We start from the raw sequence: 51,139 nt of genomic DNA, 5'->3' as shown, positions 1-51,139 counted from the left end.
TTTTCGGTTCAGTTAAGAACCGGTCGCTCACTCAAAGCTGACAGGAATATGAATCACTTCATAAACCTGACTTACTTTAGTGTGAGACTCTTGATACTTTCGCTATCTGATCCGAGGATCAGCTCGCTTTCATCAAGCGCCCACACTTATCGGCTGTTAATTTTTAAAGAGCACTCTGCGAGGAACTTCGCGTTTCTCAGCAGCGCTGCGTTTTCAGCAGCAGAGAAGCGAGATTATGAACCGTGTTTCGCAGATCGTCAACAACTTTTTAAACTACATCGTTGCGACTGCGGGGCTCAACTTCCAGGCCAGCTGCGCGCTTCAGACTGCTGCGCACCGCCAACCCTGCTTCCCTCTCCCGCGCCGCGTTTCCGTTAGCGCGAAAGAGGCGTGATTCTAAGCACCCGCCCCCATCTACGCAAGCCCTTTGTGAAAATATTTTGAAAAAGCCCCCGTGCGCTGACGCGCACGGGGGCTCGGGCTCGACCGGATGGGCAATCACGCCAACAGCCGATACCGACCAGTCGCTGCCCACCTACCCGGGCAGCCCAATCAGCGGTGCTTGAATACCGGCTTCCGTTTTTCGACGAATGCCGCCATCCCCTCCTTCTGGTCTTCGGTCGCGAACAGCGAATGGAATAGCCGACGCTCGAAGTGGACGCCTTCGGCCAGCGTCGTCTCGTACGCGCGGTTCACCGATTCCTTGACCATCATGACCGCCGGCAGCGAAAACTCGGCGATCGTCGCCGCGGCGGCAAGCGCCTCGTCGAGCAGCGTGTCGGCCGGTAGCACACGCGACACGAGCCCCGCGCGCTCCGCTTCGGCAGCATCCATGAAGCGAGCCGTCAGGCACATATCCATCGCCTTCGCTTTCGACACCGCGCGCGGCAAGCGCTGCGTGCCGCCCGCACCCGGCATGACGCCCAGCTTGATTTCCGGCTGGCCGAACTTGGCTGTGTCAGCCGCGAAGATGATGTCGCACATCATGGCCAGCTCGCAGCCACCGCCCAACGCAAAGCCCGAAACCGCGGCAATGATCGGCTTGCGGATCTCGCGGACCGTCTCCCAGTTGCGCGTGATGTAGTCGCCCCGATAGACATCCATATAGGAGTAGGTCGCCATCATGCCGATGTCCGCGCCGGCCGCGAATGCCTTCTCGCTCCCGGTCACGACGATCGCACCAATGCCATCGTCCGCATCGAACGCTTTCAGCGCGGCGCCCAGTTCATCCATCAGCGCATCGTTCAGCGCATTCAGCGCCTTCGGACGGTTCAGCGTAACCAGCCCGACACGCCCCCGGGTCTCCACCAGGATGTTCTCGTAAGCCATCTATTTCTCCTCGATCAATGAAATGAGAAACGCCTCGCACATGCGAATAGTTTGATGCTACCATTCTCCGACCAACCGGTCGGTTAATTAATCGATCCAACCCCTCTCAACGTCCATCAGGCTGCCGCCATGACCCATGCACTGTTCACGAAGCACGAAGACACGCTGAAACACGCACTCGCCGCCATCGAGAGCCGCGGGTACTGGAGCCCGTTCGCCGAAATGCCGAGCCCCAAAGTGTACGGGGAAAGCGCGAACGCAGATGGCGAAGCCACATTCAAGTCGCACCTCGACAAGACGTTCGCGCTCGACCAGCCGGCGTCCGGAGAAACGGTCGGCGCAGAGCGGTCGCCGTACGGTATTGCACTGGGCATCCGCTATCCGAAGTCGACGCCCGACGAACTGATCGCTGCCGCTGCCGCAGCACAACGCTCGTGGCGCGAAGCCGGCCCGAGCGCCTGGATCGGCGTCAGCCTCGAAATCCTCGCGCGCCTGAATCGCGCTAGCTTCGAAATCGCCTACAGCGTGATGCACACCACGGGGCAGGCGTTCATGATGGCGTTCCAGGCCGGCGGCCCGCACGCCCAAGATCGTGCGCTCGAGGCAGTCGCCTATGCATGGGACGAACTGCGCCGCATCCCGGCCGACGCGCACTGGGAAAAGCCGCAAGGCAAGAACCCGCCGCTCGCGATGCACAAGCGCTACACGATCGTCCCGCGCGGCACCGGGCTCGTGCTCGGCTGCTGCACCTTCCCGACCTGGAACGGCTATCCCGGCCTGTTCGCCGATCTCGCAACCGGCAACACCGTGATCGTCAAGCCGCATCCGGGCGCGATCCTGCCGCTCGCCATCACCGTCCGGATCGCTCGCGACGTGCTGCGCGAAGCCGGTTTCGATCCGAACGTCGTCACGCTCCTCGCGACCGAACCCAACGACGGCGCACTCGTCCAGGATCTCGCGCTGCGCCCCGAGATCAAGCTGATCGACTTCACCGGCAGCACGCAAAACGGCACGTGGCTCGAACGCCATGCCCACCAGGCACAGGTCTATACAGAGAAGGCTGGCGTCAACCAGATCGTGATCGACTCGACCGACGACCTGAAGGCCACCGCCAAGAACATCGCGTTTTCGCTGGCGCTGTACTCCGGCCAGATGTGCACGGCACCGCAGAACATCTATGTGCCGCGCGACGGCATCCGGACGGCGGACGGCCATGCGAGCTTCGACGAGGTCGCACAGGCCATCGCCATTGCCGTGCAAAAACTCACCGGCGACCCGGCACGCTCGGTCGAACTGATCGGCGCAATCCAGAACGACGGCGTGACCGCACGCATCGACGATGCCCGCCAGCTCGGCCGCGTGCTCGCCGACAGCCTGACCCTCCAGCACCCTGCGTTCCCTGATGCCCGAGTGCGCACGCCGCTCGTGCTGCAACTCGACGTGGCTGATCGCGAGAAATTCACGCAGGAATGGTTCGGCCCGATCTCGTTCGTGATCGCGACCGACTCGACCGCGCAGTCGCTCGACCTCGCCGGGGAAATCGCGGCGGAACATGGCGCGCTGACCCTCTCCGTCTACAGCACCGACGACGCGATCGTCGACGCCGCCCACGATGCGGCGGTGCGCGGTGGCGTCGCGCTGTCGATCAACCTGACGGGCGGTGTGTTCGTGAACCAGTCGGCAGCGTTCTCGGATTTCCACGGCACGGGCGCGAATCCGGCAGCCAACGCGGCGTTGGCCGACGCGGCGTTCGTCGCCAACCGGTTCCGCGTGGTGCAAAGCCGTGTCCATGTTGCGCCGAAAGCAGCACCCATGGAAGCCGGCCAACCGGCATAACCCGAATGGCCGACGTGCAAACGCCGCCACGTTCTCTACCATGACGAATCCGCCACCCGGCGGGTTCGTTGCTCATCGATACGCCCATGACAGACGCCTATATCTGCGACGCGATTCGCACCCCCATCGGCCGCTACGGCGGCGCCCTGAAAGATGTCCGTGCCGACGACCTCGGTGCGGTGCCGCTCAAGGCGCTCGTCGAGCGCAACCGTGACGTCGACTGGACGGCGATCGACGACGTGATCTACGGCTGCGCGAACCAGGCCGGCGAGGACAACCGCAACGTCGCGCGCATGTCGGCGCTGCTCGCCGGCCTGCCGACCGACGTGCCCGGCACGACGCTGAACCGGCTGTGCGGCTCCGGGATGGACGCGGTCGGCACAGCCGCGCGCGCGATCAAGGCGGGCGAGGCGCGCCTGATGATCGCAGGCGGCGTCGAGAGCATGACGCGTGCGCCGTTCGTGATGGGCAAGGCCACGAGCGCGTTCGCACGCCAGGCCGACATTTTCGACACGACGATCGGCTGGCGCTTCATCAATCCGCTGATGAAACAGCTGTATGGCGTCGATTCGATGCCCGAGACGGCCGAAAACGTCGCGGTCGACTACAACATCAGCCGCGCCGACCAGGATCTGTTCGCGCTGCGCAGCCAGCAAAAAGCCGCGCGGGCGCAGCAGGACGGTACGCTCGCCGACGAAATCGTTGCTGTCACGATTCCGCAGAAGAAAGGCGATCCGGTGGTGGTCTCGCGCGACGAGCATCCGCGCGAGACATCGCTCGAAGCGCTCGCGAAGCTGAAGGGCGTCGTGCGCCCGGACGACTCGGTGACGGCCGGCAACGCATCAGGCGTCAACGACGGTGCGTGCGCGCTACTGCTCGCCAATGCGCAGGCAGCCGACCAGTACGGCCTGCGCCGCCGCGCACGCGTCATCGGCATGGCGACAGCCGGCGTCGCGCCGCGCGTGATGGGCATCGGACCCGCGCCGGCCACGCAAAAATTGCTGGGCCAGCTCGGCATGACCATCGACCAGTTCGACGTAATCGAGCTGAACGAGGCGTTCGCGTCCCAAGGTCTCGCGGTGCTGCGCATGCTCGGCGTCGCCGACGACGATCCACGCGTGAACCCGAACGGCGGTGCGATCGCACTGGGACATCCGCTCGGCGCATCGGGCGCCCGGCTCGTGACCACGGCGCTCCACCAACTCGAGCGTACGGGCGGCCGCTTCGCGCTCTGTACGATGTGCATCGGCGTCGGCCAGGGCATCGCACTCGCGATCGAACGCGTGTAACCGACGCACCGCGCGCCTATAACGAAGTCATGAAGGAGACACTGCATGTCCTATCAGGCGATTCAGTTGGAAATCGATCAGGCCTCGAACGTAGCCACGATTACCCTCAACCGCCCCGACAAGCTGAACAGCTTTACGCGGGCGATGCATCGCGAGCTGCAGTCGGCACTCGATGATGTCGAGGCGGCCGGCGCGCGCGCGCTGATCCTGACAGGTGCGGGGCGCGGCTTCTGCGCGGGCCAGGACCTGGCCGATCTCGACTTCACGCCGGGCGCGTCCACCGATCTCGGCGCGCTGATCGACGAGCACTTCAATCCACTGATCCGCCGCCTGCAGCGCCTGCCGATTCCGGTGATCGCCGCCGTCAACGGCACGGCGGCCGGCGCCGGCGCGAATCTCGCGCTCGCCTGCGATCTCGTATTCGCCGCCCGTTCGAGCAGTTTCATCCAGGCCTTCGTCAAGATCGGTCTCGTACCCGATTCGGGTGGTACGTGGTTCCTGCCGCAACGCGTCGGCATGGCACGCGCGCTGGGGCTCGCGCTGACCGGCGACAAGCTCGGGGCCGAACAGGCCGAGCAATGGGGCTTGATCTGGCGCGCCGTCGACGACGACACGCTCGCTGCATCAGCCCGCCAGCTTGCCACCCAGCTCGCACAGCAGCCGACGCTCGCGATCGCATCGATCAAGCAGTCGATGCGTGCCAGCGTCACGAACACGCTCGACCAGCAACTCGACATGGAACGCGACCTGCAGCGCACGCTCGGCCAGTCGCACGACTACGCAGAAGGCGTGAAGGCATTCATCGAGAAGCGCGCGCCGCGCTTCGAGGGGCGTTGACATGACAAACGCCACTGCCACGCTCGACCCCGATGCACTCGCCCGCGCCACCGCGCGAGCCATGTACGACGCCGACGCATGCAGCCGCGCGTTCGGGATGGAAATCACCGAAGTCCGCGCCGGCTACGCGCGCCTGCAGATGCGCGTGCGGCCCGAATTCCTGAACGGGCATCAAACCTGCCATGGCGGAATCATCTTCACGCTGGCCGATTCGACGTTCGCGTTCGCGTGCAACTCGTACAACGTGAATACCGTCGCGGCCGGCTGCTCGATCGAATTCCTGCGCCCTGTGCACGGCGATGACGTACTGACGGCCGAGGCGATCGAGCAGGCGCGCGCCGGCCGCCAAGGCATCTACGACATCCGCGTCACGAACCAGACCGGCGAAACCGTCGCGATGTTTCGCGGCAAATCCGCGCAGATCAAAGGCACGGTCATCCCGGAAGACCGCTGACGTCGACGGCTCGCACATAACAAACACTGGAGACATGCATGACTACCCCGCTACCGCTCGAGCCGATCGAGACCGCCTCACGCGACGAGCTGACCGCGCTGCAGCTCGAGCGCCTCAAGTGGTCGCTCCGGCATGCGTATGACCACTCCCCCGTCTATCGTCGCAAGTTCGACGACGCGGGTGTCCATCCGGACGACCTGAAGACGCTCGCCGACCTGTCGCGCTTCCCGTTCACGACGAAGAGCGACCTGCGCGACAGTTACCCGTTCGGGATGTTCGCGGTGCCGCAGGACCAGATCTCGCGCATTCATGCTTCGTCGGGCACGACCGGCAAGCCGACGGTCGTCGGCTATACGGCCGGTGACATCGACACATGGGCGAATCTCGTCGCGCGCTCGATCCGCGCCGCCGGTGCGCGCCGCGGCGACAAGGTGCACGTCAGCTATGGCTACGGCCTGTTCACGGGCGGGCTCGGCGCGCACTACGGCGCCGAACGCGCGGGGCTGACCGTGATTCCGTTCGGTGGCGGCCAGACCGAGAAGCAGGTGCAGCTGATCCAGGATTTCCGGCCCGACATCATCATGGTGACGCCGAGCTACATGCTGTCGATCGCCGACGAAATCGAGCGGCAGGGTCTCGATCCCGTGCAGAGTTCGCTGCGCATCGGCATCTTCGGCGCGGAACCCTGGACCAACGACATGCGCGTCGCCATCGAGCAGCGGATGGGCATCGATGCGGTCGACATTTATGGGCTGTCCGAAGTAATGGGCCCCGGCGTCGCGTCCGAATGCGTCGAGACCAAGGACGGTCCGACCATCTGGGAAGACCACTTCTATCCGGAAATCATCGATCCCGAAACCGGCGAAGTGCTTCCGGACGGCGAACTCGGCGAGCTCGTGTTCACGTCGCTGACGAAGGAGGCGCTGCCGATCGTCCGCTACCGGACCCGCGACCTCACGCGGCTGTTGCCCGGTACTGCCCGAACGATGCGCCGGATGGAGAAGATCACCGGGCGCTCGGACGACATGATGATCGTGCGCGGCGTCAACGTGTTCCCGACGCAAATCGAGGAGCAGTTGCTCAAGCAGCGCGCGCTCGCCCCGCACTATCAGATCGTGCTGACGAAGGAAGGCCCGCTCGACGTGATGACGCTCAATGTCGAACCTTGCCCCGAGACCGCACCCGATACGGCGGCGATCCACGCGGCAAAACAGGCGCTCGCCTACGACATCAAGTCGCTGATCGGCGTGACGGCCGTGATCAACGTGCTGCCCGTGAACGGGATCGAGCGGTCGGTCGGCAAAGCGCGACGCGTCGTCGACAAGCGCAAGGGCTGACGAAAATCGCTGCGCGTCAATTACGCGCGGCGAATCCGTGGCTGCAAATGAAACAGCCCGATCCGCCAACGCCGATCGGGCTGTTTCATGTCGGGACGCCTTTAGGCACCCGCCGACGCGACAAGCGCATCACGAAAGCTGACGCCGCACGTGCGCCCTCACGATCAGAGCGACGTGCCCCACGCACATCGCCGCTTCCACGAATGCCGCAGCCCCGAGAAACCCCGAGCACCCGCACCGCGTCACATCACGAATTCGGGAACAGCAGCCACATCCGGCCGACCTGCTTCATCCGCCCGGCCTGATCGCCTGCGTCGTCGCCGAGCCCCCAGAAATAGTCGGCCCGCACGCCCCCCTTGATCGCTGAGCCCGTATCCTGCGCGAACACGAGCCGGTTCATCGGCGTATTCGTCAGCGGGCGCGTGGTCTGCAGGAACACCGGCGTGCCGAGCGGGATCGACGATGGATCGACGGCGATCGAGCGCTCCGGCGTCAGCGGTACGCCCAGTGCACCGATCGGGCCATCCGCGCCGCCGTGCGGTGCATCTTCCTTGGTCGGCATGTCGCGGAAGAACACGAACCGCGGGTTCGTGTCGAGCAACGCGTCGACGCGGGTCGGGTTCGCCTTCGCCCACGCCTTGATGCCCTGCATCGTCGCCTGGGCGGGCGTCAGCTCGCCACGATCGAGCAGCCATTTGCCGATCGAGCGGTACGGCTGGTTGTTGGTGCCGCCGAAGCCGACCCGCATCACCGAACCGTCGTCGAGCAGCACGCGCCCCGAGCCCTGCACCTGCAGGAAGAACGCTTCGATCGGGTCGTCGACCCATACGAGTTCGTTGCCGTTCAGGATGCCGGCGCGTTCGAGCTGCGCGCGTGGCGGCAGCGCGGCGCCCGCGCGATAACCGGCCGGCCAGCGGTAGAGCGCGTACTGATACGGACCGCGACGCACGCGCGAACCGTGCAGCAGCGGCTCGTAATAGCCGGTCACGAGCCCGTCGAGCGTACCGTCGGTGTTCGCAAGCTGGAACGGCGTGAAATACGTTTCGAAGAACGTGCGTGCACTGCTGACGTCAAGCTCGTCGAGCCGGTCGGCGGCCGCGCAGGCGCGTGCCCAGGCCGGCTGGCGCGCGAGCCGCACGCAGTTCTGCCGCAGCGCGGCGGTTGCGCCGAGCAGCGAATCGTCCTGCCAGCCCGGCACCTGTTGCCACGCGACCGGCGTGAGCCGCTTCGCGGCGACCTGACCCGGCACGATCGCCGCGCCGGTCGGCGGCTTCAGCGACGACGTGCGCGTCGGCGCGCCACCGCACGCTGCAAGGAGCGCCGCTGCCGCAGCAGCCGCAACCCACCCGGCCACCCGGGGCCCAAACCACATACAATGTCCGTTCTTGATGGAAACCGCCATGTCAGATTTTCTCGACCAATATCCGATGCTCATCTTCGCGCTCGAAGCCTTCGTAGCGCTCGCCCTGCTGATCTTCATCGTCGTGTGGACGTCGTCGGGCAGAAAAAAGCACACCCGCAAGCCGCGCTAACACTCTGACGCGCTCCGCACGCTCAATGCAGCGTGCGCGGCATGTGCAGAGCGAACTCGTCGACCGGCGCCTCGAAACGCTCGCCGTCCTCCGCCACGCAGAAGTACGCGCCACGCATCGTGCCGACCGGCGTCGCGATCACGGCCCAGCTCGTGTACTCGAAGTGCTCGCCCGGCTGCAGCAGCGGCTGGTGCCCGACGACGCCAAGCCCCTTCACTTCCTGCACGTGGTTCTCGCTGTCCGTGATGATCCAGTGACGCGCGATCAGTTGCGCCGCGACCTGTCCCGTATTGCGGATCGTCAGCGTGTACGCGAATGCGTATTGACGGCGATCGGGGTCGGATTGTTCCGGCAAGTAGCTGGTTTTCACCGAAACGGTGAACTGATACTGACTCATGGTGTTTCCGCTGGAAAATGACTGCCCGTGCCGGCATGGGCAACGGGGCCGCGGGCGCGCCGCATTGGTTCGGCATTCTATGCGCAATCCGGCCTCGGCCGCACGACCTGCCGCCGCGCACCGGGTCGCCGGACGGTAGAATGGCGGTTTTGCGCCGCAACGTCCCCGCTCCCCTGCCATGACCCAATTCCGCATCGCTCCCAGCATCCTGTCGGCCGATTTCGCACGGCTCGGCGAAGAAGTCCGCAACGTGGTCGCCGCCGGCGCCGACTGGATCCACTTCGACGTGATGGACAACCATTACGTGCCGAACCTGACCATCGGCCCGCTCGTGTGCGAAGCGATCCGCCCGCACGTCCAGGTGCCGATCGACGTGCACCTGATGGTACGCCCGGTCGACCGGATCGTGCCCGATTTTGCGAAGGCCGGTGCAAACCTGATCAGCTTCCACCCGGAAGGATCCGATCACATCGACCGCACGCTGTCGCTGATCCGCGACCACGGCTGCAAGGCCGGCCTCGTGTTCAACCCGGCCACGCCGCTGAACTACCTCGACCACGTGATGGATCGCCTCGATTTCGTGCTGCTGATGTCGGTCAACCCGGGCTTCGGCGGCCAGTCGTTCATTCCGGAAACGCTGAACAAGCTGCGCGAAGCACGCGCACGCATCGACGCGTACACCGAGCGCACCGGCCGCGAGATCCTGCTCGAGGTCGACGGCGGCGTGAAGACCGACAACATCGCGGAAATCGCGGCGGCCGGCGCCGACACCTTCGTCGCGGGTTCGGCGATCTTCGGCAAGCCCGACTACCGCAAGGTGATCGACGAGATGCGTGCCGCGCTCGCTACCGTCGAGCGGAGCTGACGCCGTGGCCGACTCGTCGCTCGCCGGCCACGCGCCGGCCGGGGCCGCACCGGAAGCCGCCCCGATCCGCTTCGCCACGCCGCGCATCGACGCAGCGCTGATCGATCTCGACGGCACCATGGTCGATACGGCCGACGATTTCACGGCCGGCCTGAACGGGATGCTCGCGCAGCTCGGCGCGCCGGCCACGTCGCGCGACGAGGTGATCGGCTACGTCGGCAAGGGCTCCGAACACCTGATCCAGAGCGTGCTGAAGCCGCGCTTCGCGGCCGACGAGGCGCACGCCCGCTTCGACGACGCGCTGGCGATCTACCAGACCGAGTACGCGAAGATCAACGGCCGCCACACGCGCCTCTACCCGGACGTGGCCGCCGGTCTCGACGCGCTGCGCGCAGCCGGCATCCGGCTCGCGTGCGTGACGAACAAGCCGCATCGCTTCGCGGTCGAGCTGCTCGAGCAGTACGGGCTGGCCGATTGCTTCGGCATCGTGCTCGGCGGCGACAGCGTCGCGCGCAAGAAGCCGGATCCGCTGCCGATGCTGACGGCCTGCAACGCGCTCGGCGTCGCACCGGATGCGGCAGTCGCGATCGGCGACTCGGAAAACGATGCGCTGGCAGGCCGCGCGGCCGGGATGGCGACGCTGACGGTGCCGTACGGCTACAACCATGGCAAAGCTATACAAACGATAAATTCGGATGGTATAGTCGATTCGTTGCTGGTCGCAGCTCGCGCGATCTCCGCGCACAACGCCGGCCGGCCAACCCTCTGATTATTTCTTCCATCTGCATGTTTCTGAATAAAAAACGGAGTCTGAGCAGCATCGACCGGGGAGCCTGGCCCTGGCGTCGCTGGTCGCGCTAACCTCTTCGATGAGGTACGCTGAAGCACGTCTTCAGCGCCGTTTTTTATCTCGCTGCGCATCCGCGCGCCGATCGTCGCACCACCTCGAGTTCTACCGCGTCCGAACGCTTGCGTTCAGGTGCGGCCGCAGGCTCGCGACGTTCACGCCCGGAGTGCCGGCCGGCAACAGGCACTTCTCGATCGACCGCCCTTTCGCCGACGGCAACCCGCGCAGCGTCAAGTGATCCCTGGCGCACGCGCCGCTCGTCCCGAACAGGACCGGAACATGACCGAACTCGAATTTCAATCGCTCGCGAACGAAGGCTACAACCGCATCCCGCTGATCGCGGAAGCCCTCGCCGATCTCGAAACGCCGCTGTCCCTCTACCTGAAGCTGGCCCAGCCCGAACGCTCGGGCGCCAACTCGTTCCTGCTCGAATCGGTGGTCGGCGGCGAACGCTTCGGCCGCTATTCGTTCATCGGCCTGCCCGCCCGTACGCTCGTGCGGACCCGCAACGGCGTGTCGGAAGTCGTGCGCGACGGCCAGGTCGTCGAGACGCACGACGGCGACCCGTTCCAGTTCATCGAATCGTTCCAGGCGCGCTTCAAGGTGGCGCAGCGCCCGGGCCTGCCGCGCTTCTGCGGCGGTCTCGCCGGCTACTTCGGCTACGACGCGGTGCGCTACATCGAGAAGAAGCTCGCGAACACCGCGCCGCGCGACGATCTCGGCCTGCCCGACATCCAGTTGCTGCTGACCGAGGAAGTCGCGGTCATCGACAACCTCGCCGGCAAGCTGTACCTGATCATCTACGCGGACCCGAGCCAGGCCGAAGCCTATACGAAGGCGAAACAGCGCCTGCGTGAACTGAAGCAGCGCCTGCGCACGACCGTGCAGCCGCCGGTCACGTCGGCGAGCGTGCGCACCGAGACGTTCCGCGAATTCAAGAAGGACGACTATCTGGCCGCCGTGCGCCAGGCGAAGGAATACATCGCGGCCGGCGAGCTGATGCAGATCCAGGTCGGCCAGCGTCTGACGAAACCGTACCGCGACAATCCGCTGTCGCTGTATCGCGCGCTGCGTTCGCTGAACCCGTCGCCGTACATGTACTACTACAACTTCGGCGATTTCCACGTGGTCGGCGCATCGCCGGAAATCCTCGTGCGCCAGGAAAAGCGCGGTGAAGACCAGATCGTCACGATCCGCCCGCTCGCCGGCACGCGCCCGCGCGGGAACACGCCCGAGCGCGACGCGGAACTCGCGACCGAGCTGCTCAACGATCCGAAGGAGATCGCCGAGCACGTGATGCTGATCGACCTCGCGCGCAACGACGTCGGCCGCATCGCGGAAATCGGCTCGGTGCACGTGACCGACCAGATGGTCATCGAGAAATACTCGCACGTGCAGCACATCGTCAGCTCGGTCGAAGGCAAGCTGAAGCCCGGCATGACGAACTACGACGTGCTGCGCGCGACGTTCCCGGCCGGCACGCTGTCCGGCGCGCCGAAGGTCCGCGCGATGGAACTGATCGACGAACTCGAGCCGGTCAAGCGCGGGCTGTACGGCGGCGCCGTCGGCTACCTGTCGTTCTCGGGCGAGATGGATCTCGCGATCGCGATCCGCACGGGCCTGATCCACAACGGCAACCTATACGTGCAAGCGGCGGCCGGCGTCGTCGCGGATTCGGTGCCCGAATCCGAATGGCAAGAGACCGAAAACAAGGCGCGCGCGGTGCTGCGTGCGGCCGAACAGGTCCAGGACGGCCTCGATAGCGACTTCTGACCGGAGACTGACCATGCTGCTCATGATCGACAATTACGACTCGTTTACCTACAACCTGGTCCAGTACTTCGGCGAACTCGGCGAGGACGTGCGCACCTACCGCAACGACGAAATCACGCTCGACGAAATCGCGAGCCTGAATCCCGATGCGATCTGCCTGTCGCCCGGCCCGAGCAACCCGCAGCACGCGGGCATCACGCTCGACGTGCTGAAGGAATTCGCGGGCAGGAAGCCGATCCTCGGCGTCTGCCTCGGCCATCAGGCGATCGGCGAGGCCTTCGGCGGCCGCGTCGTGCGCGCGAAGACCATCATGCACGGCAAGGTGAGCAAGATCGAAACCGACTGCCGCGGCGTATTCGCCGACCTGCCGAAGCACTTCGACGTCACGCGCTATCACTCGCTCGCGATCGAGCGCGAATCGCTGCCCGACTGCCTCGAGGTGTCCGCGTGGACCGACGACGGCGAAATCATGGGCGTGCGCCACAAGACGCTGCCGATCGAAGGCGTGCAGTTCCACCCGGAATCGATCCTGTCCGAGCACGGCCATGCGCTGCTCGAGAATTTCCTGAAGCAGGCACGCGCCACGGCCGCGCAAGCCGCCTGACGGGAGCCTCACGATGACGATTACCCCGCAGGAAGCGCTGCAGCGCACGATCGAACACCGCGAAATCTTCCACGACGAGATGCTGCACCTGATGCGGCTCATCATGCGCGGCGACATGTCGCCCGTGATGGCGGCCGCGATTATCACCGGGCTGCGCGTGAAGAAGGAGACGATCGGCGAGATCGCCGCCGCCGCGACCGTGATGCGCGAATTCGCGAACCACGTCGAGGTGCAGGACAACTCGAACTTCGTCGACATCGTCGGCACCGGCGGCGACGGCTCGCACACGTTCAACATCTCGACCGCGTCGATGTTCGTCACGGCCGCGGCCGGCGCGAAAGTCGCGAAGCACGGCAACCGCGGCGTATCGAGCAAGTCCGGCAGCGCCGACGTGCTCGAGGCGCTCGGCGTGAACATCGACCTGCAGTCCGACCAGGTCGCCGCGTCGATCGCCGAAACGGGCATGGGCTTCATGTTCGCGCCGAACCATCACCCGGCGATGAAGAACATCGCGGCCGTGCGCCGCGAACTCGGCGTGCGCACGATCTTCAACATCCTCGGCCCGCTGACCAATCCGGCCGGCGCGCCGAACCAGCTGATGGGCGTGTTCCACCCCGACCTCGTCGGCATCCAGGTGCGCGTGATGCAGCGCCTGGGCGCGCAGCACGTGCTGGTCGTGTACGGCAAGGACGGGATGGACGAGGTATCGCTCGGCGCGGCAACGCTCGTCGGCGAGCTGCGCGACGGCAAGGTGCACGAATACGAGATCCATCCGGAAGACTTCGGCCTGCAGATGGTGTCGAACCGCACGCTGAAGGTGGAAAATGCCGACGAATCGCGCACGATGCTGCTCGGCGCGCTGGACAACCAGCCGGGCGTCGCACGCGAGATCGTCACGCTGAACGCCGGCACCGCGCTCTATTCGGCGAACGTCGCCGAGTCGATCGCGGACGGCATCCAGCTCGCCCGCGAAGCGATCGCGAGCGGCAAGGCTCGCGCGAAAGTCGACGAACTCGTGCGCTTCACGCAGCAGTTCAAGCGCTGACTCCCCTTACGAATCAAGCAGGAATCCACATGAGCGACATTCTCGACCGAATCATCGCCGTCAAGCGCGAAGAAATCGCGGCGGCCATGCGCAGCGCGCCGCTCGAGGCACTGAAACTGGAAGCGTCGGCGCGCGACCTGCGCGACTTCGTCGGCGCACTGCGCGCGAAGCATGCGGCCGGCCGCGCGGCCGTGATTTCCGAAATCAAGAAGGCCAGCCCGTCGAAGGGCGTGCTGCGCGAGCATTTCGTGCCGCCCGACATCGCGCGTTCGTACGCAGCGCACGGCGCCGCGTGCCTGTCGGTGCTGACCGACGAGCAGTTCTTCCAGGGCAGCGTCCGCTATCTCCAGGAAGCGCGCGCGGCCTGCGAGTTGCCGGTGCTGCGCAAGGACTTCATCGTCGACGCGTACCAGATCATGGAAGCGCGCGCGATGGGCGCCGACGCGATCCTGCTGATCGCCGCCGCGCTCGACACGCCGCTGATGCAGGATCTCGAAGCGTATGCGCACTCGCTCGGTCTCGCAGTGCTGGTCGAAGTACACGACCGCAACGAGATGGAACAGGCGCTGACGCTCAAGACGCCGCTGCTCGGCATCAACAACCGCAACCTGCGCACGTTCGAGACGTCGATCCAGACCACGCTCGACATGCTCGACATGATTCCGGCGGACCGCATCGTCGTGACCGAATCGGGCATCCTGTCGCGCACCGACGTCGACACGATGCGTGCGGCAAACGTGAACACGTTCCTCGTCGGCGAGGCGTTCATGCGCGCCGAGCAGCCGGGCGAGGAACTCGCACGGATGTTCTTCTGATGGCGATCGAAAAGGAAATCAAGCTCGCGCTGCCGGCCGGCCAGGCCGACGCCGCACGACGCTTCTTCGAGACGCTGACCGGCGAACCCGGTCGCGATATCACGCTCGCGAACGTCTATTACGACACGCCCGATCTCGCGCTGGCGCGTTCGAAGAGCGCGGTGCGCGTGCGCCGCACGCCGGACGGCTGGCTGCAGACGTTCAAGACGGTCGGCAGCGCGGAAGGCGGCCTGCATCGCCGCCACGAGTGGGAGCTGCCGGTCGCCGGCGATGCGCTCGAGATCGATGCGCTCGTCGCGGCCTGCGACGTGCCGGAAGCCGCCGCCGCGTTGAATAACGCGGCCGGCACGCTGTCGGCGCTGTTCCGCACGGATTTTTCGCGTACGCTGTGGCGCATCGCAATCGGCGGCGCAACCGTCGAAGCCGCGGTGGACCTCGGCGAGATCGTCGTCCAGGCGGAACACGAAACGCGCCGCGAACCGATCAGCGAAATCGAACTCGAACTGATCGACGGCCCGGAGGCGGCACTTGCAACGCTCGCCGCCGAATTGCAGCAAGCGCTGCCGGGCCTCGTTCCCGAAAACATCAGCAAGGCGCAGCGCGGCTACCGGCTGCGCGCGCAATAAACACGCATCACGCATGGCAACCCGCAAGACTTCCCGCGCGCCGCAACAGGCGTCGCTGTTCGACGATCCCGTGCCGGAAACGGCACCGGCCGTTATTCCGTCCCCGGCGCCCGAAGCGCCCGCGGCCGGACGCAAGCCCGCAAAGAAAGCCGCGGCTCCGGCTGCGGCCCCGGCTGCACCGCAGCCCGTTGCCGCCGACGTTCCGCACCTCGCCGCGCAATTCGACGCGCTGCCGTCCGTCTGGCGCGACGTGCTGAAACCCTTTACCGACAGCGACGCGTACGCGCCGCTGTGCCGCTTCGTCGATGACGAGCGTGCCGCCGGCAAGACGGTCTACCCGACCGACGTATTCCGCGCGCTGCGCCTGACGAGCCCGGACGACGTCAAAGTCGTGATCCTCGGCCAGGATCCGTACCACGGCGACGATCGCGGCACGCCGCAGGCGCACGGGCTCGCGTTCTCGGTGCCACCGGCCGTGCGCACCCCGCCGTCGCTGCGCAACATCTTCAAGGAAATCGCCGCGAACTTCGGCCACGACACGCCGCGCCACGGCTGTCTCGACACCTGGGCGCGCCAGGGCGTGCTGCTGCTCAACACGGTGCTGACGGTCGAGCGCGGGGCCGCCGCGAGCCATGCGAAGCGCGGCTGGGAACAGTGCACGGACACGCTGATCCGCGAACTCGCCGGCCGCCATCAGGGGCTCGTCTTCATGCTGTGGGGCGCCCATGCGCAGGCGAAGCGTGCACTGTTCGACGCCAGCGCGCATCGCGTGCTCGAGGCGCCGCATCCGTCGCCGCTGTCCGCGCACCGCGGCTTCCTCGGCTGCCGCCATTTCGCGCTCGCGAACGACTATCTGGTCGAGGCAGGCCGCGAACCGATCGACTGGCGCCTGCCGGAAGTGGCGGAAACGCTCGCCTGACCGCCGCGCCAGCCGGCATGCAAAAACGCCGCGCCCCTTTCGGGACGCGGCGTTTTTTTATCGGACTATGCAGCGGGCGCGGCGCACCCGCATCGACCTTACGCGGCGGCGATCGCTTCGCGTGCGCCGGCCAGCGCTGCGCTTTGCGCATCCGCGCCGAGGTTCAGGCCTTCCGCGAAGATGAAGTTCACGTCGGTCATGCCGACGAAGCCGAGGAACGTGCGCAGGTACGGCGTCTGGCTGTCGTTCGGCGTACCGGCGTACTTGCCGCCACGGGCCGTCACCACGTGAACCTTCTTGCCCTTGATCAGGCCTTCCGGACCGTTCTCGGTGTAGCGGAACGTGACGCCTGCACGTGCGATCCAGTCGAAGTACGTCTTCAGTTGCGACGAGATGCCGAAGTTGTACATCGGTGCGCCGATCACGATGATGTCGGCGGCTTGCAGTTCGGCGATCAGTGCATCGCTCTTCGCGACGATCGCATTCTGTTCCGCGGTGCGCTTGTCGGCCGGCGTGAAGAACGCGCCGAGCACCGATTCGTCGAGGTGCGGCAGCGCATCGGCCAGCAGGTCGCGAACCACGACATTCGCGCCGGGGTTCGATTGTTGCAGCTTTGCCGTCAGTTCGTTGGCCAACAGCGTGGATTGCGCACCTTGCGAACGCGCGGCGGAATTGATTTGCAGAATGGTCGTCATGTCAGGCTCCAGTAGGGTTGCGCTTGGGTAGCGCGAGTGACGCCATTGTGCGTGGCCGCATGACCGCGAAAAAGCGGGTTCAGGGCGACGGATTGTTGCAGCAGCAGAACAATCGTTGATCGCGCCCCGATACCCGCTTCAGACCGTTCAACCCTTCAGCCAGGCCTCCCGGGCCTTCGAGACCGCAGCCGGCTTCGCGGCCGCCGTCAGCCGGTAGCGCGTGACTTCCGGGCCGTCGAGCTTCAGTTTCGCGGTGCGCAGCTCGTCGCGCCGGAAGGCGTGAACCTCGACCTTGTCACCCGGCCGGTAGCGCGCGAGCAACGCATCGAGGTTGGTGCCCGTGACGCGCAGCCCGTCGACCGCGATCAGCGTGTCGCCGGCCGACAGCCCCGCGCGATGTGCGGCGCCGCCTTCGTAGACGGCCGCGAACGTGCAGTCCGCGCCGCCGCGCAGGCGCGCGCCGATCGTCGGCTTCGCGGTCGCGCCGTTCGCGACATCGGGCGCGAGCGTCACGCCGAACGGTGCGAGCAGTTCGGCGAGCGGCAGGTCGCGCGTGCCGTGCACGGCATCGGCGAACAGGCGGCCGAGCGCGACGCCCGTCGCCTCTTCGATCAGCGCCTCGACTTCGTTCTCCTCGACGCCCGCCTGCTTGCCGCGGTAGAAATCGCGGCCGTAGCGCTGCCACAGCAGGCGCATCACGTCGTCGAGCGATTTCTTGTTGCGCGTCTGCGCGCGGATTGCGAGATCGAAGGCGAGCGCGACGAGCGAGCCCTTCGTGTAGTAGCTGACGATCGCGTTGGTCGCATTCTCGTCCTGGCGGTAGTACTTGATCCACGCATCGAACGAGCTTTCGGCGACGCTCTGCTTCAGGCGCCCCGTGCCGCGCAGCACGCCGCCGACCGTGCGGCCGAGCGCCGCGAAATATTCGTCCTGCGACATCAGGCCGCTGCGCACCAGCATCAGGTCGTCGTAATACGACGTGAAGCCTTCGAACAGCCACAGCAGCGACGTGTAGTTTTCCTTCGACAGGTCGTACGGCACGAACGCCGCGGGCTTGATGCGCTTCACGTTCCACGTATGGAAGTACTCGTGGCTGCAGAGCCCGAGATACGTGCGATAGCCTTCCGTCGTTTCGGGCCGCCCCTTCACCGGCAGGTCGGTGCGGTTGCAGATCAGCGCGGTCGACGCGCGATGCTCGAGGCCGCCGTAACCGTCGCTGACCGCCAGCGTCATGAACACGTAGCGGTCCATCGGCGCTTTCTTCGATTTCGGCTCGAATAGCGCGATCTGCGCTTCGCACACGCGCTTCAGGTCGCTGCGCAGGCGCTCCAGGTCGAGCTGCGTCACGCGCCCCGCGATCACGATGTCGTGCGGCACGCTGTGCGCGTCGAACGTCGCGAGCGCGAATTCGCCGATCGTCACCGGATGGTCGGAGAGCTCGTCGTAGTTCGAAGCGCGGTACGCGCCGAACCCGTAGCGCTTCGTGCCGCGCGCCTCGGGCAACGCGGTGCCGACGCGCCATGCGCGGAACGCCGCGCCGGCCGGCTTCGCGATGTCGACTTCACACGGCGCGTCCTCGTGGCCCGCGACGCTCAGGAACACGGCCGTTGCATTGAAGAAGCCGCCCGATTCGTCGAGATACGCGGAGCGCACCGACAGGTCCCACGCATACACGTCGTAGCGCAGCGTCAGCGTGCCGTTCACGGGTGCGGCCTGCCACGTGTGCTTGTCGGTCTTCGCGATCCGCACCTTGCGGCCCGCGTCGTTGAAGGCGCCGAGCGTCACGATGTTGCGCGCGAACTCGCGCACGAGGTAGCTGCCCGGAATCCACACCGGCAACGAAAAGCGCTGGCCTTCGGGATCGGGATCGGCGACCGTCACCGACACTTCGAACAGGTGCGCGGCAAGATCTTTCGGAACAATCGAATAGCGGATCGGCTGGGTCATCGTGGCAATCGGTCGGTCGAATACGGCGGCGGAAACGAAGAGAGGCGCCGGCAGATGCGGGCGCCCCTCGCTGGCCAGGCCATGCGGCCCGGCGTGTGTCGGTTACTTGCTCGAGGCGAGCGCCTGGTTGAGCTGGTCGGCCGACACGGCGCCCGGCAGGCGGCGGCCGTCCGGCAGGAAAATCGTCGGCGTGCCCGTGACGTTCATCCCGCGGCCGAGCGCGAGGTTCTTGTCGAGCGCGGTCGTATCGCAGGTACCGGCGCCGGACGGCGCGCGGTGGTCGAGCATCCAGCCCTCCCATGTTTTCGCGCGGTCGGTCGCACACCAGATCGCCTTCGACTTCGCGGTCGAATCCGGCGACAGCACCGGGTACAGGAACGTGTAGACGGTCACGTTGTCGACCGACTGCAGCGTCGTCTCGAGCTTCTTGCAATACGGGCAGTTCGGATCGGAGAACACCGCGATCTTGCGGGCGCCGTTGCCCTTGACGACCTTGATCGCATTCGCGAACGGCAGGCTTGCGAAATCGATCTTGTTGATTTCGGACAGGCGCGCGTCGGTCAGGTTCTTGTGCGTCTTGGTGTCGACGAGATCGCCGAGCAGCACGTAGTCGCCTGCCGCATCGCTATAGATGATCTGCGAGCCGAGGTTCACTTCGTAAAGGCCCGCGACCGGCGCTTTCGACACGCTCTTGATCGGCGCGTCGCTGCCGAGGCGGGCCTGCAGCGTCGCTTTCAGCTTGTCGGTGGTCTGGTCGGCCTGCGCGGTGCAGCCAAGCGTCGCCATCGTGACGGCCAGCGCCAGCGACGCGATGCGGATCGTTTTTTTCATTGAAATCTTCCTTCAGCTCAATCGGTGTGCACGGCACAGTGTACGCCGTAACGGAACCGTGTCCGACCGGCGAAGCGGCCGAAGGTTCGATCGATCAGCCGAGCGCGGCCGACACGAGCCAGCGCTTTACCAGCGGCTGCGCGCCGACGAAGGCCATGCCCGCATTGCGCACGGCCTTCGCGAGCGAGCCCGGCACCGCGAACAGCCGCTGCAGCCCGTCGGTCGCGACCATCAGCGCGCGGATGTCCTCGCGGCGCGAACGCTCGTAGCGGCGCAGCAGCACCGTATCGCCGAGGTTGCGGAAGCTTTCCTTGCCCGCGATCGCGTCGGCAAGCGCCGCGACGTCGCGCAAGCCGAGGTTCATCCCCTGCCCCGCGAGCGGGTGGATCAGATGCGCGGCATCGCCGACGAGCGCGACGCGCGGTGCGATCAGCTTGTCGACCGTCTGCAGCGCCAGCGGGAAGCCGGCAGCCGGCGTCACGCAGTCGAGCGTGCCGACCTGGCCATGCGACACGCGCTCGACCTCGGCCGCGAGCTGCGCCGGATCGAGCGCGAGCAATTCATCCGCATGCGCGGTGTGTGCGGACCAGACGAGCGATACATGGCCGTCCGGCAGCGGCAGCAGCGCGACGATCTCGCCTTCGTGGAACCACTGGTAAGCGGTCTCGCGGTGCGGCAGCGACGCCTTGAAGTTCGCGACGACGCCGGTTTGCCGGTAGTCGCGCCGCTCGACCTTGGCCCCCATTTGCGAGCGCACCCACGAATGCGCGCCGTCCGCGCCGACGACGAGGTCCGCTTCCAGCACCTGCCCCGACGACAGCGTGAGCACGGCCGCGTCGTCGCGCACGTCGAAACCCTGTGCGCGCGCATCGAACCACGTCAGATTCGGCTGGAACCGCAGCGCGGCGTCGAGCGACGCCTCGACCAGCGACGATTCGGCGATCCATGCGAGTTGCGGCACGGACGCCTGGTACGCGGAGAAATGCAGTTCCGCGTGCGCATCGCCGTACACGCGCATGTCGTAGACCGGTGCGAGCCGGCTGTGATCGAGCGCCTGCCAGACCCGCAGCCGCTCGAGCAGCGCCTGCGAACTGGAGGACAGTGCGTAGACGCGCGTGTCGAATGCGAGATCGGCGGGGCGCGGCGTGGCCGGCTGGGCGAGCAGGGCTGTCTTGTAGCCGGACTGGGTCAGCGCGAGCGCGGCCGTCTTGCCGACGAGCCCGCCGCCGACCACGGCGACGTCGAAGGTGTGGTGGGCAGTCATGGCGGGCATTATAGCCGCGGGGCCAAACCCTTACGCGGCCGGACTTTGCGGGAAATCAGCAGAATCGCAGGCCGATGCGGCAGCGCGGCGGCCCGCCGCATCGGCCATTCGGCGCGAGCCCGTAATCCGGGGCGTCGGCACGGTACAATAGCGCCTTTGACCGTCGGCCCGCCGCGCCTCAAGCGCCGGCCGCCCTTTTTTCCCGCGCCGCCGTGCCCTGTCCGGCCGCGCCGCCTTACCCGTCCGAAGGATTCCATGAGTCTCAAATGCGGCATCGTCGGCTTGCCCAACGTCGGCAAGTCCACCCTGTTCAATGCGCTGACCAAGGCCGGCATCGCCGCCGAGAACTACCCGTTCTGCACGATCGAGCCGAACGTCGGCATCGTCGAAGTGCCCGATACGCGCCTGAAGGCGCTCTCCGAGATCGTCAAGCCGGAGCGTGTCGTGCCGGCCGTCGTCGAATTCGTCGACATCGCGGGCCTCGTCGCGGGCGCGAGCAAGGGTGAAGGCCTCGGCAACCAGTTCCTCGCGAACATCCGCGAAACCGACGCAATCACGCACGTCGTGCGCTGCTTCGAGGACGAGAACGTCATTCACGTCGCCGGCAAGGTCAGCCCGATCGACGACATCGAAGTGATCAACACCGAACTCGCGCTCGCCGACCTCGGCACCGTCGAAAAGGCGCTCACGCGCTATTCGAAGGCTGCGAAGTCGGGCAACGACAAGGAAGCGGCGAAGCTCGTCGCGGTGCTCGAAAAGGTGCGCGCGCAGCTCGACCAGGGCAAGGCCGTGCGCGGTCTCGCGCTGTCGGACGACGAAGAGGCGCTGCTGAAGCCGTTCTGCCTGATCACCGCGAAGCCGGCCATGTACGTGGCCAACGTGAAGGACGACGGTTTCGAGAACAACCCGCACCTCGACGCGGTCCGCAAATATGCGGAAAGCGAGAATGCGCCGGTCGTGGCCGTGTGCGCGGCGATCGAGGCGGAAATCGCCGATCTCGACGATGCGGACAAGGAAGCGTTCCTCGCCGACATGGGCATGGAAGAGCCGGGCCTCGACCGCGTGATCCGCGCGGGGTTCAAGCTACTCGGCCTGCAAACTTACTTCACCGCCGGCGTGAAGGAAGTGCGCGCGTGGACGATCCATATCGGCGACACGGCGCCGCAGGCAGCCGGCGTGATCCACACCGACTTCGAGCGCGGCTTCATCCGCGCGCAGACGATCGCGTTCGACGACTACGTCACCTACAAGGGCGAGCAAGGCGCGAAGGAAGCCGGCAAGATGCGCGCGGAAGGGAAGGAATATGTCGTGCACGACGGGGATGTGATGAACTTCCTGTTCAACGTCTGAGCGAATCACCCAGGCGTACGGCAATACACGGAAAACCCCTTGCGGCCTCGGTGCCGCAAGGGGTTTTTCGTTTCATGCGCCCGGCATCGTTCCACTTCAGTTGACTGACTGTAACCATTTGGTCGGCAGTATTGACGCCCGGGCCTAGCATCTCGCTCCCGCAAAGTGGCGTCCCCTGCAACGGTCGAGCATCGCGCTCGGTATAGCGGCTGACGGCGCAAACCGCCATGCCGAACGCCCTACTCTCCGCGCCCGTTGCGGGCTGCCCGGCCCGATCGATCCATTTCAGCAGCGTCGAAATCGGACACGCCATACCGTTCCAATTTCATTCGACAGTGGCATCAAAAGCACATGGCTCCCGGCACAGCACGGGGCACCATTGCGTTCTTCGTAACAACCTGATGCTAAAGTGCTCTGCCCTCGCGGCCGTCTTGGGCTGGAAGAAACACTGAGAGGATAAGGATGGCAAACGAAAACATGCGACTGAGCGAAGCCGGCTGGGCCGCGTTGCGTGACCGTGAACAAGCGGTCATGCACTATTACAACGATCAGGCGAACAACTGCACCTTCGGCGTGGGAACGCTTGCGCACAGTGGGCCGTGCACTCCTGAAGAGCTCCGTCGTCCGGTAACGCCGGCCCAGGTCAATGCGCAGTTGGCGGCGCGCGTAAGCACTGCGGAATCTCAGGTGCGCAGGAGCGTCACGCAGCGCGAACTCACCCAAGCTCAATTCGATGAGTTGGTCAGCTATACGTATAACGCAGGCAATACTGGCGCACTCGCTGCGCTTCAATCCGCGAATCAGAACAACGATGCCGGCGTCGTATCGCACATGACCCAACGAGTCTACATTCACCCACGCGACGCTCATGGGCGCCGCCTTCGCGCGATTCGATCGAACGGCCTTGTTAATCGCCGCCGTCTGGAGGCCGCTCCGTTCCAACCCCAGAGGACGCGATGACAAAGCACTGCCTATGGCTGTTCATGATGGTTTCGGCAGTCGCACTTGCCGACCCGACCCCGGCCGACGAGATATCTGCGCGCAGCGGATTGCCTGCCAGTGAAGTCACCTCGCTGTTGAACAACTGCGATTCGAGCCAAACCGGCATGAATTTCTGCGCCTGGCGTGACCAGATTGTTGCCGAACGCGAGCTACAGCAAGTTGTCGACAAACAGGTCCATGAGCATCCGGAACGTAAAGCATTGCTCGAGGCGCGGCTCTCAAAATGGAAGGCGGCGCGAGACGCATCCTGCGAAAAGACTGCACGCAAGGAATGGGGTGACGGATCAATGCTTCCTGCGGCGAAGGCGATTTGCGCAACGGCATCGACGAAGAAGATGACGAAGAAACTGTCGGCGACTCGAGATCGGAACCCATCCTGAGGATGCGAGCGCAAATGGACATGAGGTCAGTCGCGCAAAAAGACAAACGGCCCGACCGGCAATCACCGCTCGGGCCATTTTCATGACCGGGGCTTCGCGCCCCGCTGCCACGTTAAGTTCATCACATCGCCGACACGCGCCGCCCTTCACTCGCCTGCGCATCGCGGCCACGCTTGTTCAGCCACGACGCCAGCAGCACGATCAGCGCCAGCACGGCCGTCGCACCCACTTCCATCCGGTGATCCTCGCTCACGAGCATCACGGTCAGCGTGCCGCAGATGAACAGGATCACTGCCCACGTGAGCCACGGGAACAACCACATCCGCAGCGTCAGGTCCGCGCCGCTCGATTCGAGCGTCTTGCGCATCCGCAGCTGCGAGATCGCGATCACGAGATACACGAGCAGCGCGATCGCACCCGACGTCGCCAGCAGGAAGCCGAACACCTGCTCCGGCATCAGGTAGTTCGCGATCACGGTCACGAAACCGAACGCGGTCGACGCGAGCACGGCCGCGCGCGGCGTGCCGGTCGAATCGGTGCGATGCAGGAACGCGGGCGCATCCTTGCGCTTGGACAGCGAGAACAGCATCCGCGACGCGGTGTACAGCGCCGAATTCAGGCAGCTTGCGACCGACACGAGCACGATCACGTCGATGATCGCCTTCGCGTTCGGGATGCCGATCAGCTCCATCGCGCGCTGATACGAGCCGTGCTTCGGCAGCAGCGGGTCGTTCCACGGCACGATGGCCGCGACGACGAGAATCGAGCCGAGATAGAACAGCGTGATACGCCAGATCACCGAATTCGTCGCGCGCACGATCTGGCGTTGCGGGTTGTCCGATTCGGCGGCCGCGATCGTCACGATCTCGGTGCCGAGGAACGAGAACATCGTCGTCAGCATCGCCGCGAGCACGGCGCCGGCGCCGTGCGGCATGAAGCCGTCATGCACGAACAGGTTCGACACGCCCGATACGGCCGGCGCCGGGATGATGCCCACGATCGCCGCGCCGCCGATGCACAGGAACACGACGATCGCGACGACCTTGATCAGCGCGAACCAGAATTCGAATTCGCCGTAGTTCTTGACCGAGAAGAGATTGGTGACCGTCAGCACCAGCGTGATGCCGAGCGCGAAGATCCAGGTTGCAACGCCGGGGAACCATGCATTGAGAATGGTCGCGGCGGCGGTCGCCTCGATCGGAATCACCAGCACCCAGAACCACCAGTACAGCCAGCCGATCGAGAAACCGGCCCAGTGGCCGATCGCGCGATCGGCATAGGTGGAGAACGAACCGCTGTCCGGATGGGCGACTGCCATCTCGCCGAGCATGCGCATCACGAGCACGACCAGCACCCCCGCGATCGCATACGCGAGGATCGACGCCGGGCCGGCTTCCGCGATGGCGTGGCCGGAGCCGACGAACAGGCCCGCGCCGATCACGCCGGCAATCGACATCATCGTCACGTGCCGCTGCTTCAGGCCCGTACCGAGGCCTGTGTTGCTTCCACTCATCTGTCTCTCTCCAAAAAACGGTTCCGGTATGGCCGGGTATCGCGTGAAGGCAGCACGGGGGATTGTGGTTCTTGAGCCGGGCCGGATTCGGCGCCTGCATGGGTGGCAGGCGCGCAGTCGGACCGGGGGCCGTTCCGGAACAGTGCGCGACGCAGTCTGCGAAGCTGCGGGTGCGATGCGGCGCGCAGGGCGCCGGCGCATCGCGTGCGCCCTGTCCGTCGGCTTTCGTCAGCTGCCTTCGAAGCGAAGGAGTGTAAGCATCAAACGGTTCTTCACTAAGAACCAATTGAAGAATTTCGATGGAACCACTTGTTGCATCGACAGCGATCGATGCAACGCTTGTACCGTTCGTGGCGACTCGCGAACGCGCCGAAAGCCTCCGGCAACATCGGATCAGCCAGTCGCAACCGGCGGCGCGTCAGCGCGTGCCGTTCGCCATCTCGTCGCGCCATTTGGCGGGGACCACGGCCTGCCATTCTCGCAGAAGCAGGTTTTTCACGGCGTCCGGATGGGCCGCCGACAGCCGCACCAGCACGATCGGCCAGCCGACGTAGTGATCCGTCACGTAATACACGTCAGGTTCCGATTCGATCAGCCACGCGCGCTCGTCGGGGCCGACACCTTTCACGACGAGCGTGTCGCCGTCCTCGCGCAGCCGCGCGAGCATCTTGCCCTTCACCTTGAGTGCGGGCGTGCCGTATGACGTGCCCTCCTCGACGCCGCGCCACGCCAGTGCAATCTGCCGGACTTCATCGAATGTCACGGTGCCTCCCGGCTACCTGCCTTCGGTTCACGATCCGGCCACCCTACCGGAATTCGCGATGGTGCGTCGGCCGAAACGCGCCTATCCGCGCACCGCGCGTGCGGCCGTCGACGCACGCCCTGTCGTCGCGACGATTGCGAACGCGATCGCATTTGCAGCGGCACTGACCAGGATCGGCACGAGATAGCCGCCGCCCGCGTCGTAGATGAAGCCGGCTGCGGTCGGCCCGATCAGCGTGCCGAATGCGACGCTCGTATAAAGCACGCCGATGATCCCGCTCACGTTGCGGCCGCCGAAGTAGTCCATCACGACTGCCGGCAGCACGGCGACCCAGCCGCCATAAAACACGCCGAACACGAGTGCGAACGCGGCAAGCGTCGCGACGGTGCCGGCGCCGGCCCACGCGACGAGCGCAACGGCCATGCCCGCGAACATCGCGAGCAGCGATGTGCGGCGGCCGAAGCGGTCGGCGAGGCCGCCGAGGAAGAAACGGCCGGCCGTACTGCCGACGCCGATCGCACCGAGCAGCAGCACGGCCGTCGATGACGAGACGCCATGGTCGAGCGCGTACGGCACGAGATGAACGAACGGGACGAACACGCCGAACGAGCAGATGAGGCATGCCGCGTAGAGACTCGCGAACGAGCGCGACGTGACGGCTTCGCGCACCGTCGCGCCGGCAGCCGGCTTGCGACTCGCGGCTGCACTGGACACCGACGCCGCCGCATCGCGCACGGCAGCTTTCGCGCCGCCGCCCTCGACGGGCTCATGCGCCGCCTCCCCATCCGGCAGCAGCCCTCGCCCACGCGGATCGTTCTCGATCAGCAACGCCATCCCCGCGCCGATCACGACCGCGATCACGGCCAGCGTGATATACGCGCCGCGCCAGCCGACATGCGCGATCAGCGCGGACGCGAGCGGCGGCATCACCAGCGTACCGACGCCGATCCCGGCGACCGCGAGCCCCGACGCGAAGCCGCGCCGGCGCACGAACCAGCGCTGCACGGCGCCGACGGCCGGCACGTACGCGCAGCCGACGCCGAGCCCGACACCGAGCCCGTACGCGACATAAACCTGCACCAGCGTATGCGCGACGCCGGCAGCCGCGAGCCCGATGCCCGTCAGCAGCATCCCGGCGACGGCCAGCCGCCGCGAGCCGAAGCGGTCGGCCAGCGGCCCGCTGACGATCCCGAAGCCGAAATACAGGAAGCCGGCGAGCGAAAACACGAGCGAGATCTGCCCGCGCGATGCGGCGAAATCCCGCTGCAGCGACTCGACGAACGCGCTGAACGTATAGGCGCTGCCGAAACCGACGAACGTAACGGCGAACGCGGCCGCAACCACGTACCAGCCGTAGAAAAGGCGCGATGCGCCCGGGCGGTTCATGACGATGCTCCTCTCAGGTTCCACCGGCCGCCGGTCGGCGTCCGGATTGCCTCATGGATATAGTTGAACTATGTTGATCGCACCGGCCGCCGACAGGCAGTCGCGAAGCATGCGATCCGATACGTCAACGGTACTCGTGCACATGCATCGTCTCAAACGATATTTCGTCGGACTTTCGATTTAGAAAAACTGAATGAATCGTTCCCGCTTGCCGCCTCTGAACCCGCTGCGCGCATTCGAAGCGGCCGCCCGCCACCTGTCGGTGAAGGCGGCTGCCGAGGAGCTGTCGGTCACGCCCGGCGCGGTAAGCCAGATGATCCGCACGCTCGAGACGCATCTCGGCGTACAACTGTTCGAGCGCGTCAACCGCGGCATCCTGCTCACGGCCGCCGGCCGCGACTACCTGCCGCCGGTGCGCAACGCGTTCCGGCAGATCGCCGATGCGTCGCAGCGTGTGTCGGGCGCCGCCGACAGCGGCGTGCTGACGGTGAGCGTCACGCCATTTTTCGCATCCGCGTGGCTCGTCCCGCGCCTCGCGCAATTCCGCGAGGCGTGCCCGGACGTCGACCTGCAGGTCGTCACGAGCCACGCATTGGCGGATTTCTCGCGCGACGGCGTCGATGTCGCGATCCGTCATGGCCTCGGGCGCTACATCGGGCTGTGCAGCGAGCGCCTGCTGACGGTGGAAATCGTCGCGCTCGCGTCGCCCGAACTCGTCGCGCGGCTCGGCATGCCGGCGACGCCGGCCGAGCTCGTCGGCTGGCCTCAGTTGCACGACGCCGAGCGCAAGGGCTGGCATATCTGGTTCGGCGCGCAGCGGATCGACGATTTCGGGCCGCCGCGCGGCCCCGCGTTCGACGACTCGGGCCTGTTGCTGCAGGCGATCGTCGCCGGCCAGGGCGCCGGGCTGCTGCCGGCCGCGATGGTGCGCGGCGAGCTGGCAAGCGGCCGGCTCGTGCAGCTCGCCGACGTCGCGTGGCTCGACGATTTCGCGTACTACCTCGTCTATCCGCCGCATCACGCGGAACGGCCTAAGGTCGCGGCATTCCGCCGATGGATCCTCGACGCCGCACTGGCCGACGGCGCGGCATCGATGTCCGGCGCGGCGTAGCGCCCTCCCTCACGGCGCGCTTCTTCTGCCGATCGGCTAACATGCGGCCCGAAACCGATAACAACAGACCGAGAGAGACCATGCCTGCCCTGCTCCGCCGCGCGACACGCATCGCGACGCTGTCCGCCGCACTCGTCATTGCATGTGCCGCATTAACGCCTTCCGCGTATGCCTACCGCGCACCGACCGGCTACGGCAACGAAGCCGATCTCGACCGACACGACACGTATCGCAACCGCGACGGCGAAACCGTGCACGCCCCCGCGCATTCGAAATCGGGCCGCGTGCCCGACGGCGCGAGCGCGCGCTGCCGCGACGGCACCTACAGCTTCAGCCGTCACCGGCGCGGCACGTGCTCGGGGCACGGCGGCGTCGCCGCGTGGTTGTAGCCTCGACCGAATGGCCAATCCGGACCGCTGCAGCCACCCGCCGCTGTCAGCGACACTCGGCGGCGAAGTACAATAGCCGCTCGCGCCGCCGACACGCGGCGACGCCGCCGCGCCCTGCGCGGCACGCTCCGTACCGAATCACCCGACGCCGCCACGCCCGCGCGCTGCGCGGCAGTCTCAACCACTTCTGAATTTCACACCGAAATGGCCCAATACGTTTTCACGATGAACCGGGTCGGCAAGATCGTGCCGCCCAAGCGCCAGATCCTGAAGGACATCTCGCTGTCGTTCTTTCCCGGCGCGAAGATCGGCGTGCTCGGCCTGAACGGCTCGGGCAAGTCGACGCTGATCCGCATCATGGCGGGCGTCGACAAGGACATCGAAGGCGAAGCCACGCCGATGCCGAACCTGAACATCGGCTACCTGCCGCAGGAACCGCAGCTCGACCCGACGAAGACGGTGCGCGAAGCCGTCGAGGAAGGCCTCGGCGACCTGTTCCAGGCCAACAAGAAACTCGAGGAAATCTACGCGGCGTACGCCGAGCCGGACGCCGACTTCGACGCGCTCGCAGCCGAGCAGGCGAAGTACGAGGCGATCCTCGCGTCGAGCGACGGCGGCAGCCCCGAGCAGCAGCTCGAAGTGGCCGCCGACGCGCTGCGCCTGCCGGCGTGGGACGCCAAGATCGAACACCTGTCGGGCGGTGAAAAGCGCCGCGTCGCGCTGTGCAAGCTGCTGCTCGAAAAACCCGACATGCTGCTGCTCGACGAACCGACCAACCACCTCGACGCGGAATCGGTCGACTGGCTCGAGCAGTTCCTGGTGCGCTTCCCGGGCACCGTCGTCGCGGTCACCCACGATCGCTACTTCCTCGACAACGCAGCCGAGTGGATTCTCGAACTCGACCGTGGCCACGGCATTCCGTGGAAGGGCAACTACAGCAGCTGGCTCGACCAGAAGGAAGAGCGCCTGAAGCAGGAAGAAGCGTCGGAATCGGCACGCCAGAAGGCGATCAAGAAGGAACTGGAGTGGGTGCGCCAGAACCCGAAGGGCCGCCAGGCGAAGTCGAAGGCGCGTATCGCGCGCTTCGAGGAGCTGAGCAGCCAGGAATACCAGAAGCGCAACGAAACGCAGGAAATCTTCATTCCGGCCGGCGAACGCCTCGGCAATGAAGTGATCGAGTTCAAGAACGTCAGCAAGTCGTTCGGCGACCGCCTGCTGATCGACAATCTGAGCTTCAAGATCCCGGCCGGCGCGATCGTCGGCATCATCGGCCCGAACGGCGCCGGCAAGTCGACACTGTTCAAGATGCTGACCGGCAAGGAACAGCCGGATTCGGGCGAAGTCGTGATGGGCCCGACCGTGAAGCTCGCGTACGTCGACCAGAGCCGCGACGCGCTCGACGGGTCGAAAACGGTGTTCGAGGAAATCTCGGGCGGCGCCGACGTGCTGACGGTGGGCAAGTACGAAACGCCGTCGCGTGCGTACATCGGCCGCTTCAACTTCAAGGGCGGCGACCAGCAGAAGATCGTCGGCAACCTGTCCGGCGGTGAACGCGGCCGCCTGCACCTCGCGAAGACGCTGATCTCGGGCGGCAACGTGCTGCTGCTGGACGAACCGTCGAACGACCTCGACGTCGAAACGCTGCGCGCGCTGGAAGACGCGCTGCTCGAATTCGCGGGCTCGGTGATGGTGATCTCGCACGATCGCTGGTTCCTCGACCGGATCGCGACGCACATCCTCGCGTTCGAAGGCGATTCGCAGGTCACGTTCTTCGACGGCAACTACCAGGAGTACGAAGCCGACAAGCGTGCACGCCTCGGCGAGGAAGCCGCGAAGCCGAAGCGTCTGCGCTACAAGCCGATCAGCCGCTGACCGGCTCGGCCCGGGTGGCCGGCGCTGCGATCACGCGGGGCCGGTGCCGAAGCGGGCCGCTTCCGGAACGGCACAACGAAGAAGCGGGCTCACGGCCCGCTTTTTTTATCCCGCGTTGCGTCCCCGCCGCTTACACCAGCGCGCCCAGTTCACGCAGGCGTGCTTCGGTCGCTGCCGCGCTCGTGTGATGAATGCCGTGCCAGCCGAGCGCCGTCGCGGCCGCGGCGTTCTTCGCGTTGTCGTCGATGAACACGAGTTCGTGCGGTGCGATGCCCGGCAGGTGCGGCTCGATCCGCGCATGCATCTCGCGATAGATCGCCGGATCGGGCTTCACGAGCTTCACACGCCCCGACACGACGATCTCCTTGAAACGCCGCAGCACCGGGAAGTTGTCCCACGCATACGGAAACGTCTGCGCGGACCAGTTCGTCAGCCCGAACAGCGGCATCCCCTGCGCGTCGAGCCGGTCGACAAGTGCGGCGCCTTCGTCGAGCACCCCGCCGATCATCTCGTGCCAGCGCGCGTAGAACGGGCGGATCAGTGCCTCGTGCTCCGGGAACTTCGCGACAAGCTCGGCCGTGCCTTCCTCGATCGTCTGCCCGCCGTCCTGGCGGATCACCCAGTCCATCGCGCACACGTGCGTGAGAAACCAGCGACGCTCCGTGTCGTCGGGAATCAACTCCCGGTAAAGATACTCGGGGCTCCAGTCGATCAGCACGCCGCCGAAATCGAACACCACGGCCTTGATCGTCATGCGAACTCCGTCGAAAGAACGTCCGCGAGCGGACGCAGCGTCACCGGGTTGCCCGACAGCGAATTGTTTTGCCATACGAAGTGATGGTGCGCGACGATCTGCGCGGCCGGCAGGTGCGTGCGCTCGTTCGTCGTGTGCAGGTCGGACACGACCGTCGTCCGATAGCCGAGCAGCGCCGCGCGGCGCGCGGCCGAATCGACGCAGAACTCGGTCGCATAGCCGCAGATCAGCACCGAACGGATGCCGTGGCGGTCGAGCTGCGCCGCGAGCGGCGTGTCGTGAAACGAATCGCTCACCTGCTTGCGCACGCGCCAGTCGTCGTTCCCGACGACCAGCCCCGCATGCAGCTCCCAGCCCGGCGTGCCGGGCACGATGTCGTCGTCCGCATCGCCGTCGTGCTGCACGAAGCACACGGGCGCGTTCGCCGCACGCGCCGCCGCCGTCAGCCGGTTGATGCCCGATACCACGTCGTCGAGCCGGTAAGCGGGCTGCGCCCGCTCCACCAGCCCGCGCTGCATGTCGACCACGATCACTGCGGTGTCCGCCATTGCCTGCCCTCGGTTGTGTCGTTCGGCCGTGGTCCGGCCGTTATCGCGTGTTGTGTCAGATCGGCTGCGTGCGCATGTCGAGCCATGCCTTGGCATCGCCGCTCAGGTGCCGGCCGACACGCTCGCGCACGGTCGCGTGATACGTGTTCAGCCATGCGCGCTCGTCGTCGTGCAGCATCTCGATCAGCACGCAGCGCGTGTCGATCGGGCACAGCGTCAGCGTCTCGAATGCGAGGAAATCGCCGAATTCCGTCTGTCCGGCCGCGCGGTTCACGACCAGGTTCTCGATCCGGATGCCCCACTGGCCGGGACGGTACACGCCCGGCTCGATCGACGTGATCATGCCCTCTTCCATCGCCGTGTGCGGCTCGGCCGGCGCGTAGTGCGAGATCACCTGCGGGCCTTCGTGCACGTTCAGGAAGTAGCCGACGCCATGCCCCGTGCCGTGGCCGTAGTCGAGCCCGGCCGCCCACATCGGTGCGCGCGCGATCGCGTCGAGCATCGGCGAGCGGATACCGCGCGGGAAGCGGGCACGCGACAGCGCCATCATCGACTTCAGCACGATCGTGAAGTCGCGCCGCTGCAGGTCGCTGACGGTGCCGACCGGCACGACGCGCGTGATGTCGGTCGTGCCCGTCACGTACTGGCCGCCCGAATCGATCAGCAGCAGGCCGTCGCCGGCGATCGTCGCGTGCGACGCCGGCGTCGCGTGGTAGTGCGGCATCGCGCCGTTCGCATTGAAGCCCGCAATCGTCGCGAAGCTCGCCGACACGTAGCCGGGGCGCCGGGCGCGTGCGGCCGTGAGCTTTTCCTCGATCGTCAGCTCGGTGATCGTCTCGCGGTTCACCGCCTGCTCGAACCACGTGAAGAATTCCGCGAGCGCGGCGCCGTCGTGTTCCATCGTCACGCGCACGTGCTCGATCTCGGCGGACGTCTTGCGCGACTTCGCGAACGTCGACGGATTCACGGCCTCGACGAGCTTCACGCCGGCGGGCACAGCCTCGAGCGTGCCGAACGTCACGCGGCGCGGGTCGATCAGCAGCGTCGCGCCGTCAGGCAGCGACGCGAGCGCGGCGCGCGCGGCGTCGTAGGCGCGAACGTCGACGCCATCCTTCGCGAGCGACGCGGCCAGCGCCGGCGACACCTTGCCGTCGGCGACGAACAGCGTCGCGCGATCGGCGCCGATCATTGCGTGCGCAACGAATACGGGATTGAAGTTGACGTCGGCGCCGCGCAGGTTGAACAGCCATGCGAGGTCGTCAAGCGTCGAGACGAAATGCCATTGCGCACCCTGCGCGCGCATCGCGCGGCGCACTTCCGCCAGCTTGCTCGCGCGCGTCGTATCGGCCTGCGGCGCCGCGTGCTCGAACACCTTGTCGCCGGGGAGGCCCGGCCGCTCGGGCCAGATCGCGTCGAGCAGGTCGAGATCGGTGCGCAGCGCGATGCCGCGTGCATTCAGCGCACCCGTCAGCCCGCGTGCGGCTGCGACGCCGAGCACGGCACCGTCGACGCCGACCGTCGCCCCTGCCGCCACGTTCTGCGCGAGCCAGTCGACGTGCGGCGCGCTCTGCTGCCCGCCCGTCATCTTCATCAGTTGCACGCCCGTGCCGGCCAGTTCGGCATCGGCCTGCACCCAGTAGCGGCTGTCGACCCACAACCCCGCGAAATCCGCGGTCACGACCAGCGTGCCGACCGAGCCCGTGAAGCCGGACAGCCAGCGACGGGCCTGCCAGCGCTCCGGCAGGTACTCGGACAGATGGGGATCGGCGGACGGCACGAGATAGGCGGCCAGGTCCTCGCGGGCCATGGCGCCACGCAGCAGCGCGAGGCGGGCCGGCACCGGCGAGACTTCGGGAAGACGGGCATTCATGATTTCACCTGAGAACATTCAGCGACGGGCCGACAGCGTAACCGTCACGGCTACGACGAGGAACGCGACACCGGTGCAGACCGGCCATTCGAGCGTCTCGCCATCGTAAAACAGTCCCGAGAGATTGCCGGCCATGCGGGCCGCACCCGCGCCGACGATGCCGGCGAGCACCGCGATCCACCACGCCGGCCGGCCCGTGCGCCGCATCGGATGCAGCCATCGGCCGAACAGCCCGACGGCCGCTCCCAGGACAAGGATTCCAAACCAGTTCATTCGACGCCTTCTATAAATTCAGATTCGTCCCATAGGCGTGAACGTTGCCAGCGGCTAGCATCGATTCATCCATCGAACCCGAGACCAGCCGGGTGCCGCCAACATTCGAGTGTAGGGGCCGACTCGACGTTATGGCAAGCGCGCGCCGGCTGCCGTATTGAAGAAATTCTCATGCGAATCGCTCTGATCGATCCGGAAGCGCGCCATGCCGCGCTCCTGAACCGCCTGCTCTTCGCAGGCGGTCACGTGTGCCACGCGTTTCCGTCCAGTGCGGCGTTCTTCGAGTGGCTCGCCACCGACACCTGCGACATGCTGATCACCGGCCATTGGGCCGGCGACCAGCCGGCCGAGGAAGTCATTCCGCGCGCGCAGGCCATCCTGCCCGGCCTGCCGGCCATCGCCGTGATGCAGTTGCCGCGCGAAAGCGAAATCGTGTCGTGCCTGCATGCGGGCGCCGACGATTGCCTCGTGCGCCCCGTGAGCGGGCCCGAGATGCTCGCGCGCGTCAACGCGCTGAGCCGGCGCGCCGGCGTGCGCCGGGCACCCACCCGCTCGCGCGAAATGTACGGCGAATACGCTTTCGACGCCACGCACTGCCTTGTTCGCTTCGGTGACGCAATCGTTTCACTCACGCCGAAGGAGTTCCGGTTCGCGCAGCTGCTGTTCACGAACCTGTCGCGGCCGGTGTCGCGCGCCCATATCCTCGAAACGGTGTGGGCGCGCCGCCGCGACATGAAGTCGCGCACGCTCGATACCCACGCGTCCCGGCTGCGCAGCAAACTGCAGCTGCTTCCGGAGCGCGGCTACCGGCTGCTGCCGCTTTACGGCTACGGCTATCAGCTCGACCGCGTGCCGATCGAGCCCCCAAATTCCCGGCCCCGGCACGCTGATGCCCGGTATGCGGCGAGTGAGGAAATCGCTGAAACGCTATAATATGAGGCTAAACGATAGCCCTCGATATGCAACTCCTCACGATCGGAATCAATCACCACACTGCGCCTGTCGCCCTGCGCGAACGCGTGGCGTTTCCGCTCGAGCAGATCAAGCCGGCTCTCGTCACGTTCAAGAACCTGTTTCTCGGCCCCCAGGCGCCCAATACGCCCGAAGCGGCGATCCTCTCCACCTGCAATCGCACCGAACTGTATTGCGCAACCGACGATCGTGCGGCACGCGAAGGCGCGATCCGCTGGCTGTCGGAGTATCACCGGATCCCGGTCGACGAACTCGCGCCGCACGTCTATGCGCTGCCGCAGTCGGAAGCGGTCCGGCACGCATTCCGCGTCGCATCCGGCCTCGATTCGATGGTGCTCGGCGAAACCCAGATCCTGGGCCAGATGAAGGACGCCGTCCGCACCGCGACGGAAGCCGGCGCACTCGGCACCTATCTGAACCAGCTGTTCCAGCGCACCTTCGCGGTAGCGAAGGAAGTGCGCGGCACGACCGAAATCGGCACGCAGTCGGTGTCGATGGCCGCCGCCGCGGTGCGCCTCGCGCAACGGATCTTCGAAAAGGTGTCGGATCAGCGAGTGCTGTTCATCGGCGCCGGCGAGATGATCGAACTGTGTGCGACGCACTTCGCCGCGCAAGGCCCGCGCGAACTCGTCGTCGCGAACCGTACGGCCGAACGCGGCCAGCGGCTCGCCGAACGCTTCAACGGCCGTGCGATGCCGCTCGCGGATCTGCCGACCCGCATGCACGAATTCGACATCATCGTGTCGTGCACGGCGTCGACGCTGCCGATCATCGGCCTCGGCGCAGTCGAGCGCGCGGTGAAGGCACGCCGCCACCGGCCGATCTTCATGGTCGACCTCGCGGTGCCGCGCGACATCGAGCCCGAAGTCGGCAAGTTGAAGGACGTGTTCCTCTACACCGTCGACGATCTCGGCGCGATCGTGCGAGAAGGCAATGCATCGCGTCAGGCTGCAGTCGCGCAGGCCGAAACGATCATCGAAACGCGCGTGCAGAATTTCATGCAATGGCTCGACACGCGCAGCGTCGTGCCGGTGATTCGTCACATGCATACGCAGGCCGACGCGCTGCGCCGGGCCGAAGTCGACAAGGCGCAGAAGCTGCTCGCGCGCGGCGACGATCCGGCCGCCGTGCTCGAAGCGCTGTCGCAGGCGCTGACCAACAAGCTGATCCACGGCCCGACGAGCGCGCTCAACCGCGTGAACGGCGCCGATCGCGATTCGCTGATCGACCTGATGCGCGGCTTCTACCAGCACGCACCGCGCTCGAACGACCAGTCCGGCCACTAGCGCCGGCCGATCGCCCTGCCACCGGCCGCGCGCCGACCTATCCTTTCCGAATACCCCTTGCCCGGGAGCGCCGCTCCACACCATGAAGACGAGCATGCAACGCAAGCTCGACCAGCTGTCCACACGGCTGGCCGAACTGAACGACCTGCTGAGCCGCGAAAACGTCACGGCCGACCTCGACCAGTACCGCAAGCTCACGCGTGAACATGCGGAACTCGGCCCGGTGGTCGAACAGTACGCGCTGTGGCGCCAGTCGCGCAGCGACGAGACGGCTGCACAGGAACTGCTCGGCGATCTGTCGATGCGCGACTTCGCGGAAGACGAAATCCGCAGCGCACGCGAGAGCATGGCCCGCCTCGAGACCGAGCTGCAGAAGATGCTGCTGCCGAAGGATCCGAACGACGACCGCAACATCTTCCTCGAAATCCGTGCTGGCACGGGCGGCGACGAATCGGCGCTGTTCGCGGGCGACCTGCTGCGCATGTACCTGCGCTTCGCGGAACGCCAGCGCTGGCAGGTCGAAATGATGTCGGAAAGCGCGTCGGATCTCGGCGGCTACAAGGAAGTGATCGTGCGGATCGCGGGCCAGGGCGCGTATTCGCGCCTGAAGTTCGAATCGGGCGGCCATCGCGTGCAGCGCGTACCGGCCACCGAAACGCAGGGGCGCATCCACACGTCCGCGTGCACGGTCGCGGTGATGCCGGAAGCCGACGAAATCGGCGAGGTCGAGATCAATCCGGCCGACCTGCGGATCGACACGTTCCGCGCGTCCGGCGCGGGCGGCCAGCACATCAACAAGACCGATTCGGCGGTGCGCGTCACGCACATCCCGACCGGGATCGTCGTCGAGTGCCAGGACGACCGTTCGCAGCACAAGAACAAGGATCGCGCACTGAAGGTGCTCGCCGCGCGCATCAAGGACAAGCAGTATCACGAGCAGCACGCGAAGGAAGCCGCTACACGCAAGAGCCTGATCGGCTCCGGTGACCGCTCGGAGCGGATCCGCACGTACAACTTCCCGCAGGGCCGGATGACCGACCACCGGATCAACCTGACGCTGTACCGGCTCGAAGCGCTCATGGACGGCGACCTCGACGAACTGATCAGCGCGCTGGTCAGCGAACACCAGGCCGAACTGCTCGCGTCGCTCGGCGATGCCGACTGAGGCCGCGATGCCCGACACCACCGCCGACGAACTGCTGCGCGCGTCGCCGCTCGACGCGGTCGATGCGCGCGTGTTGCTCGCGCACGCGCTCGGCTGGACCCGCACGCAACTGATCACCCGCGGCGACGCGCCGCTCGACATGGCCGCGGTCGAACGCTACCGCGCGCTCGAGGCGCGCCGCCTGGCCGGCGAGCCCGTTGCACAGCTCGTCGGGATGCGCGAATTCTTCGGCCGGCCGTTCGACGTGACGCCCGACGTGCTGATTCCGCGCCCCGAAACCGAACTGCTCGTCGAAGCCGCACTCGATGCGATCGACGGGCTGCCGCATCCGGCCGTGCTCGATCTCGGCACGGGCAGCGGCGCGATCGCCGTATCGATCGCCGCCGAACGTCCCGATGCGCGCGTGTGGGCGCTCGACCGTTCGCCGGCCGCACTCGAAGTGGCGCAACGCAACGCCGGCAAGCTGCTCGACGCGCGCCGCCCCGGCGGGCCACTGCACTGGCTGGCGAGCGACTGGTATGCGGCGCTCGATCCGGCACTCGCATTCGACGCGATCGTCAGCAACCCGCCTTACATCGCGCAGCACGATCCGCACCTCGAGCAAGGCGACCTGCGTTTCGAGCCGCGCGGCGCGCTCACCGACGATGCCGACGGCCTCAGCGCGATCCGCACGATCGTCGCGGGCGCCGGCTCTTATCTGAAACCGGGCGGCACGCTCTGGATCGAGCATGGCTACGACCAGGCCGAGGCCGTGCGCGCGGTGCTCGCCTCGCACGGCTTCGTCGCGGTCGAATCGCTCGCCGATCTGGCCGCCATCGAACGCACGACCGGCGGCCGCCTGCCGGGCTGATGCCCGGCCCGCCCGGTTGAAATCCGCTATCATTTCGATCTAACGCCCCGCAAACGCAAGGTCAGTCATGGACACCCAACAACGTATCAAGCAAATCGTCGACGAAAACCAGGTCGTGCTCTTCATGAAGGGCAACGCGCAATTCCCGATGTGCGGCTTTTCGGGCCGCGCCATCCAGGTGCTGAAGGCCTGCGGCGTCGACCAGTTCAAGACGGTCAACGTCCTCGAAGACGACGAGATCCGCCAGGGCATCAAGGCATTCTCGAACTGGCCGACCATCCCGCAGCTCTACGTGAAGGGCGAATTCATCGGCGGCTCGGACATCATGATGGAGATGTACCAGTCGGGCGAACTGCAGCAACTGTTCGCCGCCGCGTAATACGCCCCTCCTTTCGATGGCATCTCCCAGCGCGCCGCCACGCCGGCTGATCGTCGCGATCACCGGCGCCACCGGCGCGATCTACGGCGTACGGCTGCTCGACCTGCTGCGCGCCGCCGGCGGCGTCGAAACGCACCTGCTGATTTCGAACGCCGGCTGGCTCAACATCCAGCACGAACTGAAGCTGTCGAAGGCGGATGTCGAAAGCCGTGCGGACGTCGTGCATTCGGTGCGCGACGTCGGCGCGACGATCGCATCGGGGTCGTTCGCGACCGACGGGATGGTGATCGCGCCCTGCTCGATGAAGACGCTCGCGAGCGTCGCACACGGGCTGTCCGACAACCTGATCACGCGCGCAGCCGACGTCACGTTGAAGGAACGCCGCCGCCTCGTGCTGATGGTGCGCGAAACGCCGTTCAACCTCGCGCATCTGCGCAACATGACGGCCGTCACCGAAATGGGCGGCATCGTCTTCCCGCCGCTGCCCGCGTTCTACGCGATGCCGAAGACGATCGAGGAACTCGTCGACCAGACCGTCACGCGCGTGCTCGACCTGTTCGCGCTCAGCGCACCGCTGACGACGCCGTGGGCCGGCATCCGGCACGCGCAGTAAGCGCACGCCGGGCGATCCCTTCGTCACGCATCTGCACTTATCTCCACCGAAATTCATTCAATTTCACGCATACAGCATCCAGCTGCCGCAATGCGCATGGCGTCGCCCGCATTATCAACAAACAAGCGTCAATCAAATTCCTGATCGCGAATTTATCAATATCCGGTGCGCGCCTATAGTCACAGGCAAATCCCTTTGCAGGCCACCACCATGAACCGCTTGCCTTCGCTCTACCTGTCCCACGGCGCTCCGACGCTGCCGATCGACCCGACGCTGCCGTCCGGCGCATTCACGCATCTCGCCGCCGAATTGCCGCGCCCGCGCGCGGTGCTGATGCTGTCCGCGCACTGGGGCACGCAGCGCCCCGTCGCCAGCATTGCCGCGCATCCGGAAACGATCCACGACTTCTACGGCTTCCCGCAGGCGCTGTACGACATCCGCTACCCGGCGCCCGGCGCGCCCGACGTCGCCGAACGCGCGGCCGGGCTGCTGAATGCGGCCGGCATCGAGACCGCGACGACCGAGCACGGCCTCGACCACGGCGCGTGGGTGCCGATGCTGCTGATGTTCCCGGAAGCCGACGTGCCGGTGGCGCAGCTGTCGATCCAGCCGCGCGCGGATGCCGCCCACCACTTCGCACTCGGCCGCGCGCTGCGACCGCTGCGCGACGAAGGCGTGATGGTGATCGGCTCGGGCCAGATCACGCACAACCTGCGCGCCGCCGATTTCGGTGCCGCCCCCGAGGATGTGGATCCGAGTGTCGCGGAATTCACCGACTGGTTCGAGGCGAAGCTGGCCGCGCGCGACGTCGACGCGCTGCTCGACTACCGCCGGCAGGCGCCGCACGCGGCGCTGATGCATCCGACCGACGAGCATCTGCTGCCGGTGTTCACGGCACTCGGCGCGGCGGACGACGACTACCAGCTCGGCATCCAGTCACTCGGCACGTACCAGCGCGTGCTTGCGATGACGAACTACGTGTTCGCCAGCACGACCGCCTGAGCGGTCGCGCGGCAGCCGCCGACCGCCCAACAAAAAACCCGCCCGAGCATCGCTCGGGCGGGTTTTTTACGCTGCTTGCTGCCGCCGCCGAATCCGGCGACAGGTCACGCGTCAGGCACCGACCCCCTCGAGGATCTCGTCGTGCGATTCACGCTCGTCGAGATACTGGGTCCGGTAGCCGGTATTCACGCCCCAGAAGTAGAACACCAGCGAGATCGCCGCGACGACCACCATGTCCCAGCCGTACGGCAGCACGCCGTGGCCGCCGAACTCCTTGCTGCCGATCAGCGACAGCACGGCCATCGTCGGCAGGTACGCGACCAGCCACCAAGCGGCCTTCAGGTCGGCGCCCCAGCCGGTCCAGCCCGACTTCGCCTGGAAGTAGAAATACACCGGCAGCGCGACGATCATCAGCAGGATGATCTCGCCCGTCAGCGGCCACTTCGCCCAGTACAGGATCAGCGACGCGCAGACGAATGCGAACGGGGCGATCAGCTTCATCAGCGGAATCGACAGCGGACGCTCGATGTCGGTCGCCGAACGGCGCAGCGCCATCAGGCTGATCGGGCCGGTCAGGTACGAAATCACCGTCGCCACCGAGATCACTGCCGCGAGCGAGCTCCAGCCGCGGAAGAAGAACAGGAAGATGAACGACACGAGCAGGTTGAACCACATCGCCTGGCGCGGCACGCCGTAGATCGGGTGCACGTTGCCGAACATCTTCGGCATCGTGTTGTTGCGCTCCATCGCGTAAATCATGCGGGTGGTCGTCGCCATGTAGGTCGTACCGGTGCCGCTCGGGCTGATGAACGCGTCGACATACAGCAGGATCGCGAGCCAGTTCAGGTTCAGCGCGATCGCGAGTTCCGCGAACGGCGACGAGAAGTTGAAGTGCGCCCAGCCCTTCGCGACGTCGGCCGGATTCACCGAGCCGATATACGCCATTTGCAGCAGCACATAGATCACGAGTGCGAGCAGGATCGACGTGATTACCGCGAACGGCACGCTGCGCGACGGGTTGCGCGCTTCACCGGCCAGGTTCACCGGGCTCTGGAAGCCGTTGAACGCGAACACGATGCCGCTCGTCGCGACCGCGGTCAGCACGGCCGACCAGCCGTACGGCGCGAAGCTGGCATTGGATGCAGTGCCGAGGTTCTCCGAGTGGAAGCTCGTCAGCATCAGGCCGAGGATCGTGAGGCCGGGGATCAGGAACTTGAAGATCGTGATCGCGGTGTTCGCCCGCGCGAAGGCCTTGACGCCCCAGTAGTTCAGCATGAAGTAGATGACGACCAGCACGGCCGACAACAGCAGGCCGAGCGTCTGTAATTCGCCGTTCACGAACAGTGCGTGCGCCCACGGATACGGCCACGTGCTCATGTACTGGATCGACGCTTCGGCCTCGATCGGGATCACGGATACGATCGCGATCCAGTTCGCCCACGCACTGATGAAACCGACCAGCGAACCGTGCGAGTAGCGCGCGTAGCGCACCATGCCGCCCGACTCAGGAAACATCGCGCCCAATTCCGCGTAAGTCAGTGCAATTGCGAGAATCACCACAGCGCCGATGATCCATGCGCAGATCGCCGCCGGACCGGCAATCTTCGCGGCCTTCCAGGCGCCGAACAGCCAGCCCGAGCCGATAATCGAACCCAACCCTGTCAGCATCAATGCAAACGGGCCGATGTTCCGTTGAATAGAACTCTTCACATCCTCTCCTGTGTCTCAAAAAGCATGGTCGGCCCGCGGTCCGGGATCGGCTCGGACAGCACCGCGCACGCAATTTTGGGGGGACGCGTCACCCGATCGGGGCAACCCGTCCACGCGGCGCGTAGTTTAACGGTTGCACCTCAAACGTGGCGCCAAAATCGTTCGGCCCCTACAAAAAATTCGCATCGTTTGCAAGCTTTGTAAACCTGATATACGCAATAACCCTGAGTCCATGGAAATACGGTTGACCACGCGGTTGATAAGCCGTATAAAGGACTTCGCAGGATTTCAAGCGGCGAGTGAATTGGTTCTTTCGTAGTTCGCCCATCAACGGTACTCCGGTTGGTCCTATTACCCCTTCCTTGATTTTCCGCACCCCATGGGCTTCGGCCCCGTTTTATTTTTTTAGGAACAAGTAACATGGCAACCGGTACCGTCAAGTGGTTCAATGACGCAAAGGGCTTCGGCTTCATCACCCCGGAAGGCGGCGGCGACGATCTGTTCGCGCACTTCTCGGAAATCCGCGTCGAAGGCTTCAAGACGCTGCAAGAAAACCAGAAGGTTGAATTCGAAGTGAAGACGGGCCCGAAGGGTCTGCAAGCTGCGAACATCCGTCCGGTCTAAGCTTGGCGCGATAATTCGTGAAAAAAAGCCCCGCTTCGGCGGGGCTTTTTGTTTTTCGGCGCCGGTCGACCGGCTTGGCGGCCTTTCAGCCGCCCGCATTCAACCGAACAATCGCTGCGCGTGAATGCCCAGACCTGTCGCGACACTCGCGAGGCGGTCGCCGAACACCGGTTGCGCATCCGGGAACGCTCCCGCCAGCGCGCCCGACAGGAACGCGAGCCCCGTCGAGCCGCCGGTGAAATACAGGGCGCCGACATCGCGCGGCGCCACGCCCGCCAGCCGCACCGTCTCGCGCGCGGCGTCGACGATGCGTGCGGTGTCGTCGCGGCTCGCGTCGACGAGCCGGTCGGCATCGAACGCGATCTGCAGATCCTCTTCCACGTCGTTCAGGTCGATCATCGTCTCCCCGCCCGCCGCGACGCCGATTTTCGCTTCTTCCGCACGCGCCATCAGCGCATGCCCGAGCCGCTGCTCGACCACGCTCGTGAGCCGGTCGTACTGCTGCACCTCCCGGTACAGGTGCTTCATCAGCTTCAGCTCGCCGAGCCGCTTCGGCGTGTAGACCGTGTTGATCAGGTGCCAGGTGGCGAGATCGAAGTAGATCTTGTTCGGTAGCTCGCGACCTTCGGGGTCGAGCGAACGGTAGCCGAATGCGGGCAGGATCGCCGCCAGCTCGACGCGCCGGTCGTAATCGGTGCCCGCGACGTGCACGCCGTGGTGGGCCAGCACGTCGTCCTTGCGCTCGAGCCGCGTCATCCGTTCAGGCCCGACGCGCACCAGCGAGAAGTCGGACGTGCCGCCGCCGATGTCGGCGACGAGCACAAGGCGCTCCGCCTGCTGGCGCGACTCGTAGTCGAACGCGGCCGCGATCGGTTCGTACTGGAATTGCACGTCCGTGAAGCCGACCGATCGCGCGGCGGCCTCGAGCTGGTCCTGGGCGAGGCGGTCGGCGCGCGGATCGTCGTCGACGAAGAATACCGGCCGGCCGAGCACCGCACGGCCGATCGGCGCGCCCGCGCGGGCTTCGGCCTTGCGCTTCAGGTGCGTCAGGAAGCGCGCGATGATTTCGGTGTACGCGATCGCGCTGCCGTCGCCGAGATCGGTCGTCGTTTCCGCGAGCGGCGAGCCGAGGATGCTCTTCATCGAGCGCATCAGCCGGCCGTCGAAACCGTCGATATAGGAAGCCAGCGCCGCACGGCCGTATTCGACCGTCTCTTCGTCGTTGTTGAAGAAGATCGCGGTGGGCAGCGTCAGGTGGTCGCCCTCGACGGGCGCGAGGCGCATGCCGTCGCCGTCGGGCAGCGCCACGGCGGAATTGGACGTGCCGAAATCGATCGCGCAGTAAGTCATGGGAAGTTGCCGCAGCAGGGCCGGCGCGAAAACGGAAAGGACGGGCTTTTTAACATGAAGCCCGCGGGATCACAACCGGGGCCGGCCACCGGTGCCGCGCAACGGGCTTCGGCGTGACGGCGCGCGGCCTGGCGCGCCGGGGAAACATGCGGGCGGGATGCTCGATGCAGCCCGTCCGCCAGGCAGGTCAGGCTGCCGCGTCGAAACCCTTCTTCCACGCGCCCGCATAGACGACCTCGCCGATCGCATGGCGCGTGCGCGGCGCCTTCTCGCGATCGCGCAGCACCGGATCGAGCTTGTCGACGTTGCCGTAGTGACCGAGCGAGATGATCGACGGAATCGCGACGTCGGCCGGAATCGCGAACGCATCGCGGAACGCCTTCGCGTCGAAGCCGCTCATCTGGTGGGCCGCCAGGCCCAGCGCGTGCGCCTGCAGCACCAGCGACATCGCGGCGGCGCCCGCGTCGTACAGCGCGGTGGGAGCCGGTTCACCCTTCGGCGTGAGCGTGTGCGCGGTCACCGCGATCAGCACGGGCGCCGGCGCATTCCAGCCCTGGTTGAACGGCACCAGCGTCGCGAACGCGCGTTTGAACGCGTCTTCGTCCTGCTTGCGGTCGAAAACGATGAAGCGCCACGGCTGCGCGTTGTAGGCAGACGGCGCCCAGCGGGCGGCTTCGAGCACCGCGTGCAGATCGCCGGCGCTGACGGCTTCATCCGAATACGCGCGCGGGCTCCAGCGGCCCGCGATCAGATCGTGAATCGAAACAGTGGTGGGAGCAGGTTTGACGGACATGCGGTTCCTCGCTGACATCGATGAAGGGGCGCGAACGCCTCGCGAACCGCAAGCATACCCGCTTGAGCCGATGCGCGCCCGATCCTCCCGCGCTAAGCAAATCGCCGTGCGTGCATTGCCCGGCCATCCGCCGCGCGGCCGGCCGGGCGATCGAACGGCCGCGCTCAGGCCGCCTGCGCGGCTGCGCGCGACGGGCCGCGGTTGATCCGCAGTACGATCAGCGCGCCGATGATGCACAGCCCGCCCGAGATCATCGACGCGATCGTATAGGTGCCGAGGCTCGCGCGCAGCAGCCCCGCGCCGAGCGCCGCGAACGCCGCGCCGAGCTGGTGGCCGGCGACGATCCAGCCGAACACGACGGGCGCCGCGGCCTTGCCGAACACGTCGGTCGCGAGGCGCACGGTCGGCGGCACGGTCGCGATCCAGTCGAGCCCGTAGAACATCGCGAACAGCGGCAGCCCGAAGAAATCGATCCCGAACGCGTGCGGCAGGTAGATCAGCGACAGTCCGCGCAGTCCGTAGTACCAGAACAGCAGCACGCGGTTGTCGTAACGGTCGGACAGCCAGCCCGACAGCGTCGTGCCGAACAGGTCGAACACGCCCATCGCGGCGAGCAGCGACGCGCCCTGCACTTCCGTCATCCCGTAGTCGCTGCACATCGCGATCAGGTGCGTGCCGACGTAGCCGTTGGTGCTCGCGCCACAGATGAAGAAGCTGAAGAACAGCAGCCAGAAATCGCGCGACCGGCTCGCCGTCAGCAACGTACGGAACGCGACCGCGAGCGGGTTCTCCTTCGACGCCTCGGGCGCGGGCGGCGCATCGGCCGGCTCACCGTACGGGCGCAACTGCACGTCGGCCGGCCGTTCGGGCAACAGGAATGCAACCAGCGGAATCACGATCGCGGCCGCGACCGCGACGACCAGCACGACCGGCCGCCAACCATGACGCTGCGCGATCGCCGCGAGCATCGGCAGGAATACGAGCTGGCCGGTGGCCGTGCTCGCGGTCAGGATCCCCATCACGAGGCCGCGCCGCGCATGGAACCAGCGCGTGACGAAGGTTGCGGACAGCGTCAGCGCGACCACGCCCGTCGAGCAGCCGACCATCAGGCCCCAGATCACCACCATCTGCCAGCTCTGCGTCATCATCGATGACAGCGCGACGCCCGCGCTCATCGTCACGAGCGCGGTGAGAATGGTCGGACGCAGCCCGAAGCGCTGCATCGCGGCAGCCGCGAACGGGCCCGTCAGGCCGTACAGCGCGATATTCACCGAGATCGCCAGCGAAATCGCCGCGCGGCTCCAGCCGAGCTCGCGTTCGAGCGGCACCATCAGCACGCTCGGCGTCGCGCGCGTGCCGGCCGCCGCCAGCAGGATCAGGAATACCACCGCCGCCGCGAGCCATCCGTAGTGGAAGCGCCCGCTGATTCGTGTCACCGCCCAGTTCATCTTCGCGTTCTCCAGTTGGCGGCTCCGGTGCCTCCGCACCCGCGCCGCTCGCCCTGCCAGGCCACCTCCGCCGCACGCTGCATCGGCTGACCCGGGCCGACGCTTGGCATTTGTCTGTTGATCCGACCGGCATTGTTACCGACCGGTCACAAGTGTGTTGCGATCGTAGTGACCAATCGGTAACATGTCAAGCAATCCAATATGCAGTCGAGGGTCATCATGTCGGGCATCGAGATCGCCAAACCGCTGCCGCGCCGCACGCGCCGGCCGATCGACGGCGCTACCGCGCAGGAGCACCTGCTGCGCGCCGCCGAGGAGCTGTTTTACAAGGAAGGCGTCCGGACGGTGGGCGTCGAGGCGGTCGTGGAGCGGGCGGGCGTCAACAAGATGAGCCTGTATCGGCAGTTCTCGTCGAAGGACGAGCTGATCCTCGCGTACCTGGAGCGGATGGATGCGTGTTTCTTCGACCGCTTCAACACGAGCGTCGCGAAGCACCCGGGCCAGCCGAAAGCGCAACTGATCCAGTATTTCGTCGATCTCGCCGAGCGCGCGACGCAGAAGGATTACCGCGGCTGCCCGTTCGTCAACGTCGCGGCCGAATTCCCGGATGCGTCGCACCCCGCGCGCGAGCGCGTCGCGCAGAACAAGGAACAGCTGATGAAGCGGCTCGTCGCACTGTGCGAAGATGCCGGCGCGCGGCAGCCGCAGGCGCTCGCCGACTCGCTCGCGCTGGTGATCGAAGGCATCTACGCGGCAAGCCAGACCTACCGGCATGGCGAAACGCCGATCGGCGTCGCGCCCACGCTCGTCACGCAGTTGATCGAGGCCGCCTGCGCGTGACGGCGCGCCCGCTACAATGCGGCCCTCGCCGCCCTTTCGCCCGACTGGTTTCACGATGACCGACACCCGCCCCGAATCGCACGACGACATCCTCGCCGCCACGCGGCACTGGCTCGCGCGGGCGGTGATCGGGCTCAATCTGTGCCCGTTCGCGAAAAGCGTCTATGTGAAGGAACAGGTGCGCTACGCGATCAGCGAAGCGACGACGCTGGAAGACGCGCTCGGCGAACTCGAAACGGAGCTGCGCGCGCTCGACGCGGCGGACCCGCAGCAGGTCGACACGACGCTCTTGATCTTCCCGCATGCGTTCGCCGATTTCATCGACTACAACGATGCGCTGTTCTTTGCCGACCGGCTGGTGCGGCAACTGCGGCTCGACGGCGTACTGCAGATCGCGAGCTTCCATCCGGACTACCGGTTCGAGGGCAGCGAGCCCGACGACATCGAGAACTACACGAACCGCGCGCCGTATCCGATCCTGCACCTGCTGCGCGAGGACAGCATCGCGCGCGCGGTCGACGCGTTCCCGGACGCGTCCGCGATCTACGAAAAGAATCAGGAAACGCTGCGGCGCCTCGGCCATGACGGCTGGCGCGAATGGATGCGCCGGCCGGGCGACGACGTCTGACGCGGCGTGTAACGTGCGGCACCCGGTGCGCCGGGCGCGACGCGCCCGCCCGCGCGCAGGTCAGCCGGCGGCCGGTTCGACGGCCTCGCCGCCCACGGCCGCGGCTTCCGGCACGAAGAAGCGTTCGTTCAGCTCGGCAAGCCCGAACATCCCGAGGATCTCGTTCAACCGCTCGCCGGGCCGGCGGCGCGGCAGGTTCTTGTATTGCGCGATGATCAGCTCGTTCTTCATCGAATGCTCCCAGCCGACCAGTTCGGTCACGCTGACCTGGTAGCCGTGCGCTTCGAGCTGCAGGCAGCGCAGCACGTTGGTGATCTGGCTGCCGAATTCGCGCGTGTGCAGCGGATGCCGCCACACTTCCGTCAGCGCGTTCGCGAGCGACTTGCCCTTGTTCTTGCGCAGCACGCCCGCGACTTCCGCCTGACAGCACGGCACCAGCACGATGTGCTGCGCGCGCTTCGCGAGCGCGAAGCGGATCGCGTCGTCGGTCGCCGTGTCGCACGCGTGCAGCGCGGTGACGACGTCGACCGTTTCAGGCAGTTTCGGCGACGTGATCGAATCGGCGACCGACAGGTTCAGGAACGACATCCCGCCGAACCCGAGCCGCGCGGCAAGCTCGGCCGAGCGCGTGACGAGCTCCTCGCGGGTCTCGATCCCGTATACGTGCGACGCGAACGCCGGCGTGCCGTGCCCCGGCTGCTGCTTGAAGAACAGGTCGTACAGGATGAAGCCCAGATACGACTTGCCGGCGCCGTGATCGACGAGCGTCACGCTGCCACGCTCGGCCTGCACGCCGGCGAGCAGCGGCTCGATGAACTGGAACAGGTGATAGACCTGCTTCAGCTTGCGGCGGCTGTCCTGGTTCAGCTTCCCGTCGCGGGTGAGGATGTGCAGTTCCTTCAGCAGCTCGACGGACTGCTCCGGGCGGATTTCGTGGGTCTTGTTCGACATCGTGAAGCGCCGCCGGGCCACGGTCGGTCGACCACGGCCCGGCGGCGGGAATTCGTGAGGATTGGCGATAGTTTACCGAAAATACGCGGTCAGGCTCGTGCGCCGAGCCGCCAGAGCGACGTGACCTCGGCCTGGCGTGCCGCGTGCAGCGGATCGTCGGCATCCATCGCCTTCGGGTGCGCGGGGCGGATGTCGTCGCGGCCGAGCACGACGAGGCCCGCTGCGTCGATCCATTGCAGCAGCGTGTCGCGCGGCCGCAGGCCGAGATGCTCGGCGAAATCGGACAGGATCAGCCAGCCTTCGCCGCCCGGCTCGAGGTGCGCGGCGAGCCCCGCGAGGAAGCCACGCAGCATGCGGCTGTCCGGATCGTAGACCGCGTATTCGATCGGCGCGCTCGGCCGGGCCGGCACCCACGGCGGGTTGCAGACCACGAGCGGCGCACGGCCGGCCGGGAACAGATCCGCCTCGACGACTTCGACGCGATCCGCGTGGCCCAGCCGTTCGACGTTCTCTCGCGCGCAGGCGAGCGCGCGCGGATCCTGGTCGGTCGCGACGACACGCTCGACGCCGCGCGACGCAAGCACGGCCGCCAGCACGCCGGTGCCGGTGCCGACGTCGAACGCGAGCGACGTCGCCGGCAGCGGCGCGCGCGCGACGAGTTCGACGTATTCGCCGCGCACCGGCGAGAACACGCCGTAGTGCGGGTGGATCGGTGCACCGCCGAGCGCCGGGATCGGCACCCCTTTCTTGCGCCATTCGTGCGCACCGACGAGGCCGAGCAGTTCGCGCAACGACACGACCGACGGCGCGCCGCCGGGCCCGTACGCCTCTTCGCATGCGGCGCGCACGTCGGGCGCGCGGCGCAGCGGGATCGTGTAGTCGGCATCGAGCGGGATCAGCAGCATGCCGAGCGTGCGGGCGCGCTGCGACTGCGCGAGACGATGCAGGTTGAATGCGTCGACGCCGGCCGCGGCTTTCGCCTTCTTCGGCTTGCGCTCGACACGGCGCGCCATCGCCTGCACGAGCTGGCGCGCATTCTGGAAATCGCCCTGCCAGACGAGCGCGGTGCCCTCGCAGGCAAGACGGTAGGCCGCGTCGGCGGTGAGGCGGTCGTCGGCGGGCACCGCGCGCTTCGGCGGTTGCACGCCGGCTTCGGAGCGCCAGCGCACGGCATGATCGGCGCCGTCGGCGTCGGTCCAGTGGAAAACGGGGAAATCGGTCACGCGAACTCGGTTACGGTTGGCTTCAACGGCGGCGAGAATTCGCCGCGCGGACCACACCATACCGCGCTTTGCCCGACCCGGCAAAACAGGCACCGCAACGCGTGCCCCGAAGGCGCTCGCGGCGGTGCAACCGGCGATCAGGTCAGGTCGAAGGCTTCGGCAACCGGCGCGTCGCGCTTGACGGCTGCAATGCCGTTCTCGCGCCCTTGTACGCTCGTGTAGGTTTCGCTCGTACCGATGACCTGGTGATTCGCGGCCTTCAGGTTGAACATGGGTTCGCCGTTGCGGGCGAGCTTCCGCTCGTAACGCTCGTCCCGCGGTGCATTTTCACGCACGGACGCGATCCCGTTTCTCGCGCCGCCTTTCTCTTCGTACCGCTCGCTCGCGAGGATGATCTCGCCGTTCGCCGACTTCAGGTGGAAGTAGTACTGACCGTTCGTCGCTTTCATGATTTCGAATTTTGCCGCCATGTATTTCTCCTGGAAAATTGTCCGGCCCTCGGACACCAGCGAGTCTACGTGCAGCATCGGCAAAAATCGACATGACGCCAGAATGAATGTTGAAGAGCGTCAAATGGTCAATTTTGCGTGACGTTTGCGCGACGTTGCCTGCAACCACGCATGCTATCCGCCCCACCCCGGCATCGCGGGCAGGCGCAGCGTGCCCGCGTCGTTGAAGTGCACGGTGCCGAGCACGCCGCCCGCGAGCCGGCCGCGCAGCGCATACGGCAGCTCGCCGTTCGCGGCCGCGCCGGGCAGGTTCCACGCCTGCCGCGCAGCGGCGAAGGCCGACACGGAAACCGGCACGTCGAGCACGGCCTCGCCGAAGCGCGGCACGGTGCCCGAGCGATCG

Annotated in this window: 52 protein-coding genes (1 of these 52 cut by a window edge); 30 read left to right on the top strand and 22 right to left on the bottom strand. The window is 66.3% G+C overall.

Annotated elements, in window-relative coordinates; all coding sequences use genetic code 11:
- Positions 1-552: 552 nt before the first annotated feature.
- The gene (locus CFB82_RS02820; protein ID WP_069247041.1) at positions 553-1,329 is read right to left on the bottom strand and encodes an enoyl-CoA hydratase; all 777 of its coding nucleotides are present in this window, start codon (positions 1,327-1,329) and stop codon (positions 553-555) included.
- Between the two features lie 129 nt (positions 1,330-1,458).
- Between CFB82_RS02820 and paaN the strand changes: the two genes are divergently transcribed.
- From paaN to paaK, 5 genes are all read left to right on the top strand, one after another.
- Entirely contained in the window at positions 1,459-3,165 is a 1,707-nt protein-coding gene (paaN, locus tag CFB82_RS02815) for a phenylacetic acid degradation protein PaaN (RefSeq protein ID WP_089483375.1), read from the top strand.
- 86 nt (positions 3,166-3,251) lie between these two features.
- A complete protein-coding gene (gene pcaF / locus CFB82_RS02810; protein WP_089483374.1) occupies positions 3,252-4,454 on the top strand; it encodes a 3-oxoadipyl-CoA thiolase in 1,203 nt (400 codons plus the stop codon).
- Positions 4,455-4,499: 45 nt separating this feature from the next.
- On the top strand, positions 4,500-5,291 hold the full coding sequence (paaG, locus tag CFB82_RS02805; protein ID WP_089483373.1) for a 2-(1,2-epoxy-1,2-dihydrophenyl)acetyl-CoA isomerase PaaG: 792 nt from the start codon (positions 4,500-4,502) through the stop codon (positions 5,289-5,291).
- A 1-nt stretch (position 5,292) separates the two neighbouring features.
- A complete protein-coding gene (paaI, locus tag CFB82_RS02800; protein WP_089483372.1) occupies positions 5,293-5,745 on the top strand; it encodes a hydroxyphenylacetyl-CoA thioesterase PaaI in 453 nt (150 codons plus the stop codon).
- Positions 5,746-5,783: 38 nt separating this feature from the next.
- Positions 5,784-7,082 carry a phenylacetate--CoA ligase PaaK gene (gene paaK / locus CFB82_RS02795; RefSeq protein ID WP_069247036.1) on the top strand — a complete coding sequence of 433 codons (1,299 nt, stop codon included), beginning with the start codon at positions 5,784-5,786 and terminating at the stop codon, positions 7,080-7,082.
- Positions 7,083-7,329: 247 nt separating this feature from the next.
- Here paaK and mltA read toward each other — a convergent pair whose 3' ends face one another.
- Positions 7,330-8,454: a murein transglycosylase A gene (gene mltA / locus CFB82_RS02790; RefSeq protein ID WP_256990274.1), complete on the bottom strand. Its 1,125-nt coding sequence runs from the start codon at positions 8,452-8,454 to the stop codon at positions 7,330-7,332.
- A gap of 28 nt (positions 8,455-8,482) precedes the next feature.
- On the opposite strand from mltA, the gene CFB82_RS43875 reads away from it, so the two are divergent.
- A complete protein-coding gene (locus tag CFB82_RS43875; RefSeq protein ID WP_256940834.1) occupies positions 8,483-8,614 on the top strand; it encodes a hypothetical protein in 132 nt (43 codons plus the stop codon).
- 22 nt (positions 8,615-8,636) lie between these two features.
- Here CFB82_RS43875 and apaG read toward each other — a convergent pair whose 3' ends face one another.
- Entirely contained in the window at positions 8,637-9,011 is a 375-nt protein-coding gene (gene apaG / locus CFB82_RS02785; protein WP_011350820.1) for a Co2+/Mg2+ efflux protein ApaG, read from the bottom strand.
- 178 nt (positions 9,012-9,189) lie between these two features.
- On the opposite strand from apaG, the gene rpe reads away from it, so the two are divergent.
- The 8 genes from rpe (at position 9,190) to CFB82_RS02745 (ending at position 16,505) form a co-directional block, all read left to right on the top strand.
- A complete protein-coding gene (rpe, locus tag CFB82_RS02780; RefSeq protein WP_011883156.1) occupies positions 9,190-9,876 on the top strand; it encodes a ribulose-phosphate 3-epimerase in 687 nt (228 codons plus the stop codon).
- Between the two features lie 4 nt (positions 9,877-9,880).
- Positions 9,881-10,645, top strand: coding sequence for a phosphoglycolate phosphatase (locus CFB82_RS02775; protein ID WP_089483371.1), 765 nt, complete (start codon positions 9,881-9,883; stop codon positions 10,643-10,645).
- 357 nt (positions 10,646-11,002) lie between these two features.
- Positions 11,003-12,496 (top strand): anthranilate synthase component I, encoded by a 1,494-nt coding sequence (gene trpE, locus CFB82_RS02770; protein ID WP_039362349.1) that lies wholly within the window; start codon positions 11,003-11,005, stop codon positions 12,494-12,496.
- 13 nt (positions 12,497-12,509) lie between these two features.
- Complete coding sequence (locus tag CFB82_RS02765) at positions 12,510-13,100, top strand: aminodeoxychorismate/anthranilate synthase component II (protein ID WP_089483370.1); 591 nt, start codon at positions 12,510-12,512, stop codon at positions 13,098-13,100.
- 13 nt (positions 13,101-13,113) lie between these two features.
- On the top strand, positions 13,114-14,145 hold the full coding sequence (gene trpD, locus CFB82_RS02760) for an anthranilate phosphoribosyltransferase (RefSeq protein WP_089483369.1): 1,032 nt from the start codon (positions 13,114-13,116) through the stop codon (positions 14,143-14,145).
- A 29-nt stretch (positions 14,146-14,174) separates the two neighbouring features.
- A complete protein-coding gene (trpC, locus tag CFB82_RS02755; RefSeq protein WP_089483368.1) occupies positions 14,175-14,960 on the top strand; it encodes an indole-3-glycerol phosphate synthase TrpC in 786 nt (261 codons plus the stop codon).
- Complete coding sequence (locus tag CFB82_RS02750; RefSeq protein ID WP_089483367.1) at positions 14,960-15,586, top strand: CYTH domain-containing protein; 627 nt, start codon at positions 14,960-14,962, stop codon at positions 15,584-15,586. The genes trpC and CFB82_RS02750 overlap by 1 nt, the downstream gene beginning before the upstream one ends.
- 13 nt (positions 15,587-15,599) lie before the next feature.
- Complete coding sequence (locus tag CFB82_RS02745) at positions 15,600-16,505, top strand: uracil-DNA glycosylase (RefSeq protein ID WP_089483366.1); 906 nt, start codon at positions 15,600-15,602, stop codon at positions 16,503-16,505.
- 98 nt (positions 16,506-16,603) lie between these two features.
- On the opposite strand, the gene CFB82_RS02740 is transcribed toward CFB82_RS02745, so the two are convergent.
- From CFB82_RS02740 to CFB82_RS02725, 4 genes are all read right to left on the bottom strand, one after another.
- Complete coding sequence (locus CFB82_RS02740; RefSeq protein ID WP_039362334.1) at positions 16,604-17,200, bottom strand: FMN-dependent NADH-azoreductase; 597 nt, start codon at positions 17,198-17,200, stop codon at positions 16,604-16,606.
- A gap of 147 nt (positions 17,201-17,347) precedes the next feature.
- Positions 17,348-19,147, bottom strand: coding sequence for a M61 family metallopeptidase (locus tag CFB82_RS02735; RefSeq protein ID WP_089483365.1), 1,800 nt, complete (start codon positions 19,145-19,147; stop codon positions 17,348-17,350).
- A gap of 102 nt (positions 19,148-19,249) precedes the next feature.
- Positions 19,250-19,978 (bottom strand): DsbC family protein, encoded by a 729-nt coding sequence (locus tag CFB82_RS02730; RefSeq protein WP_039362328.1) that lies wholly within the window; start codon positions 19,976-19,978, stop codon positions 19,250-19,252.
- 94 nt (positions 19,979-20,072) lie between these two features.
- A complete protein-coding gene (locus tag CFB82_RS02725) occupies positions 20,073-21,251 on the bottom strand; it encodes a UbiH/UbiF family hydroxylase (protein WP_089424390.1) in 1,179 nt (392 codons plus the stop codon).
- A gap of 246 nt (positions 21,252-21,497) precedes the next feature.
- On the opposite strand from CFB82_RS02725, the gene ychF reads away from it, so the two are divergent.
- The 3 genes from ychF to CFB82_RS02710 all read left to right on the top strand — a co-directional run bounded on the left by ychF (position 21,498) and on the right by CFB82_RS02710 (position 23,974).
- The gene (gene ychF, locus CFB82_RS02720) at positions 21,498-22,592 is read left to right on the top strand and encodes a redox-regulated ATPase YchF (RefSeq protein ID WP_069247026.1); all 1,095 of its coding nucleotides are present in this window, start codon (positions 21,498-21,500) and stop codon (positions 22,590-22,592) included.
- Between the two features lie 462 nt (positions 22,593-23,054).
- Positions 23,055-23,552, top strand: a complete 498-nt coding sequence (locus CFB82_RS02715; RefSeq protein WP_083265829.1) for a lysozyme — start codon at positions 23,055-23,057, stop codon at positions 23,550-23,552.
- On the top strand, positions 23,549-23,974 hold the full coding sequence (locus CFB82_RS02710; protein WP_083265828.1) for a lysozyme inhibitor LprI family protein: 426 nt from the start codon (positions 23,549-23,551) through the stop codon (positions 23,972-23,974). The genes CFB82_RS02715 and CFB82_RS02710 overlap by 4 nt, the downstream gene beginning before the upstream one ends.
- Before the next feature lie 121 nt (positions 23,975-24,095).
- Here the strand turns inward: CFB82_RS02710 and gabP are convergent, their stop codons facing one another.
- From gabP to CFB82_RS02690, 3 genes are all read right to left on the bottom strand, one after another.
- Positions 24,096-25,487 (bottom strand): GABA permease, encoded by a 1,392-nt coding sequence (gabP, locus tag CFB82_RS02705; protein ID WP_069247025.1) that lies wholly within the window; start codon positions 25,485-25,487, stop codon positions 24,096-24,098.
- 418 nt (positions 25,488-25,905) lie between these two features.
- Positions 25,906-26,250, bottom strand: a complete 345-nt coding sequence (locus tag CFB82_RS02695; protein WP_047851577.1) for an MmcQ/YjbR family DNA-binding protein — start codon at positions 26,248-26,250, stop codon at positions 25,906-25,908.
- Between the two features lie 81 nt (positions 26,251-26,331).
- A complete protein-coding gene (locus CFB82_RS02690; RefSeq protein WP_089483364.1) occupies positions 26,332-27,636 on the bottom strand; it encodes an MFS transporter in 1,305 nt (434 codons plus the stop codon).
- Positions 27,637-27,829: 193 nt separating this feature from the next.
- Between CFB82_RS02690 and gcvA the strand changes: the two genes are divergently transcribed.
- The 3 genes from gcvA (at position 27,830) to ettA (ending at position 31,008) form a co-directional block, all read left to right on the top strand.
- Positions 27,830-28,747, top strand: coding sequence for a transcriptional regulator GcvA (gene gcvA / locus CFB82_RS02685; RefSeq protein WP_069247023.1), 918 nt, complete (start codon positions 27,830-27,832; stop codon positions 28,745-28,747).
- Positions 28,748-28,827: 80 nt separating this feature from the next.
- Complete coding sequence (locus tag CFB82_RS02680) at positions 28,828-29,136, top strand: DUF3761 domain-containing protein (protein WP_069247022.1); 309 nt, start codon at positions 28,828-28,830, stop codon at positions 29,134-29,136.
- A gap of 204 nt (positions 29,137-29,340) precedes the next feature.
- Positions 29,341-31,008 (top strand): energy-dependent translational throttle protein EttA, encoded by a 1,668-nt coding sequence (gene ettA / locus CFB82_RS02675; RefSeq protein ID WP_027783420.1) that lies wholly within the window; start codon positions 29,341-29,343, stop codon positions 31,006-31,008.
- Between the two features lie 130 nt (positions 31,009-31,138).
- Here ettA and CFB82_RS02670 read toward each other — a convergent pair whose 3' ends face one another.
- The 4 genes from CFB82_RS02670 to CFB82_RS02655 are packed head-to-tail and all read right to left on the bottom strand — an operon-like array spanning position 31,139 to position 34,453.
- Entirely contained in the window at positions 31,139-31,762 is a 624-nt protein-coding gene (locus CFB82_RS02670) for an HAD family hydrolase (protein ID WP_089483363.1), read from the bottom strand.
- Complete coding sequence (locus CFB82_RS02665; RefSeq protein ID WP_089483362.1) at positions 31,759-32,310, bottom strand: cysteine hydrolase family protein; 552 nt, start codon at positions 32,308-32,310, stop codon at positions 31,759-31,761. The genes CFB82_RS02670 and CFB82_RS02665 overlap by 4 nt, the downstream gene beginning before the upstream one ends.
- Before the next feature lie 55 nt (positions 32,311-32,365).
- On the bottom strand, positions 32,366-34,180 hold the full coding sequence (locus tag CFB82_RS02660; protein WP_069249210.1) for an aminopeptidase P family protein: 1,815 nt from the start codon (positions 34,178-34,180) through the stop codon (positions 32,366-32,368).
- Between the two features lie 18 nt (positions 34,181-34,198).
- On the bottom strand, positions 34,199-34,453 hold the full coding sequence (locus CFB82_RS02655) for a hypothetical protein (RefSeq protein ID WP_039352130.1): 255 nt from the start codon (positions 34,451-34,453) through the stop codon (positions 34,199-34,201).
- A 171-nt stretch (positions 34,454-34,624) separates the two neighbouring features.
- Between CFB82_RS02655 and CFB82_RS02650 the strand changes: the two genes are divergently transcribed.
- The 7 genes from CFB82_RS02650 to CFB82_RS02620 all read left to right on the top strand — a co-directional run bounded on the left by CFB82_RS02650 (position 34,625) and on the right by CFB82_RS02620 (position 40,720).
- On the top strand, positions 34,625-35,386 hold the full coding sequence (locus CFB82_RS02650) for a response regulator transcription factor (protein WP_069247019.1): 762 nt from the start codon (positions 34,625-34,627) through the stop codon (positions 35,384-35,386).
- A gap of 26 nt (positions 35,387-35,412) precedes the next feature.
- The gene (gene hemA / locus CFB82_RS02645) at positions 35,413-36,711 is read left to right on the top strand and encodes a glutamyl-tRNA reductase (RefSeq protein ID WP_069247018.1); all 1,299 of its coding nucleotides are present in this window, start codon (positions 35,413-35,415) and stop codon (positions 36,709-36,711) included.
- Positions 36,712-36,793: 82 nt separating this feature from the next.
- Positions 36,794-37,876, top strand: coding sequence for a peptide chain release factor 1 (gene prfA / locus CFB82_RS02640; protein ID WP_039352121.1), 1,083 nt, complete (start codon positions 36,794-36,796; stop codon positions 37,874-37,876).
- Between the two features lie 7 nt (positions 37,877-37,883).
- A complete protein-coding gene (prmC, locus tag CFB82_RS02635; protein ID WP_089444869.1) occupies positions 37,884-38,726 on the top strand; it encodes a peptide chain release factor N(5)-glutamine methyltransferase in 843 nt (280 codons plus the stop codon).
- A 67-nt stretch (positions 38,727-38,793) separates the two neighbouring features.
- Positions 38,794-39,105 (top strand): Grx4 family monothiol glutaredoxin, encoded by a 312-nt coding sequence (gene grxD / locus CFB82_RS02630; RefSeq protein WP_011350791.1) that lies wholly within the window; start codon positions 38,794-38,796, stop codon positions 39,103-39,105.
- Between the two features lie 16 nt (positions 39,106-39,121).
- Complete coding sequence (locus tag CFB82_RS02625; protein WP_048251007.1) at positions 39,122-39,718, top strand: UbiX family flavin prenyltransferase; 597 nt, start codon at positions 39,122-39,124, stop codon at positions 39,716-39,718.
- A gap of 210 nt (positions 39,719-39,928) precedes the next feature.
- The gene (locus tag CFB82_RS02620) at positions 39,929-40,720 is read left to right on the top strand and encodes a DODA-type extradiol aromatic ring-opening family dioxygenase (protein ID WP_089483361.1); all 792 of its coding nucleotides are present in this window, start codon (positions 39,929-39,931) and stop codon (positions 40,718-40,720) included.
- A gap of 111 nt (positions 40,721-40,831) precedes the next feature.
- Here the strand turns inward: CFB82_RS02620 and CFB82_RS02615 are convergent, their stop codons facing one another.
- Entirely contained in the window at positions 40,832-42,430 is a 1,599-nt protein-coding gene (locus CFB82_RS02615) for an APC family permease (protein WP_069247015.1), read from the bottom strand.
- A gap of 420 nt (positions 42,431-42,850) precedes the next feature.
- Between CFB82_RS02615 and CFB82_RS02605 the strand changes: the two genes are divergently transcribed.
- Complete coding sequence (locus CFB82_RS02605) at positions 42,851-43,054, top strand: cold-shock protein (protein WP_006477070.1); 204 nt, start codon at positions 42,851-42,853, stop codon at positions 43,052-43,054.
- A gap of 99 nt (positions 43,055-43,153) precedes the next feature.
- On the opposite strand, the gene CFB82_RS02600 is transcribed toward CFB82_RS02605, so the two are convergent.
- The 3 genes from CFB82_RS02600 to CFB82_RS02590 all read right to left on the bottom strand — a co-directional run bounded on the left by CFB82_RS02600 (position 43,154) and on the right by CFB82_RS02590 (position 46,645).
- Positions 43,154-44,404 carry an Hsp70 family protein gene (locus CFB82_RS02600; protein ID WP_089444867.1) on the bottom strand — a complete coding sequence of 417 codons (1,251 nt, stop codon included), beginning with the start codon at positions 44,402-44,404 and terminating at the stop codon, positions 43,154-43,156.
- Positions 44,405-44,591: 187 nt separating this feature from the next.
- On the bottom strand, positions 44,592-45,197 hold the full coding sequence (locus CFB82_RS02595; protein ID WP_069247013.1) for a nitroreductase family protein: 606 nt from the start codon (positions 45,195-45,197) through the stop codon (positions 44,592-44,594).
- A gap of 164 nt (positions 45,198-45,361) precedes the next feature.
- Positions 45,362-46,645: an MFS transporter gene (locus tag CFB82_RS02590; protein ID WP_089483360.1), complete on the bottom strand. Its 1,284-nt coding sequence runs from the start codon at positions 46,643-46,645 to the stop codon at positions 45,362-45,364.
- Between the two features lie 219 nt (positions 46,646-46,864).
- Between CFB82_RS02590 and CFB82_RS02585 the strand changes: the two genes are divergently transcribed.
- A complete protein-coding gene (locus tag CFB82_RS02585) occupies positions 46,865-47,485 on the top strand; it encodes a TetR/AcrR family transcriptional regulator (RefSeq protein ID WP_089483359.1) in 621 nt (206 codons plus the stop codon).
- A gap of 55 nt (positions 47,486-47,540) precedes the next feature.
- Entirely contained in the window at positions 47,541-48,113 is a 573-nt protein-coding gene (locus tag CFB82_RS02580; protein ID WP_089483358.1) for a DUF1415 domain-containing protein, read from the top strand.
- A gap of 60 nt (positions 48,114-48,173) precedes the next feature.
- On the opposite strand, the gene CFB82_RS02575 is transcribed toward CFB82_RS02580, so the two are convergent.
- The 4 genes from CFB82_RS02575 to CFB82_RS02560 all read right to left on the bottom strand — a co-directional run.
- Positions 48,174-49,064, bottom strand: a complete 891-nt coding sequence (locus CFB82_RS02575) for a class I SAM-dependent methyltransferase (protein ID WP_089483381.1) — start codon at positions 49,062-49,064, stop codon at positions 48,174-48,176.
- 89 nt (positions 49,065-49,153) lie between these two features.
- Positions 49,154-50,287: a methyltransferase gene (locus tag CFB82_RS02570; RefSeq protein ID WP_143750871.1), complete on the bottom strand. Its 1,134-nt coding sequence runs from the start codon at positions 50,285-50,287 to the stop codon at positions 49,154-49,156.
- Between the two features lie 137 nt (positions 50,288-50,424).
- Positions 50,425-50,757, bottom strand: coding sequence for a YegP family protein (locus tag CFB82_RS02565; protein ID WP_069247007.1), 333 nt, complete (start codon positions 50,755-50,757; stop codon positions 50,425-50,427).
- Positions 50,758-50,910: 153 nt separating this feature from the next.
- A protein-coding gene (locus tag CFB82_RS02560) for an LEA type 2 family protein (RefSeq protein WP_089444863.1) crosses the window boundary here: on the bottom strand, positions 50,911-51,139 show its 3' portion. Its footprint extends 266 nt past the window's final position; the window shows 229 of its 495 coding nt (coding positions 267-495); the start codon falls outside the window, past its right edge; its stop codon occupies positions 50,911-50,913.

The organism is Burkholderia sp. HI2714 (assembly GCF_002223085.1).
Lineage (GTDB): Bacteria > Pseudomonadota > Gammaproteobacteria > Burkholderiales > Burkholderiaceae > Burkholderia > Burkholderia lata_D.
The sequence above is the reverse complement of the archived record's forward strand: the minus strand, read 5'-3'. Positions and strand labels throughout refer to the sequence as shown.

Bases quoted from the DNA above. Each gene is read 5' to 3' on its own strand.
- pcaF (WP_089483374.1), top strand. From the start codon at position 3,252: ATGACAGACGCCTATATCTGCGACGCGATTCGCACCCCCATCGGCCGC.
- CFB82_RS02660 (WP_069249210.1), bottom strand. From the start codon at position 34,180: ATGAATGCCCGTCTTCCCGAAGTCTCGCCGGTGCCGGCCCGCCTCGCG.
- CFB82_RS02670 (WP_089483363.1), bottom strand. From the start codon at position 31,762: ATGACGATCAAGGCCGTGGTGTTCGATTTCGGCGGCGTGCTGATCGAC.
- CFB82_RS02590 (WP_089483360.1), bottom strand. From the start codon at position 46,645: ATGAACTGGGCGGTGACACGAATCAGCGGGCGCTTCCACTACGGATGG.
- CFB82_RS02665 (WP_089483362.1), bottom strand. From the start codon at position 32,310: ATGGCGGACACCGCAGTGATCGTGGTCGACATGCAGCGCGGGCTGGTG.
- gabP (WP_069247025.1), bottom strand. From the start codon at position 25,487: ATGAGTGGAAGCAACACAGGCCTCGGTACGGGCCTGAAGCAGCGGCAC.
- CFB82_RS02710 (WP_083265828.1), top strand. From the start codon at position 23,549: ATGACAAAGCACTGCCTATGGCTGTTCATGATGGTTTCGGCAGTCGCA.
- CFB82_RS02725 (WP_089424390.1), bottom strand. From the start codon at position 21,251: ATGCCCGCCATGACTGCCCACCACACCTTCGACGTCGCCGTGGTCGGC.
- CFB82_RS02690 (WP_089483364.1), bottom strand. From the start codon at position 27,636: ATGAACCGCCCGGGCGCATCGCGCCTTTTCTACGGCTGGTACGTGGTT.
- CFB82_RS02585 (WP_089483359.1), top strand. From the start codon at position 46,865: ATGTCGGGCATCGAGATCGCCAAACCGCTGCCGCGCCGCACGCGCCGG.
- prmC (WP_089444869.1), top strand. From the start codon at position 37,884: ATGCCCGACACCACCGCCGACGAACTGCTGCGCGCGTCGCCGCTCGAC.
- paaG (WP_089483373.1), top strand. From the start codon at position 4,500: ATGTCCTATCAGGCGATTCAGTTGGAAATCGATCAGGCCTCGAACGTA.
- CFB82_RS02740 (WP_039362334.1), bottom strand. From the start codon at position 17,200: ATGACGACCATTCTGCAAATCAATTCCGCCGCGCGTTCGCAAGGTGCG.
- CFB82_RS02750 (WP_089483367.1), top strand. From the start codon at position 14,960: ATGGCGATCGAAAAGGAAATCAAGCTCGCGCTGCCGGCCGGCCAGGCC.
- CFB82_RS02625 (WP_048251007.1), top strand. From the start codon at position 39,122: ATGGCATCTCCCAGCGCGCCGCCACGCCGGCTGATCGTCGCGATCACC.
- trpE (WP_039362349.1), top strand. From the start codon at position 11,003: ATGACCGAACTCGAATTTCAATCGCTCGCGAACGAAGGCTACAACCGC.
- CFB82_RS02650 (WP_069247019.1), top strand. From the start codon at position 34,625: ATGCGAATCGCTCTGATCGATCCGGAAGCGCGCCATGCCGCGCTCCTG.
- mltA (WP_256990274.1), bottom strand. From the start codon at position 8,454: ATGTGGTTTGGGCCCCGGGTGGCCGGGTGGGTTGCGGCTGCTGCGGCA.
- CFB82_RS02605 (WP_006477070.1), top strand. From the start codon at position 42,851: ATGGCAACCGGTACCGTCAAGTGGTTCAATGACGCAAAGGGCTTCGGC.
- grxD (WP_011350791.1), top strand. From the start codon at position 38,794: ATGGACACCCAACAACGTATCAAGCAAATCGTCGACGAAAACCAGGTC.
- trpD (WP_089483369.1), top strand. From the start codon at position 13,114: ATGACGATTACCCCGCAGGAAGCGCTGCAGCGCACGATCGAACACCGC.
- CFB82_RS02620 (WP_089483361.1), top strand. From the start codon at position 39,929: ATGAACCGCTTGCCTTCGCTCTACCTGTCCCACGGCGCTCCGACGCTG.
- rpe (WP_011883156.1), top strand. From the start codon at position 9,190: ATGACCCAATTCCGCATCGCTCCCAGCATCCTGTCGGCCGATTTCGCA.
- CFB82_RS02715 (WP_083265829.1), top strand. From the start codon at position 23,055: ATGGCAAACGAAAACATGCGACTGAGCGAAGCCGGCTGGGCCGCGTTG.
- CFB82_RS02595 (WP_069247013.1), bottom strand. From the start codon at position 45,197: ATGTCCGTCAAACCTGCTCCCACCACTGTTTCGATTCACGATCTGATC.
- CFB82_RS02765 (WP_089483370.1), top strand. From the start codon at position 12,510: ATGCTGCTCATGATCGACAATTACGACTCGTTTACCTACAACCTGGTC.
- CFB82_RS02565 (WP_069247007.1), bottom strand. From the start codon at position 50,757: ATGGCGGCAAAATTCGAAATCATGAAAGCGACGAACGGTCAGTACTAC.
- CFB82_RS02735 (WP_089483365.1), bottom strand. From the start codon at position 19,147: ATGACCCAGCCGATCCGCTATTCGATTGTTCCGAAAGATCTTGCCGCG.
- paaN (WP_089483375.1), top strand. From the start codon at position 1,459: ATGACCCATGCACTGTTCACGAAGCACGAAGACACGCTGAAACACGCA.
- ychF (WP_069247026.1), top strand. From the start codon at position 21,498: ATGAGTCTCAAATGCGGCATCGTCGGCTTGCCCAACGTCGGCAAGTCC.
- CFB82_RS02730 (WP_039362328.1), bottom strand. From the start codon at position 19,978: ATGAAAAAAACGATCCGCATCGCGTCGCTGGCGCTGGCCGTCACGATG.
- ettA (WP_027783420.1), top strand. From the start codon at position 29,341: ATGGCCCAATACGTTTTCACGATGAACCGGGTCGGCAAGATCGTGCCG.
- prfA (WP_039352121.1), top strand. From the start codon at position 36,794: ATGAAGACGAGCATGCAACGCAAGCTCGACCAGCTGTCCACACGGCTG.
- gcvA (WP_069247023.1), top strand. From the start codon at position 27,830: ATGAATCGTTCCCGCTTGCCGCCTCTGAACCCGCTGCGCGCATTCGAA.
- CFB82_RS02655 (WP_039352130.1), bottom strand. From the start codon at position 34,453: ATGAACTGGTTTGGAATCCTTGTCCTGGGAGCGGCCGTCGGGCTGTTC.
- CFB82_RS02820 (WP_069247041.1), bottom strand. From the start codon at position 1,329: ATGGCTTACGAGAACATCCTGGTGGAGACCCGGGGGCGTGTCGGGCTG.
- CFB82_RS02580 (WP_089483358.1), top strand. From the start codon at position 47,541: ATGACCGACACCCGCCCCGAATCGCACGACGACATCCTCGCCGCCACG.
- hemA (WP_069247018.1), top strand. From the start codon at position 35,413: ATGCAACTCCTCACGATCGGAATCAATCACCACACTGCGCCTGTCGCC.
- CFB82_RS02575 (WP_089483381.1), bottom strand. From the start codon at position 49,064: ATGTCGAACAAGACCCACGAAATCCGCCCGGAGCAGTCCGTCGAGCTG.
- CFB82_RS02745 (WP_089483366.1), top strand. From the start codon at position 15,600: ATGGCAACCCGCAAGACTTCCCGCGCGCCGCAACAGGCGTCGCTGTTC.
- paaK (WP_069247036.1), top strand. From the start codon at position 5,784: ATGACTACCCCGCTACCGCTCGAGCCGATCGAGACCGCCTCACGCGAC.
- apaG (WP_011350820.1), bottom strand. From the start codon at position 9,011: ATGAGTCAGTATCAGTTCACCGTTTCGGTGAAAACCAGCTACTTGCCG.
- CFB82_RS43875 (WP_256940834.1), top strand. From the start codon at position 8,483: ATGTCAGATTTTCTCGACCAATATCCGATGCTCATCTTCGCGCTCGAA.
- CFB82_RS02600 (WP_089444867.1), bottom strand. From the start codon at position 44,404: ATGACTTACTGCGCGATCGATTTCGGCACGTCCAATTCCGCCGTGGCG.
- trpC (WP_089483368.1), top strand. From the start codon at position 14,175: ATGAGCGACATTCTCGACCGAATCATCGCCGTCAAGCGCGAAGAAATC.
- CFB82_RS02680 (WP_069247022.1), top strand. From the start codon at position 28,828: ATGCCTGCCCTGCTCCGCCGCGCGACACGCATCGCGACGCTGTCCGCC.
- paaI (WP_089483372.1), top strand. From the start codon at position 5,293: ATGACAAACGCCACTGCCACGCTCGACCCCGATGCACTCGCCCGCGCC.